This is a genomic window from Xanthomonas sp. WHRI 1810A, from assembly GCF_040202885.1.
Classification (GTDB): Bacteria; Pseudomonadota; Gammaproteobacteria; order Pseudomonadales; family Pseudomonadaceae; genus Aquipseudomonas.
The window spans coordinates 228409-281076 of the sequence record NZ_JBEGED010000007.1; the positions used below are offsets into that span (position 1 = coordinate 228409).

Consider the following 52668-nt stretch of genomic DNA (forward strand, 5'->3'; position numbering starts at 1 on the left):
CGATGTGGCCAATCGTTCCTGATGCGGGGCAGTCCTAAGCTCAAGAGCGGGTGAGGTAGCTTCCGTGCGGTAAATTTGTTCTTCATGAACACCAGGCTCGTGTGTTTCCCCTTCGGGAAGAACGCGCGCGTCGACAGCCGTCGACCCCATCAAGCATAAGAAAACTACTGCCGGCATCCGATACATGGCAGCCCCAACGTTCAGCGCTATGATGGGTTCGAGTGTAGCCGGGCTAATGCATAGTGGCGCTGTGCCGAATATTTATTCTTTAAAACGCAAAACCCCCAGCAAAGCCGGGGGTTTTGTGATCAAGGTGAAGCTTACTCGTCGAGGAAGGAACGCAAGTGTTCGCTTCTCGTTGGGTGGCGCAGCTTGCGTAGAGCCTTGGCTTCGATCTGACGAATACGCTCACGCGTTACATCAAATTGCTTACCGACCTCTTCCAGTGTGTGGTCGGTATTCATGTCGATACCAAAGCGCATGCGCAGGACTTTGGCTTCACGGGCCGTCAGTCCGGAGAGCACTTCGCGCGTTGCTTCTTTCAGGCTTTCAACCGTGGCGACATCGATGGGCGACTGCATGGTGGAGTCTTCGATGAAGTCTCCCAAATGCGAATCTTCGTCGTCGCCAATCGGGGTTTCCATGGAGATCGGCTCTTTAGCGATCTTCAATACCTTGCGGATCTTGTCCTCAGGCATTTCCATGCGTTCGCCCAGCTCTTCCGGGGTCGGTTCGCGACCCATTTCCTGCAGCATCTGCCGGGAAATACGGTTGAGCTTGTTGATTGTCTCGATCATGTGTACCGGAATACGAATGGTACGGGCCTGGTCGGCAATCGAGCGAGTGATCGCTTGACGGATCCACCAGGTGGCATAAGTCGAGAACTTGTAACCGCGACGGTATTCAAACTTGTCTACCGCTTTCATCAAGCCGATGTTGCCTTCCTGGATCAGATCAAGGAATTGCAAGCCACGGTTGGTGTACTTCTTCGCGATGGAGATAACCAGACGCAGGTTAGCTTCAACCATTTCTTTCTTCGCGCGGCGGGCCTTGGCCTCACCGATCGACATCCGACGGTTGATGTCCTTGATCTCGGCGATCGTCAGACCGGTTTCGTCTTGCAGGGTCGTCAGCTTCTGCTGGCAGCGCTGAATATCGACCTGCAGACGACCGATGGCTTCGGCGTATTTGCCTTTGCCTTTGGCCAGCGCGTCGGTCCAGCTCTGGTCTACTTCATTGCCCGGGAACTGGCGCAGGAAGTCGGCACGCGGCATACGAGCGTCACGCACGCACAGTTGCATGATCGCACGCTCTTGAGCACGAAGGCGCTCGAGGGCACTGCGAACACGCTCAACCAGACCTTCAAACTGCTTGGGAACCAGTTTGATAGGCATGAACAGCTCGGCCAGGGCCAAGAGTTCAGCAGAGGCCTGCTTGCTGCCACGACCGTGTTTCTTGAGGGCCTTGACGGCAATCGCCATCTGATCGGCTACAGCACCAAAGCGCTGGGCCGCGAGAACCGGATCGGGACCGCTTTCGGTCTCTTCCTCGTCATCGGTGGTGGAGTCATCTTCCTCGTCTTCGGCGCCTTCGACCTTTTCGGCCTTGGGATCTACCGGAGGCGGTACTTCGGCCGGCGGCGCAATGCCGTCGTCCGGATCAATGTAGCCGCTGAGAACATCAGACAGGCGTCCACCTTCGGTGGTTACGCGAGTGTATTCAGAGAGAATGTGGTCGACGGTGCCAGGGAAGTGCGCAATTGCGCCCATCACTTCACGGATGCCTTCTTCGATACGTTTGGCGATTTCAATTTCGCCTTCACGTGTCAGAAGCTCAACCGTGCCCATTTCACGCATATACATGCGCACCGGGTCGGTTGTGCGTCCAATGTCGGTTTCGACTGCTGCCAACGCAGCAGCGGCTTCTTCAGCGGCTGCCTCGTCGGTATCAGCTTCGGCCAACAAAAGGGCGTCCGCATCCGGGGCACTCTCGAATACGTTGATCCCCATGTCGTTAATCATGCGGATGATGTCTTCCACCTGTTCCGGATCTGAAATATCCTCCGGCAGGTGGTCGTTGACCTCCGCGTAAGTCAGGTAACCCTGCTCACGACCACGGCTGATCAACTCTTTGAGGCGAGACTGCTGTTGCGCTTTTCCGGACATAACACCCTATCCACTGAAGGTCTTGGCGGGCAAAAAACAAGCCGAGGATTATACTCGAGCTAGGACCTCACGCGCCAGTTGAGGTCGGGGTTTGTGCAGGAACTTTGCGATTTAACAGATTGAGTAGCTGAACTTTTTCCTCAGCGGACAACCCGGTCTGCCGTTCCTTCCTAATCAATTGATCCAGGCTTCGCTCGCGTTGGCGGGCGGACAAGCTAGTTATAGTGTCGAAAAACTGTTGTTCAAGGTTATCGGCCGATATAAGCCATTCCTTTTCCGCCAGTTGTCGCAATAATCGTCCTTGATCGGTCCCGTGCCACCTTGCGATCAATTGCAGCGACCGCAGCTTCGGGTTTTTCTGTAATGCTTCCAGCAACGCCACCAGTAACTGCGAATAAACGTTGTCTTCGGCGGCGAAGTGGCTGGCATCCTCAACCTTGCCCGACAGCTCGGGGTGATGCAGCAAGGTTCTGAGTGCGGTCAGCGTGGGCGGTTCAACCGTAGCCGGTGTACGCGGCCCGCGTGGCTCGAAGTCTGGCCGTTTGCCGTTCTTGTCCCACTTTTTGCCATCCCACGGCTTCTTTTCCCATTTCTTTTGCTGTCCACCAGGCTTGTTCGGCGGCCATTCTGTCTGTACGTCGAAAGCCTGATGTGTCTGGTAGTCGCCATAGTCGGGGATGGCATCGTAGTCGATCCCCGGATCGTAATCGGGCTGTGCTTCCTGAGGCGCCTGTTGTGCCAATTGGTTCATTGCCGCAGTGTTCAGCCCGGTGATCTCAGTCAATCGCTGACGCATCAGTGCGCGCAGATTGGCTCCCGGAACCTTCTCGATCAGCGGCGCGGCCAATGTGGCCATGTGAGCCTTACCCTCCAGCGATCGCGGGTCAGCCTCCTTCGTGAGCTGCTCGAAGAAATAATCGGCCAGCGGCTGAGCGTGCTGGGCGATTCTTGCCTTGAACGCATCGGTGCCCTCGGAACGCACCAGGGTGTCCGGGTCTTCGCCTTCCGGCAAAAACAGGAATCGAGCACGGCGGCCATCCTGAAGACTTGAAAGGGCTGCTTCCAATGCGCGCCACGCGGCATTGCGACCTGCCTGGTCGCCGTCGAAACAGAACAACACGTTCGGTACGACTCGAAAGAGCTTCTTCAAATGATCTTCGCTGGTGGCAGTGCCCAGCGTTGCCACCGCGTTGCGTAAACCTTGTTGGGCCAGGGCAATGACGTCCATATAGCCCTCGACGACAATGATCTCGTCGAGACTGCGGTTGTACTTTCTGGCCTCGTACAACCCATACAACTCCTGTCCCTTATGAAACACCGGAGTTTCGGGAGAGTTCAGGTATTTTGGCTTGTCATCGCCCAAAACCCGACCGCCGAACGCGATCACCCGGCCTCGGCTGTCGCGGATAGGGAACATCACGCGATCTCGAAACCGGTCATAGCGCTTACCGGTCTCGGCGTTTTCAATCAGCAAGCCGGCATCGATCATCGCTTTCTGCTGAAGCGTGTCGCTGCTCAAGTGCTTGTACAGATTGTCCCAGCCGGGCGGGGCAAAGCCGAGGCCGAAGTCGCGGGCAATTTCGCCCGAGAGGCCGCGGCCTTTCAGGTAATCCACCGCCGACCTGCGCGTTGGATGGCTTTTCAGCGCCGCGCGGTAAAAATCGGCGGCGGCTGTCAGTAAGGGATAGAGCGGTGAATCAGTGGGTTGCCTAGGCTTTTGGCCCTTTACGCTTTGTTCCCGTGGGACCTCCATGCCGGCAGCTTTGGCGAGATCTTCGACGGCCTGGGGGAAATCCAGATTGTCGTGATCCATGATGAAGCCAAGCGCATTGCCGCCTGCGCCACAGCCAAAGCAATAGTAGAACTGCTTGTCAGGGCTGACGCTGAACGATGGGGTTTTTTCTTTATGGAACGGACAGCACGCGCTGAAGTTCTTGCCGGTTTTTTTTAATTGAACGCGTGAACTGACCACATCGACGATGTCGGTGCGGTTTAGTAAATCGTCAATAAAACCTTGAGGGATCAGTCCGGCCATGGCGTTCTCATCATCAGGCGCCTCGCCAGAGAAGTCGTGGCGAATCCAAAGCGTAACGACGGTTGCTTGGGCAGTGTAGACGTGGTCAACGCGGCCTGAACCAGGCTAGACGGGCTTGACGGATTTTGTCTCAGTCGCATGTGCGGCGTTGACAGCCTCGGTCAGATGGTGCGATGAGGCTAAAGCTGCAACTGCCGACAGCCCGGCTTTGAGGCCGGGCAAGGCAGAAGCTTGCGACAAACGTCTGTATTAGTACAGACGAACGGCGCGGCGCTGTTCGCGCTGAACTTTCTTGGCGTGACGCTTAACAGCAGCTGCTGCTTTACGCTTACGCTCAGAAGTCGGCTTCTCGTAAAATTCGCGGCTACGAACTTCAGCCAGAACACCGGCTTTTTCGCAGGAGCGCTTGAAACGACGCAGAGCTACGTCGAAGGGTTCGTTCTCTTTTACTTTGACGGCTGGCATCCAGAGCTACCTTCATTCATTACCGGGGTCAACGCTCGGTGCAAACACTGCACTAAGTACGTCGGTTTTTAAGGGTTGCGGATGTTAACCCCTCATCGCGAGGAATGCAAAGCCTCTGATCGAAAACCGCTGGTAGGGGGCATGGGCGGCGACTATTATGCGCGCCTTCGAATCTAGCCCCAACAAGGCGTACCCCATGTTAGTACTGGGATTGGAAACTTCCTGCGATGAAACCGGTGTAGCGCTTTACGACAGTGAACGCGGGCTTCTGGCTGACGCGCTTTTCAGCCAGATCGACCAGCACCGGGTCTTTGGCGGCGTAGTGCCCGAGCTGGCCTCGCGCGATCACGTCAAACGCATGCTGCCGTTGATCCGGCAGGTGCTGGCAGAGGCCGATTGCGCGGTGACCGAGATCGACGGTATCGCCTACACCGCAGGGCCTGGCCTCGTCGGCGCCTTGTTGGTCGGCGCCTCCTGTGCACAGGCACTGGCCTTCGCCTGGGATATCCCCGCGCTGGGCGTGCATCACATGGAAGGCCACCTCCTGGCGCCGATGCTGGAGCAGAGTCCACCCGATTTTCCGTTCGTCGCTTTGTTGGTGTCAGGCGGTCATACGCAACTGGTTCGGGTCGATGGCATCGGTCAATACGAACTGCTGGGTGAGACGCTGGATGATGCCGCAGGCGAGGCGTTCGACAAAACCGCAAAGATGATGGGGATGCACTATCCGGGCGGCCCGGAAATCTCGCGAATGGCGTTGAACGGCGTCGCCGGTCGATTCCTGTTCCCGCGCCCCATGACCGATCGCCCAGGTCTGGATTTCAGCTTCAGTGGGCTGAAAACCTCAGCGCTCCTCACCTGGCAGCAGTGCCAGGTGGCTGGAGACGACGGCGAGCAAACCCGTTGCGACATCTCGCTGGCCTTCCAGCAGGCGGTAGTGGACACTTTGACGATCAAGTGTAAACGCGCTTTGAAGCAGACGGGCCTCAAACGACTGGTGATTGCCGGTGGCGTCAGCGCTAACAAAGCGCTGCGTCAGTCACTTGAGCAGATGCTCGATGGATTGGGTGGCAATGTGTATTACGCACGGCCGGAATTCTGTACCGACAACGGCGCGATGATTGCTTTTGCTGGCTGCCAGCGTTTGCAGGCCGGTCAAAGGGAAACGCTGAGCATCAGTGTTCAGGCGCGCTGGCCAATGGAGCAGTTGCCAGGGCTGTGAGGGCGTCGAGCGCGTAGGATGGCAGAATTCAGAAATGCCGTTCACGACCCGCAAACAGGTCTCGCAGATTGCGTCGATGGCGCCAGACAATCAGCAGCGTCAGCAGCGTCATCGGGACCAGCGCGTGGGGTTCTTGCCACGCCAGCAGCGGCAAGGTCAGTGGGGTGGCAATCAGTGCGGCGAGTGAGCTGGTCCGGGTCAGGTAAAACGTCAGCAGCCAGGCGGCCAAAGCGAGCAGGGCGGCCGGCGGATACAGTCCCAGCAGAACGCCCGCGGCCGTCGCCACGCCTTTGCCGCCGCGGAAGCGAAAGTACAGCGGAAACAAATGTCCCACCACGGCGCACAGCCCGATCCAGCCTTGTTGTTTGGGATCAAGCTCGATCCACGCGGCGATCAGGACCGGCATCAGTCCTTTGCATAGATCGCCAATGAGCGTAAGGATGGCGAGCTTCTTGCCGGCCAGGCGCAGCATGTTGGTGGCGCCTGCATTGCCGGAGCCTTCCTCGCGCGGGTCCGGGCTGCCCGTGAGGCGGCTCAGCAGGATGGCGAAGGACAGCGAACCAAGCAGGTAGGCAAGAAGCGCCAGTAACCAAAACATGCTAACCATTCCGGGCAACGAAGCCCTGATTCTAACGGCGCATCGCGCCCTTGTCGTGCAGCGGAGAGATTGGGTTGGACAGAGTGTTTATCGAGGGACTGGAAGTCGATACGGTCATTGGCGCCTACGACTGGGAGCGCAACATCCGTCAGTGCCTGCGCCTGGACCTGAGCTTCGCCTGGGACAACCGGCAGGCCGCAGCGAATGACGACTTGAGCAAGGCGCTCGACTACGCCAGCGTATCGAGCCGTATCCAGGCATTCGCCGATGTCTCTCAATTCCAGCTGGTCGAAACCTTCGCCGAGCGCTTGGCTGAAGTGTTGATGAGCGACTTCAACATTCCCTGGCTGCACCTCAAACTCACCAAGCCTGGCGCCGTTCCTGCGGCCAAGGGCGTGGGTGTGGAGATCGAGCGCGGATGTCGCTGACACGAATATTTCTGGGCCTGGGCAGCAATGTTGAGCGCGAGAAGCACCTGTGCGCCGGACTTGATGCGTTGAACGGGTTTCTAACAGACCTGACGTGCTCCCCGGTTTTCGAGAGCCATCCCGTCGGGATCAAAAGTGGACCGTTCATTAATTTGGTGGTCTCTGCGCTGACCGATGTGCCCTTGATGGAGCTGGACCGGCGCCTGAAAATCATCGAAGCCGACAATGGGCGTTATGCGCCGGGCCGCAAGGGGCTGCCCCTGGATATCGATGTGCTGTTGTATGGCGAACTGTCCGGTAATTTCGATGGGCTGGTGCTGCCCCGTGCCGAGATACTGAAAAACGCTTTCGTGCTGTGGCCGCTGTCGCTGATTGCACCGGAACAGGTGCATCCGGGTGTAGGAATACCCTTCAGCCAGCTGTGGGCTGAGGCTGATATCGATCAGAAGTTGTGGCCGGTGGCATTCGAGTGGCGCGGGGAGCCGCTGACGCCTGAGGCGCTGCGGCTGGCGGCGAAACAAATCTAGTTGGAGCGAGGCTTGCCCGCGAATGGCGCTCGGCAGGGCACGAAAGAAACGGCGAATTTGAACCCTTCGCGGGCAAGCCTTGCTCCAACAGGTGATCAGCTGTTGTACGCGGCCTTGTAAACCTTCAGCGCGTCCAGTCGTTCGCGCTTGAGCGCTTCGCCCAGCGCCTGCCCTGTAAAACCCTGCTCCAGCAATGGCTGGACCTGCACTTCCCGGGCTGTCGCGGCGGCACCTCTCAGATACTCAGCCTGCGGGTAGCTCCGATTCTCAAGCCCTTTGCGGCCGCGGGCATCCATCTCGCAGGCCACGACGAACTCCTCGAAGCGCTGCGGCCTGCGGTAGACGTCAAACGTCTGCAGCAAGTCGAGCAAGGTGGACGGCTTAAGTTCCAGCGCTCGATGCCCATGGGTGTGGTACTGACCCACCAGCAGCGCCAATTCCTGACAGTCCCTCGGCACTTTGAAGCGAGCATTAACCGCCTTGATCAGCTTCAGGCCGGTGTGTTCATGGGCAATATGCTGCGGCCAATCGTCTGGCCGTGTCAGGCCCTTGCCCAAATCGTGCAGCAGGCAGGCCCAGCGAACACTTAGCGGTTGGCGATGCGCAGCTGACTGCTCCAGTACGCTTAACACGTGCAGGCCGGTATCGATTTCGGGGTGATGAACTTCCGGTTGCGGGACGCCAAAGAGGGCGTCGATCTCCGGCAGCAACACTTTCAAAGCGCCGCTATCGCGGAGGACGCGAATAAAGACCTGGGGCTGGCTTTCCATCAACGCGCGGGATATTTCTTTCCAGCTGCGCTCTGGCGTCAACGCCAGCAGTTCGCCCGATTCACTCAGTTGCCTCATCAACGCCAGGGTTTCCGGAGCGATGGTGAACCCATCCGGAGCGTACCGCGCCGCGAACCGGGCGACTCGTAGTACTCGAAGTGGATCTTCGGCGAAAGCGGGAGAAACATGCCGCAAAATCCGCGCTTTGAGATCCTGCTGGCCATGATATGGGTCGGTCAACAGGCCGTCTTTGTCTTCGGCAATTGCATTGATCGTCAGGTCACGACGAAGCAAATCTTGTTCCAGCGTCACGTCCGGGTCCGCGTGGAACACAAACCCACCGTAACCGTGGCCGCTTTTTCGCTCGGTGCGGGCCAGCGCGTATTCCTCACCTGTCAGCGGATGCAGAAACACCGGGAAGTCCGTGCCGACCGGGCGGTAGCCCTTAACCAGCATTTCATCGGTGGTGGCACCGACTACGACCCAGTCTATGTCCACGACGGGCTTGCCGAGCAGGCGGTCGCGAACAGCGCCGCCGACTTTATAAAATTGCATGAAAAAACCTCCGTGAGCGCGACAGGATAAACCTAACGTCACGCTCGCGGAGGTTAAAACAACGATGTCACTGGTTAAAGATGTACGACCGCCAGATCGAGCCTGGGGTACTCACTTTCGGCGTGCTCGCTTCGGGGAGGCACATGAAGAGTCTTCATGATTTGATCTCCCTGTAAGGATTCCAAGTGGATGTCGAAGCCCCACAGGCGATGCAGGTGCTTAAGCACCTCGTCGGTGGAGTCTCCGAGCGGTTTGCGATCATGTTGCTGGTGACGCAATGTCAGCGAGCGATCACCTCGTCGATCAATGCTATAGATCTGCACGTTGGGTTCACGATTGCCCAGGTTGTACTGAGCCGCCAGGGTTTCTCGGATGATCTTGTAGCCCGGTTCATCGTGGATCGCCGGAACGAGCAGGTCATCCTTCTGATCGTCATCCATGATGCTGAACAATTTCAGGTCGCGAATCACCTTGGGTGACAGGTACTGCAAGATGAAACTCTCATCCTTGAAGCTGCTCATGGCGAACTTCACCGCGGTCAGCCAATCGGTCCCGGCAATGTCAGGGAACCACCGACGGTCTTCATCGGTGGGGTTTTCACACATCCGCCGGATGTCTTGATACATGGCGAAACCCAAGGTGTAGGGGTTGATGCCGCTGTAATAGGGACTGTCAAAGCCCGGTTGGAAGACCACGCTGGTGTGGGACTGCAGAAACTCCATCATGAAGCCATCGGTCACCAGGCCTTCGTCATACAGGTCATTCATCAGCGTGTAGTGCCAGAACGTTGCCCAGCCTTCGTTCATCACCTGAGTCTGACGCTGAGGGTAAAAGTACTGCGCGATCTTGCGCACGATTCTTACGACCTCACGCTGCCACGGCTCCAGCAATGGCGCGTGTTTCTCGATGAAATAAAGAATGTTCTCCTGGGGTTCGGTTGGAAAACGGGCGTTGTCTTCCTTGCTGTTTTTGTCGGCGCCTTTGGGAATCGTGCGCCACAGGTCGTTGATCTGTTTTTGCAGGTGCTCTTCTCGGTCCTTCATCCGTCGGCGCTCTTCCTCGGCCGAGATAGGATAAGGACGCTTGTAGCGGTCGACGCCGTAGTTCATCAGCGCGTGGCAGGAGTCGAGCAAGTCCTCGACGGCATCGATGCCGTGGCGTTCTTCGCACTGCATGATGAACTGCTTGGCAAACACCAGGTAGTCGATGATCGAACTGGCATCGGTCCAGGTGCGGAACAGATAGTTGCCCTTGAAGAAGCTGTTGTGGCCGTAGCAGGCGTGAGCCACAACCAAGGCCTGCATGCAGATGGTGTTTTCTTCCATCAGATACGCGATGCACGGATCAGAGTTAATGACGATCTCGTACGCAAGACCCATCTGCCCACGAGAGTAGGATTTTTCGGTGCTGAGGAAGTGTTTGCCGTAGGACCAATGGTGGTAGCCCAGCGGCATGCCGACCGACGCGTAGGCGTCCATCATTTGCTCGGCGGTAATGACCTCGATCTGGTTGGGGTAAGTGTCCAGCGCATAGCGCTCGGCAATGCGGCTGATTTCCCGGTCGTAGGCCTGGATCAGTTCGAATGTCCACTCTGAACCCGTGGAGAGGGGTTGGCGTTTCTGCTCTCTACCGGTCATGACACTAACCTGCGCTGGAAGAGTTCACGGAATACCGGATAGATATCACCGGCAGAGACCAGCTGCTGCTGGGCAAACGTATCGGCGAAGGCTTCGCCAATGCGCTCGTATTCAAACCATAAAGCCTGATGCTCACGCGGCGTGATTTCGACGTAAGTGTAGTACTGCACGAACGGCATGATCTGTTTGATGAGGATGTCGCGGCAGATCGGCGAATCATCGTTCCAGTTGTCGCCGTCGGAGGCCTGCGCGGCATAGATATTCCACTCGTTGGTGGGATAGCGCTCAGCCATGATTTCCTGCATCAGTTTCAGAGCGCTGGAAACAATGGTGCCGCCGGTTTCACGGGAGTAGAAGAATTCTTCCTCGTCCACTTCGCGAGCGCTGGTGTGATGGCGGATGAACACCACTTCAATCTTGTCGTAATTGCGCTTGAGGAACAGATACAACAGGATGAAGAACCGTTTGGCGATGTCTTTGGTGGCTTGGGTCATTGAGCCCGATACGTCCATCAGGCAAAACATCACCGCCTTGGAGCTGGGATTCGGTTGCTTGACCAGCAGGTTGTATTTGAGGTCGAAGGTGTCCAGAAAAGGCACCCGACGAATGCGTGCCTTGAGCCGATCGGACTCCACTTCCAATTCCTGAATGTCGCCGAAGTTGTCAGGCTCTTCGCGGCGCATACGCTCCAGTTCGGCGGTGATTTCCCGCAGTTTGGCGCGACTGCTCCCTGACAGGGCAATGCGTCTGGCATGGGCCGAACGCAACGTCCGGATGATGTTGATGCGGGACGGGTTGCCCTCGTTGCTGATGCCGGCGCGCACGGTTTTGAAGGTGTCGGTGCCCGCGAGATTGCGCTTCACCAGATTGGGCAGCTCAAGGTCTTCGAACATGAACTCAAGGAATTCTTCCTGAGTGATCTGGAAGGAAAACTCATCCATGCCTTCGCCGGAGTTGCTGGCCTTGCCTGGCCCTTTGCCGCCGGCACCACCCTGAGGCCTGGCAATGTGTTCGCCGGAAGTGAATTCTTTATTGCCGGGATGAACGACGGTCTGCTTACCGCCCCGACCGTGATGAAGCACCGGTTCGTCGATGTCACGTCCGGGGATGCTGATTTGTTCGCCGTGTTCCATATCGGTGATGGAACGGCGGCTAACGGCTTCTTCCACTGCTTTTTTGATGTGATCACGGTACCGACGCAAGAAGCGCTGCCGATTTACCGTGCTCTTGTTTTTGCCATTGAGGCGTCGGTCGATCACATAGCCCATCTGGAGCCCTCCGGGCAGCTGCAAGTAGAAAACAGCAGCAAGCCTCAAGCTGAAGCCGGTCGAACTCGAAAAGCTGACCAGTCCAGCTTGCCGCTTGAAGCTTATTGCTTACCGCTGCATTACTGCGACTTCCGAACACGCAGGTACCACTCGGAGAGCAGCCGTACCTGTTTATCGGTGTAACCCCGCTCAACCATCCGGGTGACGAAGTCGTTGTGCTTTTGCTGATCATCCTTGCTGGCTTTGGCATTGAAACTGATGACCGGCAGCAGGTCTTCGGTGTTCGAGAACATTTTCTTCTCGATCACTACCCGCAGCTTCTCGTAGCTGAGCCAGGTCGGGTTCTTGCCGTTATTGTTGGCGCGGGCGCGCAGCACGAAGTTGACGATCTCGTTACGGAAATCCTTGGGATTACTGATACCGGCCGGTTTCTCGATTTTTTCCAGTTCTTCGTTCAGCGCTACGCGGTTCAGAATTTCCCCGGTTTCAGGATCGCGGTATTCCTGATCCTGAATCCAGAAGTCCGCGTAGAGCACGTAACGGTCGAAGATGTTCTGGCCGTACTCGCTGTAGGACTCCAGGTACGCCGTCTGGATTTCCTTGCCGATGAACTCGATATAGCGCGGCGCCAGATACTCTTTGATGAAGCGCAGATAGCGTTCACGGGTTTCCGCCTGGAATTGCTCCTGCTCAATCTGCTGCTCCAGCACGTAGAGCAGATGCACGGGGTTGGCGGCGATTTCGTGCGGATCGAAGTTGAAGACTTTGGACAGGATCTTGAAGGCGAAGCGCGTGGACAGACCGTTCATGCCTTCATCGACGCCCGCGCTGTCGCGGTATTCCTGAATCGACTTGGCCTTGGGGTCGGTATCCTTCAGATTTTCACCGTCGTAAACCCGCATCTTGGAATAGATGTTGGAGTTTTCCGGCTCTTTGAGCCGCGACAGCACCGTGAACTGCGCGAGCATTTTCAACGTATCCGGCGCGCAATGGGCTTTGGACAGCGAACTGTTGAACAGCAGCTTGTCGTAGATTTTGATTTCGTCGCTGACGCGCAAGCAGTACGGCACCTTCACGATGTAGATACGGTCGATGAAGGCTTCGTTGTTCTTGTTGTTGCGGAAGCTGTGCCATTCCGATTCGTTGGAGTGGGCCAGCAAGATACCGGTGAACGGGATAGCGCCCAGACCTTCGGTACTGTTGTAGTTGCCTTCCTGTGTGGCGGTCAGCAACGGGTGCAGCACCTTGATGGGTGCCTTGAACATCTCAACGAATTCCATCAGGCCCTGGTTGGCCCGGCACAGCGCGCCCGAGTAGCTGTAAGCGTCAGCGTCGTTCTGTGGGTACTCTTCCAGTTTGCGGATGTCGACCTTACCCACCAGCGCGGAGATGTCCTGGTTGTTCTCATCCCCTGGCTCGGTTTTGGCCACAGCGATCTGGTTGAGAATCGAGGGATACAGCTTCACCACCTTGAACTGGCTGATGTCGCCGCCGAATTCAGCCAGTCGTTTGGTCGCCCAAGGCGACATGATGGTGTTCAGGTACCGGCGCGGGATGCCGTAGTCCTCTTCGAGGATCGTCCCGTCTTCAGTGGGTTTGAACAGGCCCAAGGGCGATTCGAAAACCGGGGAACCCTTGATGGCGTAGAAAGGTATTTTTTCGACCAGCGATTTGAGTTTTTCAGCCAGGGACGATTTACCACCGCCTACCGGGCCGAGCAGGTAAAGGATCTGTTTCTTCTCTTCGAGGCCCTGAGCGGCGTGGCGGAAGTACGAGACGATTTGCTCGATGCAGTCTTCCATGCCGTGGAATTCTTCGAACGCGGGATAGCGCCGAATGACCTTGTTGGAGAAGATTCTTGATAGCCTCGAGTTGGTCGAAGTGTCGAACAACTCAGGCTCACCGATGGCCAGCAGAAGACGTTCTGCTGCCGACGCGTAAGCACTGCGGTCCTGTTTGCAGAGCTCGAGGTACTCCTGTAGCGAGAGCTCTTCCTGGCGTGTCGATTCAAAGCGTTGTTGGAAGTGGCTAAAAATACTCATGACGTCACCTCGCTCGATACGTGGAGCCGGCGGCGGATCGTCAGTTGATGCTGGCTAGCGACCGATCACTCAGTGGCTATTTACCCCCCAGAACACCATAAAAGTAACTACCGATGACCCGCGCGCCGGTGTACCGGCTCTCCCCTGATTCGGATGGCCTGCGTCTTAGGATAGTTCGGAATCGGAGAGAGAAAGAAGGAATGCTTGCAATCGAACGGCAGCCGTTCGTCAGTTGGATGTGCGAGCCCGCGTAGGACGCGGGATCGCGGGGAGAAAAATATTTTTTCCGTCAGCCTTGTGCGGTTTGTGCCGGGAACGTGTTTTTCCACAGTTCAAAACCACCGTCCAGACTGTAGACGTCCGAGAATCCCTGGCCCACGAGGTAAGCCGCAGCGCTCTGGCTGGAATTACCGTGGTAGCACACTACGACGAGGGGTTTATCCAGGTCGGCGTTGCGAATGAAGTCTGCGATGGAGTGATTGTCCAGGTGTTGGGAGTCTGGAATGTGGTTACTGGCGAATGTCTGTTGATCACGCACGTCAACCAGCACGGCGCCCTGTTCACGCAAGGCTTGGGCTTGTTCGGGCGCAATTCGTTTGAAGTCGGTCATGGCGTAGGCTCCTTGGCCGCGCAGATCCCGGGTGGTCGAGACCTGAAAAAGTGAATTCTAATGCCTGATCGCGTTTTGTTCATCCGCGCTCAATTGGCGAACTTTGCCCGGTTCGGCATAGCCCCCGTCGTCACACTCGCAACGGTGCATCTGAAGGGTGTCGACGTTCAGCATCGATAAGGCGGTGCCCCAGACGCAACCGGTGTCCAGTGCGTAAATGCCCGGTTCATCGCAACGACCTTCAAGCGCTGCCCAGTGACCAAAAATGATATTCAGGCCTTTGGTTTTCCGTTCTTTATAGCGGAACCAGGGCGCGTAGCCCGGGGGGGCGGCGTCGATGCCTTCTTTGGCTTTGAAGTCGAGCTTGCCGTCGCTGGTACAGAAACGCATGCGAGTGAAGTAGTTGGTGATGACCCGTAAACGGGTGACCCCGTTTAGATCCTTGTCCCACTTCGCAGGCTCATTGCCGTACATGCCGTCGAGGAAAGGCTCAAGCCGGTTGTCGTCACGCAGCGCTTCTTCCACTTCCTGAGCACAGCGCAGCGCTTTTTTCAGCGTCCATTGTGGTGGAATGCCTGCGTGCACCATCGCGATGTCGCGCTCCGGATCGTAGTGCATGAGCTTCTGCTGACGCAGCCACTGCAACAGTGTGTCTGCATCCGGGGCTTCAAGAATTTCCCGCAGCGTATCGCCCTTTTTCAGGCGCTCGATGTTGCGGCCTGCCGCGAGCAGGTGCAGGTCGTGGTTGCCCAGTACGCACACGACCGAGTCGCGCATCGCGTAGATGAAACGCAAGGTTTCCAGCGACTGCGGACCTCGATTGACCAGATCGCCGACCAGCCACAGCTGGTCTTTGCCCGGTTCGAACTTCACATGGGCAAGCAGACATTTCAGGGGCTCGAGGCAACCTTGCAGATCACCGACGGCATACACCGCCATCAGTGCAGGGACCCCGGCACCGCCAGCCGGAAAGGCGCAATGATGGCGTCGAAGCGCTTACCGTCGTCTGCGAGCATTTGGTAAGCGCCCTGCATGTTGCCGACCTTGGTAGTCATGACGGTGCCGCTGCTGTACGTGTGGCTTTGGCCCGCTTGAATCAGCGGTTGCTGACCGACGACGCCGTCCCCACGCACTTCCTCGACATTGCCATCACCGTCGGTAATGACCCAGTGTCGGGACAGCAGCTTGGCGGGCAATTCGCCGGTGTTGTGAACGGTAACGGTGTAGGCGAAGGCGAAGCGATTCTGCTCAGGCTGCGACTGTTCTGATAGAAAACGAGTGACGACGCTGACGTCGATCTGGTAACGGGGATCGGACATGCAAAGAGGCCTTAAAAGCGAAAGCGGAAAAAGCCGGAAAAAGCCCGGTGCAAACCAGTCTAGGACATGTCGCGGCTAAACGACTAATGCGTCCTGCGCAGAACATGTCCTGACCCTTTACTCGACAGCTGGCTTGTCGCTTAGTTTGTCGGCCAGTCTTACAAAGGCCGCAAGGTCCAGTTGCTCCGGACGTAATCCACCATCCACTCCAGCGTCGGCAATGTCCTCACTGGTCAGCAGGGCTTTGAGCGTATTGCGCAGGGTTTTACGACGCTGATTGAAGGCCTCGCGCACGACGCGCTCCAGCACCCGATGGTCTTTGGCCGGGTAAGGCAGGGTCTCATGAGGCACCAGCCGAACGATGGCAGAGTCGACTTTCGGGGGCGGATTGAATGCCCCTGGACCCACGTTGAACAAATGCTCCACGCGGCAGTGGTACTGAACCATGATCGACAGACGGCCGTAATCTCCGCCACCGGGCGTAGCCGCAAGACGTTGCACCACTTCTTTCTGCAGCATGAAGTGCATGTCTCGGATCAAGCCACTGTTTTGCAGAAGATGAAAAATCAGCGGCGTCGAGATGTTATACGGGAGGTTGCCGACCACGCGCAGGGTGCCTGGTGCGGCATTCAAGCTGGTGAAGTCGAACTTCAGGGCGTCGCCCTGGTGCAGATTGAAGTTGGGCAGGTTGCCGAACTGGTGCATCAGGATCGGGATCAGGTCCTTGTCGAGTTCCACAACATCCAGCTGCGCAGTGCTACTTAGCAGGCCCTCTGTCAATGCGCCCTGGCCCGGGCCGATTTCCAGCAGGCGGTCCTCAGGCTTGGCACGGATTGCGCGCAGGATCTTGTCGATCACGCCCGCGTCGTGCAGGAAGTTTTGCCCAAAGCGCTTGCGCGCCTTGTGTTGAAATTGCTCGCTCATTAATGCGTCTCGGCCATCTGATAGGCGGTTTCCAGGGCGACTTTCAGGCTGCCGGTGTCGATCTTGCCGCTGCCTGCCAGATCCAGCGCGGTGCCGTGATCGACTGAGGTGCGGATGATTGGCAAGCCAAGGGTCACGTTGACCGCCGCGCCGAACCCTTTGTACTTGAGTACGGGCAGGCCCTGGTCGTGGTACATCGCCAGCACCGCATCGCAGTGCTCCAGATATTTGGGGGTGAACAGAGTGTCGGCAGGCAGCGGGCCACGTAAATCCAGGCCCTCGCTGCGCAGGCGCTCCAATGTGGGTTCGATGATGTCGATTTCTTCGCGGCCCAGGTGGCCGCTTTCGCCGGCGTGCGGATTCAGGCCGCAGACCAGAACACGCGGCTGTGCGATGCCAAACTTGTTGACCAGGTCGTCGTGCAGGATGCGGATGACCCGTTCAAGGCGATCGGGAGTGATGGCGTCAGCGACATCGCGCAGCGGCAGGTGCGTGGTGACCAATGCCACGCGCAGGTCGCCGGTCGCCAACATCATCACGACCTGAGCGGTGTTCGTCAGCTCGGCGAGAAACTCTGTGTGGCCCGAAAACGCGATGCCGCTTTCATTGATCACGCCCTTGTGGACCGGGGCGGTAATCATGCCGGCAAAGTCTCCGTTCATGCAGCCTTGACCTGCGCGGGTCAGGGTTTGCAGGACGAATGCGCCATTGGCTTTATCCAGCTGGCCAGTGACCACCGGGGCAGAGAGCGGGGTGTCCCAGACATACAGGCTGCCGGCCGCAGCGGGCAGATCAGGCCAGGCGTCCGGGGTGACCGGCAGCAACGAGACGGCCACGCCCAGTTGCGCGGCTCGCTCAGAGAGCAAGTCGCGGCTGGTAATGGCAATCAGGGGGTGGGGCTGGGCGTGCGCTGCGAGCAACAGGCAAAGGTCAGGACCAATGCCGGCCGGCTCGCCGGGTGTCAGTGCGAAACGCTTGGGTTTCACTGCGCAGCCTGGTCAGCGCCAGGGACTTTGATTTCGACGTAGGCTTCGTCACGGATCTGACGCAACCAGGTTTGCAGCTCTTCATCGTACTTACGGTTACGCAGCACGCTCAAAGCCTGTTGCTCGCGAGCCTGATTGGTGCTGTCGGTAGCGCGACGCCCGAGCACTTCCAGCACATGCCAGCCGTAGGCCGTCTTGAATGGTTTGGAGAGCTCGCCCTGTGGCGTCTCTGCCATGACTTCGCGGAATTCAGGCACCAGCGAGTTAGGATCGACCCAATTCATGTCGCCGCCGTTAAGCGCCGAACCCGGGTCTTCCGAGAAACTCTTGGCCAGTTCGGCAAAGTCTTCGCCATTCTTGATGCGGTCGTAGATCTTCTGCGCCAGCAGTTTGGTTTCAGCTTCAGTGCGGATTTCACTCGGTTTGATCAGGATGTGACGCACATGCACTTCGTCGCGCATCTGGGTCTGGCCTTCGCCGCCGCGTTTTTCCAGCAATTTGAGTATGATGAAGCCACCCGGCGTACGGGCAGGGGGCGTGACTTCTCCGGCGCGCATGGTGCCGAGCATGTCCCCGAACGGTGGTGGCAACTGGGCAGCTTTACGCCAGCCCATGTCGCCGCCTTCCAGTGCGCTTTCGCTGGCAGACGAGGCAATGGCGAGCTGACCGAAATCGGCGCCTTGCTGCAGCTTGCCGTAAACATCTTTCGCTTTGGCAGCGGCTGCCTGAATCTGGTCGGACGATGCGCTGTCAGGCGTAGGAATCAGGATGTTAGCCAGGTGAAACTCTTCGGAAAACTGCGCCTTGGCCATATCGGAGGCCAGGAAGTTTTTCACTTCCTGGTCCGAGACCTGAATGCGCTCGGCAACCCGGCGCTGACGCACCCGGCTGATGATCATTTCCCGGCGAACCTGCTCACGGGCGCTCTGATACGACAAGCCGTCGTGGGTCAGTGCGGCCTTGAACTGTTCAACGCTCATCTGGTTACGCTGAGCAATGGTGCCGATGGCCTGGTTCAGCTCTTCGTCTGTAATGCGAATGCCGGAGCGTTCGCCGATTTGCAGCTGAAGGTTTTCCAGGATCAGCCGGTCCAGCACCTGAGACTGCAGGGCGCTGGGCGGGGGTACGCCCTGTCCACGCTTGGCGATGGTTTGCTGCACCTCACGGATACGTTGATCCAGTTGGCTTTGCATGACCACGTCGTTGTCGACGATGGCCGCCACCTTGTCGATGGAACGCACTTCAGCGTGCGCGACAGAACCGATGAGTAACGCGCCCAACATCAGGGGGCGCAGACAATCAGAAAGCTTGGTCTTCACGTTCACGATAACCTTGGATGCCTTGGTCGAGGAAGCTCTCTACTTTCTGGCCAACAACGCCACCAAGTCCCTTCAACACAATTTGTAGGAAAATGCCGCGGTCGCCTTTTTCGTTCTCAGGCGCTTCCTGGCTGAACTCGTCGTAGTCAACCCAGTAACGGTTGATCAGGCGCAGCTTCCAGCAGCAGTTGTCGTATTCAAAACCACCAAAGGCTTCGAGGGTACGGTTACGGTTGTAGTCGTACTGCCAGCGGCTGATCGCACTCCATTGAGGCACGATTGGCCAGATGACCGAGAAGTCATGCTGCTGGATCTTGTAGTAGTCCTTGATGACAGTGCCGTCGGCACCTACATAGTCACCCCCGCCCACAGTCCATCTGCCGGTATTTTGGTCGTAACGGACCTGATCGTTGCGATAGCGGTAGCCGGCATTGATGATCTTGCCCGGGTTGTCTTCAGGCTGATAGTGAAGCATCGCACTGCCGGAACGAGTGCTGCGGCTGTCCGGGTCCCAGTTGAAATCGGAAGATGCACGCCAGTCCCGATTAAAGCGGAATTCGTATTCCAGCGCGTAGGGGGAAACGTTCGCCTGGGCGTCCTCGCGTTCTTCAAAGCTGATGCCTGGCAACTGCACCTTACGATCAGCGAAGTACAACGCCTGACCTACACTGATGCGTTGACGCTCGAAGCCGTTTTCCTCTATCCAACGGTTGGTGATGCCCAGGGACAACTTGTTTTCGTCGCCGATACGGTCAGCGCCAACGAAACGGTTGTCGCGGAACAGCGAAGCGTAGTTGAACGTGGTTTCACCCGAGTCGAAGACCGGGATGTCATCCTGGTCTTTCTCTGGGACATACAAGTAGAACAAGCGCGGTTCCAGTGTCTGGCGATAGTTTTTACCGAACCACTGAGTGTCGCGGTCGAAATACAGGCCGCTGTCAACGCTGAAGATCGGGATGCTGCGGTCAACTGATCGGTCGAATTCACCACCCAACTGCTGCTTGCCTGTGCCGTCAAGATCAAGGTCATACTTGGTGTAGGCGTATTTAAACTTTGGAGTCACAAAGCCGTATGAGGCGGTCAACGGCAGGCTCATGGAGGGAACTATATTAAGGCGATCGCCGTTTGCACGGGCGAGGCCAGCAACGTTTGTATCCAGGCGTCGCGCAGCAATGCCATCCTGATTGGTGTAGTCGCCTGTTCGCAGGTCGCGGTCAAAGCGAACAGCTTCCGCCTCGTAATCGAATTTAATGCCGCCCGGGTTATAAGGAAGCGTGCCGTTTACTGTCAGTTGGGGCAGGCGACCATAGGGCGTGATATCTGTTACGTTGGCCAGCTCGTAGCGCTGTACATTCATCCGCGCCACATAGCTGTCGCCACGGTAGGTCAAGTCAGCTTGCTGATTGATCCAGTCGTTTGTAGCCAGACCTTCCTGGTCGGTTTTCAAATCCTGGAAATAGTACGGATCGCTGATGTCGGTGTAATCGACATGAGTTGCCCAGCGTGAATCCAGACCGCCCTGATGCTGCCAATTAATCATCCAGCGCTTGTCGGTGTAGTCCGACTGCAGCTTGCGCTCGTCTTCTTCATCGTTCAGGAAACCGCCGCCGAACTGGCCTTCACTGCTCTTGGTCAGGTAGCGGAATTCACCCTCCATCATCAAGCCGCGCTTGGCCATGTAGGTGGGGTACAACGTGGCGTCGTAGTTGGGCGCCAGGTTGAAGTAGTAAGGCGTGAGTAACGAGAGGCCGCTGTCGCTGCTGGCACTGATGCTAGGTGGCAGGAAGCCGGACTGGCGACGATCGTCGATCGGGAAATAGATGTAAGGCGTGTACAGGATCGGGATGTCTTTGACCCGAAGCGTGGCGTTGGTCGCCGTACCGAAACCTGTGGCCGGGTTCAAGGTGATGTTGTTGCCCTTGATCGTCCAGGCGTTGCTGTTGGGTTCGCACGTGGTGTACGTACCGTCCTTCAAGCGGATGATCGCGTTTTCAGCACGTTTTGCGTACAGCGCGTTGCCTCGCACGTTGGATTTGTGCAGCACGTATTCGGCGTTGTCGACCTGGGCTTCACCGGTATCGAGCTGCACCTCCGCGTGGTCGCCTACGATCAGGGCGCCGTTGTCGCGCAGACGGACATCGCCGTTCAGCTCGCCACGGTTTTCAGCCTGATGCAGCGACGCTTCCTGAGCCTGAAGCTGCATGCTGCCCTGACGCAGGACAACGTCACCGGCCAGAGTTGCAGTCTGCTCTTCCTGCTCGTAGCGCGAAGCCTTGGCACCGATGAAGGTCGGGGCCTCGTTCTTCGGAGTCTTGTCATCCATGCCCGGACGAATCGGCTCGACGTAGGCGCCAGAGCAGTACGGGCCGGTTTCGGCCAGTTGTGCAGGCGTCAGTTGAGCGCGGGGAACCCAATCGAGGTGGCTGTAGTCAGCACTACGCGAGCGCAGTCCGCGGCCTTTGGCCTCGGTGACCAGCGTCGTTTTGGGCACGACTTCGCCACCGGCAGTGGTCTCGGATTCCGTCACGGTGCCATTGGAGCTGACACTGGTCGTGCTGTGTACCGGCCGTGGGGGCAACTGCGCAGCAGTTGCTTTTGGTGCGCAATCCCAGGAGCCTGCGGCGGATACCGTGCAGTCAAACTGTTCTGCCGCCACCGCGAACTGGGTGGCTAGAGGTTGCATGGCCAGCAAACTGCCGGTAACAAGCAACGGAAATTTTTTTCGAAACGAGGGGGATTTCAATGCCATCTTATTAATCCGGGCTTCCTGCGCGCCATCTGCCCGCGGGGGGGCCGCACGCCTCTCGATGGGCTGAAAAAGATGTCGGATAATAAAGCATGACCCGCTTGACGGCTAGCGCCGTCGGAGACCCTTGCAATGCCAGATCAAGATGTACGCCTGCAACGCCTTAAAGTTTGGCTCGATGAGCAACTTCCGGTCCTTTTTGCCGCTCAGGATTGGGGCGCGATACCCCCGGCCACGTTGACTGCAGCCAGTAGCGATGCCAGTTTCCGGCGTTATTTTCGCTGGGAGGGCGAAGGCCGTACTTTTATTGTCATGGATGCACCACCCCCCCAGGAAAACTGCAAACCCTTCGTTGATATCGCTCATTTGTTAAGCGGATCAGGCATTAATGTTCCGAAAATTTATGCCGAAGACCTGAATCAGGGCTTCCTTCTGTTGAACGATCTGGGAAGGGAAACCTACCTGGATATCATCGAAGAGCAAAACGCCGATAAGCTGTTTGCCGATGCGATCGACGCGTTGCTGGCGTATCAGCAGCTGCCGATGGATGCGCCATTGCCCAGCTACGATGTGGCGTTGCTGCGTCGTGAGCTGGAGCTGTTTCCAGAGTGGTACGTGAAACGCCATTTGGGGATCGAATTTGACCAGGCGCAGCAAGCCAGTTGGCAGCAGGTCAGCGATCTGTTGATCGAAAGTGCGTTGGCCCAGCCGAAAGTGTTGGTTCACCGCGACTTCATGCCGCGCAATCTGATGCTCAGCGAGCCAAACCCGGGCGTCCTGGATTTTCAGGATGCGGTGTATGGCCCGGTGACCTATGACATCACCTGCTTGTTCAAGGATGCGTTCTTGAGTTGGCCCGAAGCCCGCGTTGATGGCTGGCTGAGGGGTTACTGGGCGCAGGCGGGCAAGCTGGGCATTCCCGTTCAGGACAGTGTCGATGAGTTTTTGCGGGCCAGCGATTTGATGGGCGTGCAGCGGCATTTGAAAGTGATCGGCATTTTTGCGCGTATCTGCCACCGCGACGGCAAGCCGCGCTACCTGGCCGATGTGCCGCGTTTCTTTGCCTATATAGAAGCGGTGTTGGCGCGCCGACCCGAACTCAATGCGTTGAGCAACCTGCTGACCAGTCTTGGTCAGGCAAAATAATAAGCTGCACAACGAGGACGTTGAATTGAACAAGACCAGGACAGTTTTGATGAGGGCTGCATGAAAGCGATGATCCTCGCGGCAGGCAAAGGCGAGCGTTTGCGCCCGCTGACCCTGCACACCCCCAAACCGCTGGTTCGTGCTGGCGGTGTTCCGTTGATTGAATACCACTTGCGCGCGTTGCGCAGCACAGGCTTCGAAGACGTGGTGATCAATCACGCCTGGCTGGGCCAGCAGATCGAAGACTACCTCGGAGACGGCAAGCGTCTGGGGCTGCGCATTCAGTACTCCCCGGAAGGCGAGCCGCTGGAGACCGGCGGCGGCATCTTTCGGGCATTGCCTCTGCTGGGTGACGAGCCATTTCTGGTGGTCAACGGAGACATCTGGACCGACTGCGATTTCACGGCGTTGAACACGCCCATTACCGGGCTGGCCCACTTGGTGCTGGTCGACAACCCTGAGCATCATCCGGACGGTGATTTTGCCTTGGTCGGCGGGCAGGTGCGAGACGATGCCACTTTGCCGCGCCTGACCTACAGCGGCATTTGCGTGCTGCATCCTCTGCTATTCGTGGGCTGCCCGGACGGCGCATTCAAACTGGCGCCGTTGCTGCGCAAAGCGATGGCCGAAGGGCTGGTGACCGGCGAGCACTTCACTGGTCGCTGGGTGGATGTCGGGACCCATGAACGACTGGCCGACGTCGAGCGCCTTCTCGCGGTGACTCGCTAAATGCTCTGGCCATGCACGCTGATTGGCGGCGGACTGGGCTATGCAATCGCCGATATTCCGGGCGCGATGCTTGGCGCCTTGCTGGGGCAAGCCCTCGACAGGCGTCTGCAACTACAGAGTTGGGCTCACCTGCGCGAGCGGCTGGGGGGCCGTGCCGTGCCGCGCGATGACGAGCTGATCTTCATCCTGTTGGGGCGGTTGGCCAAATGTGATGGTAGGGTGGTCGAGGGTCATATTCAGCAGGCGCGGGTCGAGATGAGTCGGCTGGGCTTGAGCGGGCCGGCGCAGCGTCGGGCGATTCAAGCGTTCAATCGCGGCAAGGACGGCCGTGATCGTCTGCACAATTTCCTGTACCGCTTGAGGACTCAGCCCCATGCCGCCGAAGGGTTGTTGCGCGCGTGTTGGCGTATGGCGTGGGCCGACGGCAAGGTGTCTCGGGCCGAGCGCGACCTCATCGTGTTGTGGGGCAAGTGGCTGGGCTGGCCGGCTGACAAGGTTCAGGCGCTTTCTGGCAGCGAGGACGATCAGCAGCCACGACGTTCCGTGACCCGCAGCGGCAATGACTACCAGGATGCGTTGCGTTTGCTGGGGGTCAAGGCTGATACGGAGCCCGCTCAGATAAAACGCGCGTATCGGCTACTGTTGAGCCGTCACCACCCGGACAAAGTGGCCGGGACAGGCGCCAGTCAGCGCCAGGTCCGCGATGCCGGCGAGCGCACCCGTGAGTTGCACAGCGCCTACACGTTGATCCGTGATCGGCGCGGGTTTCGGTAGCGCCTACTGGCTTTCGAGCCATCCTCGCACGCGCCGGGCCAGTTGTTCCTGATCGGCGGCGGAATTGCCCGGAATCGCGTTGAGCGTGATCTGGGTGAATTTGCCGCCTTTCACTCGTTTGCTGGCGTCCAGCCGCGCCTGCGCCTGTTTGCTTGCGACGGGGCGATCCTTCTCAACAAAGTCCGCCGTCGCGACCTTCAGGGTCGGGAGTATCTCCAGTAACGACGGCGTGTCTCGCCCTGTGTCCTGCGCCGTTACCATCACCAGTTTCTGCACGGCGGGCGACGCTTTCTCACCCATGTACCGTGCTGCCCAATACGCGCCGCTGCCGTGGCCGATCAGCACGATACTGCGCGCCTTATTCTGTTGTGCAAACGCCACGGCACTTTCGATGCGAGCGAAAATGCGCTCCGCAACGGCTTTTGCCTGCTCGGCGTCGGCGGCGGCGCGGGCAGCAGTGGCGGCCGCTTCAGCTTCTGCGGCGGCAGCCGGATCCACCGGCGTATCCTTGGGTTTCGCCTTGTCAGCGTCTGCGTCAGGGTTGGCTGCGGCAGGTTCGGCGTCGGGGGCGCGTGCAACAACGCCGTCCTCCAGCGCATCGGGCATCGTCAGGCTCAGGCTGGACCAGCCTACATCGGGTAACTTGCGGCGCAGCGGACCGACCGCGTTGGGCCAGTCTGCGTTTTCCCCTGCGCCGGGGATCACGATTACGGCGCCTTTGGGGCTGTCGATGTTCGCCGGTTTCCACAGCGCCAGAAAGCTCTCGTCCCCGGCCTGCAACTGCTGTTGTTCGGCTTGGGGTAACTGTCGTTCCAGCGCCAGGGCATCTTCCTGACTGCGGGAAGGAAACGCCGCACGTTCCACCGGTGCTTCAGCTGCAGGTGCATCTTTGCTGGGCGCAGGCTCGTCGGCTGCCAGAAGCGGCTGCGCAAACGGTAGTATTAGCGTCAGGCCGATCGCAGGAACCATTGCGCGGAGGGTGTAGGACATCGGATATTCCAAAAGCCGAAAACAGTCTCGGCAGCCTAAAGGGTTGATCAGTGTTTGTCAGGTGTGCGCCTGGCCATGCCCCCATGCGCCATCACCAACAGGGAAAGCGCACGCCGAATGATCAGTAGAAGGATGCAAACCATGGACATGCCACGTTGATCATTCGCGCACTTCACTTTCGGGTTATCGGCGGCTGGCGATGGCTCTTGATGGTCCTGGTGTTGGTCGTCGCACCGCTGTCAGTCATGGCGCAGAGTGCGGCGTCGGACCCACTGACCAGCCCCCAGCGCGAGTGGCTGAGCCAGCGCGGCCCGTTGCGTGTCGGCATCGTATTGCAGGCGCCCTACGCGCAGTTCGATCGGCGCGCACAGTTGTTCTCAGGTGCCAACGTCGATGTCGTGAACCTGTTGGCGAAGACCCTTCAGACCGAGCTGCTGTGGCGCAGTTATCCCGATCAGTCCGCGCTGGAGGAGGCGTTGGTCAGAGGCGACATCGACTTTGCGCCCGGCCTGACCCAGACGCCGGCAAGCCTGCGGCTGTGGCTGTTTTCCGATCCGTACATGCGCGTGCCCCAGCTGGTGGTGGGCGAGCGGGACGGCACCGGCGCCGTAGACCTTGAAAAACTCGACTCGCGCACCCGCGTTGCCGTGCGCATGCCGAGCCTGACCGCCGATTACCTGCGCGCCAATTACACGCACCTCAATCTGCAGGGTGTGCCGCTGGAGCGACAGGCCTTGCAGTTACTGCTCAGTCAGCAGGCCAGGTACGCGGTGATCGACGAGGCCCAGCTCAGCCGCCTGTCCCGCGAAGGCGAGTTCGCCGGGCTGGCGGTGGTCGGCGATGTGGGCTTCCCGCAACTGCTGCGTGTCGCATCCCGTCGAGACCTGCCGCAACTGGCCGAGATTATCAGCCGCGCATTGAGCGCAATCACGGCCAAGGATTTCGAGCAGGTGCATGCGCAGTGGCTGCAACCCAAATACCCGCAGTTGAGCGAGTCCCCCGGTCTGTGGCAAAACCTCACGCTGCTCTTATTGCTGGTGTCGGCGGCCTGCATCGCCATCGTTGTCGGGCAGCGGCGTCAGCAACACGTGCTGGAGAGGGAATTGCTGGCGGCTCGCGAGGACATTACCCAGCGTCAGGTCGGGGAAGAAGCCTTGCGCCTGGCACAGTTTTCCATCGATCAGAGCACCGTGGGGATTCTCTGGGTTAACTGGGACAGTCACGTGCGCTATGCCAATCAGGCGGCTGAAAGCATGCTCGGCTACCCGGCCGGAGGCGTGGTCGACAGGCCGTTGATCGACTTCGAACCGGGCCTGAACATGGATCGCTGGCTTAACCTCTGGCGGCGCGCGCGCTCCACGGACGAGGCTGCGCAGACCTTCGAAAGCAATTGCATCCGGGCTGACGGCAGCCTCTTGCCCGCTGCGGTGTCCTTGAGTTTTCTGCGCTTTCGCGAAGCGGAATACCTGGTGGTGTTCATCACCGACGTCACCGAACGGCGTCGCTCCCTGGCCGCGCTGCAAGAGAGCGAGTCGCGGCTGCAGGGGCTTGCCGAGCAGCTGCGTGAGTTGTCGGCTCACCTTGAAACCGTGAGGGAAGAGGAAAAGGCCCGCATTGCCAGGGAGGTTCACGACGAGCTGGGTCAGATGCTGACCGTGCTCAAGCTGGAAACATCTATGTGCGAATTGGCCTACGCTGATCTGGACCCTGGACTGCGTGATCGCCTGAACAGTATGAAGCGCCTGATCGCTCAGCTCTTCCAGTTGGTGCGCGACGTTGCGACGGCGTTGCGTCCGCCGATTCTTGATGCCGGCATTGCGTCGGCCATCGAATGGCAGGCCCGTCGCTTCGAGGCACGCACACAAATCCCTTGCCTGGTGGAGGTCCCGGACAATCTTCCACCGCTGTCGGATGCCACCGCTATCGGGCTGTTCCGGATCCTGCAGGAAGCGCTGACCAATGTGATGCGTCATGCCGAGGCGCACACCGTGGAGCTGCAACTGCGCCTGGAGGACGCCATGCTGTGCATGACCATCGCCGACGACGGTCGCGGTTTCCAGCAGGACGCCGCTCGGCCAGTGTCGTTCGGCCTCGTCGGGATGCGCGAGCGGGTACTGATCATGGGCGGACGATTGCAGCTGGACAGCGTACTGGGGGAGGGCACAACCTTGCGCGTCTACATCCCGCTGGACCAGGTCAATCAGGAGCAAGTGAAGTGATTCGTGTATTGGTCGCGGAAGACCACACCATTGTGCGCGAGGGCATCAAGCAGTTGATCGGCCTGGCCAAGGACCTGCTGGTGGTCGGAGAGGCCAGCAACGGCGAGCAACTGCTTGAAACCTTGCGTCACGTGACGTGCGAAGTGGTGCTGCTGGACATTTCAATGCCGGGCGTCAACGGATTGGAGGCGATCCCGCGGATTCGTGCGCTGCACAACGCGCCGGCCATTCTGGTGCTGTCGATGCACGACGAAGCGCAAATGGCCGCGCGGGCCCTGAAAGTGGGGGCAGCGGGCTACGCGACCAAAGACAGCGACCCCGCGCTGCTGCTGACGGCGATTCGGCGCGTGGCCGCCGGCGGGCGTTACATCGACCCGGACCTGGCGGATCGCATGGTGTTCGAGGTCGGGCTGACCGATAACCGGCCGCTGCATTCACTGTTGTCGGAGCGGGAGTTCTCAGTGTTCGAGCGTCTGGCCCAGGGGGCGAACGTTAATGACATCGCCCAGCAACTGGCCTTGAGCGGCAAGACCATCAGCACCCACAAAGCCCGGCTGATGCAGAAGCTGAAAGTCACGTCGCTGGCCGAGTTGGTGAAATATGCGATGGAGCATAAGTTGGTCTGATCGCTGGCGTGCCTGAAAACGACGCTTTGCGGTGTTCTTCCTGGCGTCATCGCGGGCAAGCGCGCTCCTACAGGACACCGCGACCCCTTGTAGGAGCGCGCTTGCCCGCGAAGGCTTTTATTCCAGGCAATGATTAGCCCGATTGAGCCATACCCATCCCCGCCATCCTTGTAGGGCAATCCCTACCCCGATCCTTCCACCCCCCTTAGGCGAATATCTCCTACGCCCCGATTTGCGTGGGCTTCAGGCTAATCTAGGCTCTATCCCACGGTTGATTAAGCAAAGGTGTGGGAAATGAGCAATGTCGATTCAAGCGCTGGGGCGAACGATGTTCTGGTCAGCTTTCGTGGCGTTCAAAAAAGCTACGACGGCGAGTCGCTGATCGTCAAAGACCTCAACCTGGACATTCGCAAAGGCGAGTTCCTCACCCTGCTCGGGCCGTCCGGCTCTGGCAAGACCACCAGCCTGATGATGCTCGCAGGTTTTGAGACGCCCACTGCCGGCGACATCCTGTTGGCCGGCCGCTCGATCAACAACGTGCCGCCGCACAAACGCGACATCGGCATGGTGTTTCAGAACTACGCGCTGTTCCCGCACATGACCGTTGCCGAAAACCTGGCGTTCCCGCTGTCGGTGCGCGGCATGAGCAAGACCGATGTCAGCGAGAAGGTCAAGCGTGCGCTGGACATGGTGCAGCTCGTCACGTTTGCCCACCGCTATCCTGCTCAACTCTCCGGTGGCCAGCAGCAACGGGTGGCACTGGCCCGCGCGTTGGTGTTCGAGCCACAACTGGTCCTGATGGATGAACCCCTCGGCGCCCTCGACAAGCAACTGCGCGAGCACATGCAGATGGAGATCAAGCACATCCATCAGCGTCTTGGTGTGACCGTGGTCTACGTGACCCACGATCAGGGCGAAGCGCTGACCATGTCCGACCGCGTAGCAGTGTTCCATCAGGGCGAAATCCAGCAGATCGCGCCGCCGCGCACCCTGTACGAAGAGCCGAAAAACACCTTCGTCGCCAACTTCATCGGTGAAAACAACCGCATCAACGGCACATTGCTCAGCCACGACGGCGAGCGATGCGTGGTCAGTCTGGCGCGCGGCGAAAAGGTTGAAGCGTTGGCGGTCAACGTCGGCCAGACAGGCGATGCGGTGACGCTGTCGATCCGGCCCGAGCGCGTGAACCTCAACGGCCGCAGCGAAAGCTGTGTGAACCGTTTTTCCGGGCGCGTCGCGGAATTCATCTACCTGGGCGACCACGTACGTGTGCGTCTGGAGGTGGCGGGCAAAACCGATTTCTTCGTCAAACAGCCCATCGCTGAGCTTGACCCGGGTCTGAGCGTGGGCGATGTGGTGCCGATTGGATGGCAGGTCGAGCACGCCCGCGCGCTGGACCCGTTGCAGGAAACGCACTGATTCAACCGCTGCAGTCAGCAATAAAGCAGAACCACCCAGAGGCGAAAACATCGCCCCCTAACGCTTGACCAACACCGCTCGTGGAGAGAACAGCACATGCTCAAGACATTGAAACTCACCGCCATCACGCTGGGCATGATGTGCGCAGCGCAGGCCATGGCGGCTGACCTGACCGTCATTTCCTTTGGCGGCGCCAACAAGGCCGCTCAGGAAAAGGCGTTTTATGCACCGTGGGAAAAGGCCGGCAGCGGCAAGATCATCGCCGGCGAATACAACGGCGAGATGGCCAAGGTCAAAGCCATGGTCGACACCAAGAGCGTGACCTGGGACCTGGTCGAAGTCGAATCGCCGGAACTGTCTCGCGGCTGCGACGAAGACATGTTTGAAGAGCTCGATCCGGCCATGCTCGGCAAAAGTGATGACTACGTGCCGGGCGCCATCCAGACCTGCGGCGTTGGCTTTTTCGTGTGGTCCACGGTCTTGGCCTACAACGCTGACAAGCTGAAATCTGCGCCGACCGGCTGGGCCGATTTCTGGAACACCGAGAAATTCCCCGGCAAGCGCGGCCTGCGCAAGGGCGCCAAATACACGCTGGAATTCGCGCTGATGGCCGATGGCGTAGCGCCGAAGGACGTCTACAAAGTGCTGGCCACCAAAGAAGGTCAGGACCGCGCATTCAAGATGCTCGACAAGCTCAAGCCAAGCATCCAGTGGTGGGAAGCGGGCGCTCAACCGCCGCAGTATCTGCAGTCTGGCGACGTGGTCATGAGTTCGGCCTACAACGGCCGCATCGCTGCCGTGCAAAAGGAAAGCAACCTGAAAGTGGTGTGGACCGGCGGCGTGTATGACTTCGACGCCTGGGCTATTCCAAAAGGCGCGAAGAACGCCGCCGAAGCCAGGAAGTTCATCGCCTTCACGCTCGCGCCTGCCCAGCAAAAGACCTACTCCGAGAACATCGCTTACGGCCCGGCCAACAAGGAAGCGGTCAAGCTGCTGAGCGCCGACACCCTGAAAAACATGCCGACCACCGAAGAGAACATCAAGGATCAGGTGCAGATCGACGTGAAGTTCTGGGCTGACTATGGCGAAAACCTTGAACAGCGCTTCAACTCCTGGGCAGCCAAGTAAGCCCGCCGGTAAGCGTTTCAGGTTGAGTTAGATCCGGGTGCGTTTCCTGTTCGGTCAACGGCAGGAAACGCACTCTTTGTTCGAAGATTTCGGAGTTCGTTATGGCCATCGCCGTGCCCCTGACTGAAGGCGCCAGCCCCACCTTGAAGCAACGCCTGGCCCGAGCCGAGCGCGTCAACCGCTGGAAGGCGCAGGCGTTGATCGCGCCGCTGGCCATCTTCCTGTTGCTGGTGTTTCTGGTGCCCATCGCCGCGCTGCTCTACAAGAGCGTCAACAACCCGGAAGTGGTGGGCGGTATGCCGCTGACCGTGGTGGAAGTGGCGAAATGGGATGGCAAGGGGTTGCCCAGCGAGTCGGTCTATAAGGCGCTGAGCCTGGACCTGGCCGAAACCCGCAAGAATCAGACCCTGGGCGATCTGTCCAAGCGTCTGAACATGGAGCTGGCCGGTTATCGCAGCCTGCTGGCGAAAACCGCACGTGCATTACCGTTCAAGGAAGAGCCCGCTTCCTATAAGGAAGCGCTGGAGTCCCTCGACGAACGCTGGGGTGATCCGGCGTACTGGCAGGCGATCCGCCGCAACACCTCGAGTTACACCCCCTATTACCTGCTGGCCGCCGTTGATCATCGCATCGATGACCTCGGCGAACTGGCACCCACCACGCCGGATCAGGCGATCTACCTCGACATCTTCGCGCGTACGTTCTGGATGGGGCTGGTGATCACCGTGATCTGCCTGCTGCTGGCGTACCCGCTCGCTTATTTGCTGGCCAGCCTGCCCGCGCGGCAAAGCAACCTGCTGATGATTCTGGTGCTGCTGCCGTTCTGGACCTCGATTCTGGTACGGGTCGCGGCCTGGATCGTGTTGCTGCAATCCAGTGGCTTGATCAATGGCGCGCTGATGGCCATGGGCATCATCGATAAACCGCTGGAGCTGGTGTTCAACCGGGTCGGCGTTTACATCTCCATGGTTCACATCATGCTGCCGTTCATGATCCTGCCGATCTACAGCGTCATGAAGGGCATCTCGCCGACCTACATGCGGGCGGCGATTTCCCTGGGCTGTCATCCGTTCGCCAGTTTCTGGCGGGTGTATTTCCCGCAAACCTATGCCGGCATTGGCGCGGGCTGTTTGCTGGTGTTCATCCTGTCGATTGGCTACTACATCACCCCGGCGTTGCTCGGCAGCCCGAACGATCAAATGGTCAGCTACTTCGTCGCGTTCTACACCAACACCAGCATCAACTGGGGCATGGCCACGGCGCTGGGCGGTTTGCTGTTGCTGGCCACCGTCGTGCTGTATCTGATTTATAGCTGGCTGGTCGGCGCCAGCCGCCTGCGATTGAGCTGAGGAGCGTCATCATGTTGAGTCCCTATTCCTCGCCTATCGAGCGGGTCTGGCATTACGCGCTGCGCATCGTCTGCGGGCTGGTGTTGCTGTTTCTGGTGCTGCCGGTGCTGGTGATCATCCCGCTGTCGTTCAATTCTGGGAGTTTTCTGGTCTATCCCCTGCAAGGGTTTTCGCTGCACTGGTATCAGGATTTCTTCGGTTCGGCGGAGTGGATGCGCGCGCTGAAAAACAGCGTGATCGTCGCGCCGGCTGCGACGGTGCTGGCGATGAGCTTTGGCACGCTGGCGGCCATCGGCCTGACGCGCAGCAATTTCCCCGGCAAGTCGCTGGTCATGGCGTTGGTGATTTCGCCGATGGTGGTGCCGGTGGTGATCGTCGGTGTCTCCAGCTATCTGTTCTTCGCGCCGCTGGGGCTGGGCAACAGTTATATTTCGCTGATTCTGGTGCACGCTGTACTGGGTGTGCCGTTCGTGATCATCACCGTGTCGGCCACGCTGCAGGGTTTCAACTACAACCTGGTCCGTGCTGCCGCGAGCCTGGGCGCGTCGCCGGTGACCGCGTTTCGCCGGGTGACATTGCCGTTGATTGCACCAGGGGTTATTTCCGGTGCGCTGTTCGCCTTTGCCACCTCCTTCGATGAAGTAGTGGTGACGCTGTTTCTGGCGGGCCCCGAGCAGGCGACCTTGCCTCGTCAGATGTTCAGCGGCATCCGCGAAAACCTCAGCCCTACAATCGCTGCAGCGGCCACGCTGTTGATCCTGTTCTCGGTGGTCCTGCTGTTGACCCTGGAGTGGTTGCGGGGGCGTAGCGAGAAATTGCGTACGGCGGTGGAGTGATCAGCGCCTGAGCGATTGCTATCGCGAGCAAGCTCACTCCTACAGGGGGCAACACATTTCCTGTAGGAGCGCGCTTGCCCGCGAAGCTGTTTCCCGATCCAGCGTTGGCCCAGGATCAGAACCCCCGCATTCATCCGCCACCCAACCCCATTCCAATCCCTTGGAGTACAATGCGCGCCACCGTGATTTCGCTCAAAAAAGGTGCGTCATGCAGCCCTTCGTCATTGCTCCGTCGATTCTTTCCGCTGACTTCGCCCGCCTGGGCCAGGAAGTCGACAACGTCCTCGCTGCCGGGGCCGACACTGTCCATTTCGACGTCATGGACAATCACTACGTGCCCAACCTGACCATCGGTCCGATGGTCTGCTCGGCACTGCGCAAATACGGCATCATCGCACCGATCGACGTGCACCTGATGGTCAGCCCGGTTGATCGCATCATCGGCGACTTCATCGAAGCCGGCGCGACCTACATCACCTTTCACCCCGAAGCGACCCAGCACATCGACCGCTCGCTGCAGTTGATCCGCGAAGGCGGTTGCAAGGCGGGCCTGGTGTTCAACCCGGCCACCCCCTTGAACCTGCTGGAATACGTCATGGACAAGGTCGACATGATCCTGCTCATGAGCGTTAACCCAGGCTTTGGCGGGCAGAAGTTCATCCCCGGCACCCTCAACAAGCTGCGTGAAGCCCGGGCGCTGATCGATGCCTCCGGTCACGACATCCGCCTGGAGATCGACGGCGGCGTCAACGTCAATAACATCCGCGAAATCGCTCTGGCTGGCGCCGACACGTTTGTCGCCGGTTCGGCGATCTTCAATGCGCCGGACTACAAAGAAGTCATCGACAACATGCGTGCAGAACTCGCGTTGTCCCGCGCATGAGTGGCTTCGAGCAGCTGTTCCCGGGTCGTCTGCCCAAACTGATCATGTTTGATCTGGACGGCACACTGGTCGACTCGGTGCCCGATCTGGCGGCAGCTGTGGATAAAACCCTGCTGGCGCTCGGTCGCCCGGCGGCCGGTATCGAGCGGGTGCGTGACTGGATCGGCAACGGCGTGCGCGTGCTGGTACGCCGTGCACTGGCCAACGACCTGGACCACTCGAACGTCGACGAAGCATCCACGGACGCCGCATTGGCGATCTTCATGGAGGCTTACGGTGGGAGCCACGCGCTGACCCGGGTTTACCCCGGCGTGCGCGAGACCCTGAAGTGGCTGCAGAAGAATGGCGTGGAGATGGCCCTGATCACCAACAAGCCGGAGCGTTTTGTCGCGCCGTTGCTCGATGAGTTGAAGCTGGGGCGGTTCTTTCGCTGGATAGTTGGCGGCGACACGCTGCCACAGCAGAAGCCTGATCCGGCAGCACTGTTTTTTGTGATGAAAATGGCCAACGCGCCAGGTTCGCAATCGTTGTTCGTGGGCGACTCGCGCAACGATGTCCAGGCGGCAAAAGCGGCCGGTGTGGCGTGTGTGGCACTGAGCTACGGCTACAACCACGGACGCCCGATTGCCGAGGAAATGCCCGCCCTGGTGATCGACGATTTGCGCAAATTGATTCCCGGTTGCTTAGATTTTGGCGCTGAGATAACGTTGCCCCACGTTCAATCCCCCTCCGTTAGAGAATCCATCGTGGTGGTCACTCGCAAACTCTGGATGAAAGTCATGAAGGCCCTGGCCCGCTGGCGTTGGCGCGCCTGACTTGAATCTGGCCGGACGTCCGGCACGTTTGCACACCTGACCGTTTTACCCTCACACCACGAGGCTGATTATGATCCGCGAAGAATTCCTGCGTTTGGCCGCTGAAGGCTATAACCGCATCCCGCTTGCCTACGAGACCCTGGCTGATTTCGACACGCCGCTGTCGATCTATCTGAAGCTGGCCGATGAGCCGAACTCCTATCTCTTGGAGTCGGTGCAGGGCGGCGAGAAGTGGGGCCGTTATTCGATCATCGGCCTGCCGTGCCGCACCGTGATGCGGGCCCATGAGCACCACATCAGCGTGACCCACGATGGCGTTGAAATCGAAAGCCTCGAATCCGAAGACCCGCTGGCGTTCGTCGAGGCCTTCAAGGCGCGCTACAACGTCCCGACCATTCCTGGTCTGCCGCGCTTCAACGGCGGATTGGTCGGCTATTTCGGTTACGACTGCGTGCGCTATGTGGAAAAACGCCTTGGCGCCTGCCCGAACCCTGATCCACTGGGGGTGCCGGACATCCTGTTGATGGTGTCCGACGCCGTGGTCGTTTTCGACAACCTGGCGGGCAAGATGCACGCCATCGTGCTGGTCGACCCGGCTCAGACCGATGCGTACGAAAGCGGCCTGGCACGGCTTGAAGCGTTGATGGAAAAACTGCGCCAGCCGATCATCCCGCGACGAGGTCTGGACTTGACCCGTCCTCAAGCGCCCGATCCGGTCTTCCGCTCCAGTTTCACCCAAAGCGATTACGAAAAAGCCGTCGACACCGTCAAGGAGTACATCCTGGCGGGCGACTGCATGCAGGTCGTGCCGTCGCAACGGATGTCCATCGACTTCAAAGCGGCACCCATCGACCTGTACCGCGCCCTGCGCTGCTTCAACCCCACGCCGTACATGTACTTCTTCAACTTTGGCGATTTCCATGTGGTCGGCAGCTCGCCGGAAGTGCTGGTGCGCGTCGAAGACAATCTGATCACGGTCCGCCCGATTGCCGGGACCCGTCCACGGGGTGCGACTGAAGAAGCGGACTACGCGCTGGAAGTCGATCTGCTGTCGGACGACAAGGAAATCGCCGAGCACTTGATGCTGATCGATCTGGGCCGCAACGACACCGGTCGTGTGTCGGAAATAGGCTCGGTAAAACTCACCGAAAAGATGGTCATCGAGCGTTATTCCAACGTGATGCACATCGTTTCCAATGTCACCGGCCAGCTGAAAAGCGGGCTGACGGCGATGGACGCGCTGCGGGCGATTCTGCCGGCAGGCACGTTGTCTGGCGCGCCGAAGATTCGCGCGATGGAAATCATCGACGAGTTGGAGCCGGTCAAGCGCGGCGTCTATGGCGGCGCGGTGGGTTATCTGGCGTGGAACGGCAACATGGACACCGCGATTGCGATCCGCACTGCCGTGATCAAGGACGGCGAGCTGCACGTCCAGGCCGGTGGCGGTATCGTCGCCGACTCGGTGCCTGCGCTGGAATGGGAAGAAACCCTGAACAAGCGTCGCGCGATGTTCCGAGCGGTGGCGTTGGCGGAGCAGACGCCGGAAGGATGACAGGGTGTGAGCATGCCCCTGTTGGAGCGAGGCTTGCCCGCGAATGAAGACACCGCGGTGTATCAGGTAGCCCGCGCGGTGAGCTTCGCGGGCAAGCCTCGCTCCAACAGGGCAATCATCAGAAATCCAGACTCACCGCCAGATTCACCCCCTGCTGCGTCACGTCATCATTCTTGCGCCAGTTGTAGCCCGCACGCACGGTCAGGTCCTGCATCAGCCGCTGACTCACGCCCAGACTTGCGCGATTCAGACTGCGCTGCGGCTCATACCCCTCCAGATTGAAATCGATGCCCGGCACGCTGTTCAGGGCAATGGTCACGTCCTGCTGATCATTGTCGAACTCGCGTTCATGGGCGAACTCGCCGAACACCTGGGTCTGCGGCGTGACATCAAACTTGCCCTGCAGGCCTGCGCCGAGGCGTTTCGAACGACGTGTCTGATCATCGAACGATAACGCCGTCGAGCGCGTCCCGTTTTCCGAATACCCGTCCACATCAATGTGCGCGTAGTCGGCGCTGACGAAGGGCGACAGGTGCCAGCGGCTGCTCGACTCAGCGAGATCGAACCCGACGCGTCCACTGACAGCCCAGAGATTGCCATCGGTGTCGCCTTTCTCTGTGCCTTCGCTGACACCGAGCGCGAACTTGCGTTTGAGGCTGTCGTAATCCTGTGTGCCGCCTGATGCTGCCAGATCTGCCCACCAGTGATTGGCCTGAAACTGCACGAATGCAGTAGCGATGTAGCTGTTGAGTTTGTAGTCCGAATCCTTGGGGCCGGCTTCCAGCGTCTGCCGATAGCCGCCAGCAACCAAGCCTGCCCGCCAGTCTTCAGCGAAACGGTAGCTGCCACCCACCGTGACGTTGTAGCCGTGACCGTCGGCGTCGGCAGAGTTGCTTTGCGCATCGAAATCCATTTTCTGACCGCCGCCTGCGACGATGGCCCGCCATTGTCCGACGTTCTGCCAGTTGCCCCAATCCGCCAGCCACTGGCTGCGCAATTCATCCTGTTGCGCGCGCAACGTCCCGGTGGCCATTTCCGGCAACAGGGTGATCTCCCAGGGAGCCGAGAGGATGGAATAACCGTAATCGGCAATCAGCCGTTGGCCTGCGACTGTCGGGTGCACGCCGTCGTTGAACAACAGCTTGGTGGGATCGGGGGTGGCGCTGTCGATGCCGAACGCGGTGTTCTGCGTGCAGTTGTTGCCGCTGAAACAGGTGCCCACCAGGTTTTGATTGGCGGCGAGCCCGAACCGGGCAGGTTCGGCCAGGACTTCGCGCAGCAGGCCTGGCACGTTGAGGGGGATGATTTGAGCGTCGATCCCGCTGAGCCGACCGATCAACTGTTGGTTGAAGACGCCGCTGAGCAACGTCGAAGGCAGTTGCAGAGGCGTGCCCACCACTGCCGGGGTCTGGCCGATGTCAGGCAGCAGCCAGACCATGATGTATCGCGCGCCGGCCTGTTGCAGCGCCTGCGCACCGTTCGCCAGATTGTTCGCCGCCGTGACTGCCTGCCCAGGGCTGAGCACCCGGCCCTGAAGAAAATCGTTGCCACCTCCGGTCAGGTAGTACAGCGCATTGGGATCGGCCTGAAAATTATTGCCTGCCAGATACCCCGGTCGCTCACGGAAAACGGTTTCGACCCCGGTCGTGGTGTCGGTGTTGGCCACCTGCGATTGTGACGTGATGGCCTCGTAGATCTGATCGGTACGATCACCCCCCACCGCCCAGTTGTTACCGTCCGCCAGCCCCAACGCTTGACGAACGGGCGAGGTTGAAGAGGCTAGATCGCCCGGCGCCACGCCCAGCATGCTGCCGAGCAGCGTGGACGAATTCAGGCCATAGACTTCGCCACTGCCATTTTGAAACGTAGGACCGGTCCGATTGGTGAAGCGAAGGGTCGCGCCCTGCGGCCCGCCGGCGTCCGGGAACTGCCCGGCGTCGGCGAGGCTGTCACCAAAGACCACCATCGTTGAGTAAGGGGAGGAAGCTGCCACAGCAGAGGAGCAGGCAAGCGTGAGCAAACAGGCCGCGAACGGCAGTGACAGAGTGGTCTTGAGCATCGAGAGGTCCTTTCTTTTTATAGTGAATCCGTACTGCAAGGTAGCAGCCACCCCCGAGCGCGCCAGTCAAAACGCCCGTTTGAACAAAGATTCTGTGCTGCGTCAAAGCCGTTGGTCTGTATCGCAATAGCTGCCAATCCCCGGCCAACGGCGTTTGCAGGCCACCATCCGGGTACGGCGATATTGCACGGTATGCGTCGGTAGGCTACTGTGCCGCAACGTACGAACGAGACCTTTCCTGTGTCTATTGTCAGCAAACGCTTGATGCGCGTTATCAAGGCTCACGCCCGTTGGCGTTGGCGCGCCTGACTATTTCCCTGCCGGCCATGCCGGACCTGTATTGAAATGCCTTCTGAAGATCCCGGTTTGACCGCCTCGCCCGACACCACGGCGACCACAATGGCGGGCACACCTGCGAGCATTAAACGCAGAAGGCAACGTTAAGTCAGACATTCAAAAGGTTGAGCACACATGCTGCTGATGATCGATAACTACGACTCCTTTACCTATAACGTCGTGCAGTACCTGGGCGAACTGGGCGCCGACGTTAAAGTGATCCGCAACGACGAAATGACCCTCGCCGAAATCGAAGCGCTGAACCCTGAGCGTATCGTCGTCTCTCCTGGACCTTGCACCCCGAACGAAGCCGGCGTCTCGCTGGACGTCATCAAGCACTTCGCCGGCAAACTCCCGGTATTGGGCGTCTGCCTTGGGCATCAATCCATCGGCCAGGCGTTCGGCGGTGACGTGGTTCGCGCTCGTCAGGTCATGCATGGCAAGACCAGCGACTTGATTCACGAAGACCAGGGCGTGTTTGAAGGCCTGAACCATCCGCTTACCGTCACGCGTTACCACTCGCTGGTCGTCAAGCGCGAAACCCTGCCCGACTGCCTGGAAATGACCGCCTGGACTCAGCTTGAAGATGGTTCGGTCGATGAAATCATGGGCCTGCGTCACAAGACCCTGAACGTCGAAGGCGTGCAGTTTCACCCCGAGTCGATTCTTTCCGAGCAGGGCCACGAGCTGTTCGCCAACTTCCTCAAGCAAACCGGCGGCACCCGTCAGGGTTAAGGACACGCACAGATGGCAATCGATATCAAAACCGCACTGGGCAGGGTGGTTAACCAGCTGGACCTGAGCACGGAAGAAATGAGCGACGTCATGCGCGAAATCATGACCGGCCAGTGCACCCAGGCGCAGATCGGCGCGTTCCTGATGGGCATGCGCATGAAGAGTGAAAGCATCGACGAAATCGTCGGCGCGGTCTCCGTCATGCGTGAACTGGCGGACAAGGTCGAACTGAAAACCCTCGACGGCGTGGTCGACATCGTCGGTACCGGCGGCGACGGCGCAAACATCTTCAACGTCTCCACGGCTTCCGCGTTTGTTATCGCGGCAGCCGGCTGCACCGTGGCCAAGCATGGCAATCGCGCAGTGTCGGGCAAAAGCGGCAGTGCTGACCTGCTGGAAGTGGCCGGCGTTTACCTGAACCTGACCCCTGTGCAAGTGGCGCGCTGCATCGACAGCGTCGGCATCGGCTTCATGTTCGCGCAGTCTCATCACGGTGCAATGAAACACGCGGCCGGCCCGCGCAAAGAGCTGGGCCTGCGCACCCTGTTCAACATGCTCGGCCCGTTGACCAACCCTGCTGGCGTCAAGCATCAGGTTGTTGGCGTGTTCAGCCAGGCACTCTGCCGGCCATTGGCTGAAGTGTTGCTGCGCATGGGCAGTAAACATGTGTTGGTCGTGCATTCCCAAGACGGCCTGGACGAATTCAGCTTGGCCGCGCCGACCTTCGTTGCAGAGCTGAAAAACGGCGAAGTCACTGAATACTGGGTCCAGCCCGAAGACCTGGGCATCAAGAGCCAAAGCCTGTTTGGCCTGGTGGTCGACAGCCCGGCGCAGTCGCTGGAGTTGATCCGCGATGCACTGGGTCGCCGCAAGACTGAAAACGGCCAGAAGGCCGCTGAAATGATCGTGCTCAATGCGGGCGCTGCGCTCTACGCAGCCGACCATGCGTACTCGCTCAAAGAAGGCGTAGCGCTGGCGCACGACGCGTTGCACACGGGGCTGGCCCGGGAAAAGCTGGAAGAGTTGGGTGCCTTTACCGCGGTATTCAAGCAGGAGAATGAAGGATGAGTGTCCCTACGGTTCTGGAAAAGATTCTGGCCCGCAAGGCAGAAGAGATCGCCGAGCGTCGTCAGCGTATCAGCGTCTCTGACCTGCAAAGCCTGATCGCCATGGCCGATGCGCCGCGCGGTTTTGCCAAGGCGTTGATCGAACAGGCCAAGCGCAAGCAGCCAGCCGTCATCGCCGAGATCAAGAAAGCCTCACCGAGCAAAGGCGTGATTCGCGAGCACTTTCAGCCCGCAGAAATCGCCAAGAGTTACGAACAAGGCGGCGCGACCTGCCTGTCCGTGTTGACCGACATCGACTTTTTTCAGGGCGCTGATGCGTACCTTAAGGAAGCGCGGTCGGCCTGCTCGCTGCCCGTCATCCGCAAGGATTTCATGATCGATCCCTATCAGATCATCGAATCGCGGGCGCTGGGCGCCGATTGCATTTTGCTGATCGTGTCTGCGCTCGACGATGGGCTGATGGCCGAACTGGCATCGGTGGCCAAAGACGTCGGGCTGGACGTGCTGGTCGAAGTCCACGACGGCGACGAACTGGAGCGGGCGTTAAAAACGTTGGATACGCCGCTGATCGGCGTCAACAACCGCAACCTGCACACCTTCGAAGTCAGCCTGGAAAACACGCTTGATCTGCTGCCACGCATCCCCCGTGATCGCCTGGTGGTTACCGAAAGCGGCATTCTCAACCGCGCCGATGTCGAGTTGATGGAAATCAGCGACGTGTATGCGTTTCTGGTAGGCGAGACCTTCATGCGCGCCGAAAAACCAGGGCTGGAATTGCAGCGGCTGTTTTTCCCTGAAAAAGGCGTGCCGGTTAAATCCCAGCAGTTGGATTGAGCCAATGGTGAACCTGTTGGAGCGAGGCTTGCCCGCGAAGGTTGTAAATCCGGTTTGATGTGTTTATCCGCAGGGGCCTCTTCGCGGGCAAGTCTCGCTCCAACAGGTGATTGATATGTCCGATGAAGTGATCGACCTCTGCACCGAAGCAGGCCTGCAGGCAGAGCAGGATTTGCTGGCCTCGGTCTGTGCAGGCGACGCGGATTACGGTGTGTTGTTCTGGCGTCCGACAGACCGCGCGTTGGTCATGCCCCGCCGCCTCAGCCGCCTTGAGGGTTTCGTGGAAGCCAGCGAGACGCTTTCTGATATCGGTTGGCCGGTATTGCTCCGCGAAAGCGGCGGCGAGCCGGTCCCGCAATCGCCCGCTACGGTCAATATCGCGCTGGTCTACGTCCAGCCGTCGTCCGATCTGGACAAAGACCGCATCGAAAAAGCCTACCTGCGTTTGTGTCAGCCGATGCTCGATGCCCTGAGCGCGCTGGGTGGCAGCGCGTCACTCGGCGAAGTGGCCGGCGCGTTCTGCGACGGGCGTTTCAACGTCAATCTCAACGGTCGAAAGATGGTCGGCACCGCGCAACGCTGGCGCCAGAGCCAAGGTGGCAAGCGGCCAGTGGTGTTGGCGCACGGGGCGATGCTGCTGGACAACGAACGGCTGGAGATGGTCAGCGCCGTCAACCGCTTCAATGAGATGTGCGAGTTGGAGCAGCGCTGCCGGGCGCAAAGCCACATCGCGCTGCATGAAGTATTCGAAGCCCCGGCTTTTTTGGACGGGTTGGGCGAAGCGTACAGCCTGATGCTCTCCGCGCTCTAACGCCCTCGGTCAACGCGTGCCGAACACCACCATGGTCTTGCCTCTGACGTGGACCAGTTTCTGTTCTTCCAGCGCCTTGAGTACGCGACCTACCATCTCCCGCGAACAACCCACGATACGGCCGATTTCCTGACGGGTGATTTTGATCTGCATGCCATCGGGGTGCGTCATCGCGTCAGGCTGCTTGCACAGTTCCAGCAGGCTGCGAGCCACGCGACCGGTCACGTCAAGGAACGCGAGATCACCTACCTTGCGCGTGGTATTGCGCAAGCGTTCGGCCATTTGCCCGCCTACGGCGTACATGAGCTCGGGATCCAGCAGGCTTAGCTCGCGGAATTTGCTGTAGCTGATTTCAGCGATTTCGCATTCGGTCTTGGCCCTGACCCAGGCGCTGCGCTGGGGATCGGTGCTGGGGAGTTGGAAAAGTCCGAGTTCACCGAAGAAGTCTCCGGTGTTGAGGTAGGCCACGATCATCTCGCGGCCTTCGTCGTCCTCGATCAGGATCGTCACTGAGCCCTTGATGATCAGGTACAGCGATTCAGAATGTTCACCGGCGGCGATGATGTTGCTTTTTGCGGCGCAACGGCGCAATTGCGCGTAGGGGAGAAGCTTGTCGGTTATTTTAGGTTTGGTGGTAAGGCTCATGGCGCCCATGGCTGCATCCCGTAAAAAACTGCGCCCGCAGGCATTCTTAGTGGTATCGGCAGTAGTGGTGAATAACCGAACCCCAATAGTGCCGTTTGACGTTTTTTTCAGAAATTTCCTACTTTTCGGACAGGCCAGGCGTCTTTTGGACCTTGTGCTAAGCTGGCCGCCTTTTTTCAGACAGCGGAGTGGTGGCGATGAAGGCACGCATTCAATGGGCGGGTGAAGCCATGTTCCTCGGCGAAGCCGGCAGCGGTCACGTGGTGGTGATGGACGGGGCGCCTGAAAGCGGCGGCCGTAACCTGGGCGCACGGCCGATGGAGATGGTCTTGATAGGCCTGGGCGGTTGCAGCAACTTCGACGTTGTCAGCATCCTGAAAAAAGCCCGCCAGCCGATCGAGAGCTGCGAGGCCTTTCTGGAGGCCGAACGCGCAACCGAAGACCCGAAGGTATTCACCAAGATCCACCTGCACTTCGTGGTCAAGGGCCGTGGCTTGAAAGAGCCTCAGGTCAAGCGAGCGATTGAGCTGTCGGCGGAGAAGTACTGCTCGGCATCGATCATGCTGGGCAACGCTGGCGTTGAGATCACTCACGACTACGAAATCGTCGAATTGGGCTGATCAGCAGCAACAAAAAAAGGCGCCATCGAGGCGCCTTTTGTGTTTTCGATGAGACTAGATCCGATAGGTACTCTTGGTCATCACCTTGGCCAGCACGCTCATGCCGAACTTGACCGGCGCCGGAAAGCGGAACCCGCCAGCGTCGAGCGCGCTTTCGGCGTGTTGTTCTTCGTCGTCGCGCATCTGCTGCAAGATTGCCCGGGACTTCTCATCTTCGGCCGGCAGTTGCTCAAGATGCTCGTTGAGGTGCTTGCAGACCTGATGTTCCGTGGCGGCCACGAAACCCAGGCTGACTTTGTCGCTGATCAACCCGGCGACAGCACCCATGCCGAAAGACATGCCATAGAACAGAGGGTTCAGGACGCTGGTGTGACTGCCCAGTTGGCGAATGCGCTGTTCGCACCAGACCAGATGGTCGATCTCTTCCTCAGCGGCGTGCTCCATTGCCTTACGAATGTGCGGCAGTTTTGCGGTGAGGGCCTGACCCTGATAAAGCGCCTGCGCACAGACTTCGCCAGTGTGATTGATGCGCATGAGACCCGCGACGTGGCGGGTGTCGACATCACTCATTTTGGTATCGGGCTGGACGATGGCAGGGGAGGGACGGTGGGCATGCGCGCTTGAAGGCAGCAACGTCTTCATCGCGGCATCGGCCTGCAGAAGGAAACGGTCGATCGGGGAGTAGTGACGTTCGGTAGCCATGGGCACCTCCGGATAAATCCACGGCGGTCAGTCTACCGCAATCGTGAAGGCAAGATTTGAGCTGCATCAGCCGGGTCGGGCTGGGGGTAAGCCCTCACCGGCTATAAGTCTTTGAAAGCGCGACTCAGCCCGGCGGCCAGGTCATGTGGCGTTGGCCGAGCACATGCATGTGAATGTGATAAACGGTCTGGCCGCCGTTCTCATTGGTGTTCATCACCACGCGGAAACCTTTTTCGCAGCCCAACTCCAGAGCCAGCCGCTGAGCGGTGAAGAGGATGTGGCCCAGCAGGCCTTTGTCTTCCTCGGTCACGTCATTAAGCGTGCGAATGGGCTTTTTCGGGATGACGAGAAAATGCACGGGCGCCTTGGGGGCGATGTCGTGAAAGGCCAGCACCTGGTCATCTTCGTAGATGATTTTGGCGGGTATTTCGCGGTTGATGATTTTGGTGAACAGAGTCTCCACAGCGTTTTGCTCCGTTTTCAATTGCTGATGGGGCTGGAGTTTACTGAGCGTGTCGTACAACGCCCAGCCGTTTCCAGACCGTGGATACGTCAGGGGTTGATTCTGGACTTGAGAATCGAGCCCCATATTTTACGGCTCATCCAGCGCGTGCCGAATTTGGGAGCGCTCGTGATCAATTGGTTACGCCAGCCCGGAATAATCACCGCGCGGTTTTTATCCAGAGCGCGAACGGTGTAGAGCGCCACTTCTTCGGCGGTCATCATCTTCTCGTTGGTGAACTTGTCGGTTTCAAGTTGCGCGGTGCGGAAAAAGCTCGTTCGGGTCGGCCCTGGGCAAAGGACGGAGATCTTCACGCCGGTCTTTTTCAACTCCTCGCGCAAGCCTTCGGAAAAGTGCAGTACATACGCCTTGCTCGCCGCATAGGTGCTCATCCAAGGGCCAGGCTGAAAGCCCATGATCGAGGCGACGTTGAGGATCTGGCCGCCACCCTGGACCGCCATCAGGTTGCCCACGGTGTGGCACAGCCGGGTGAGCGCGAGGACGTTGAGGTCGAGCAGGTCTTGTTCCTGGGCCCACTCCTGGGCGAGAAAGGGCCCGCTGTTACCAATGCCGGCGCAATTGACCAGCAGGTCGATCTTGCGTTCGCCGTCTTCCAGTTCAAGCAGGAAACCGGAGAGCCGGAGGGGTTCGCCGAGATCGCACGCGCGAATCAGCACTTCAACCCCGAAGCGCTGGGTGAACTCAAGGGCGATGCTTTCGAGCATATCGCGCTGGCGGGCTACCAGAATCAAGCTGCGACCCCGGCGTGCCAGTGCTTCGGCCATGGCCAGGCCAATGCCACTGGAAGCGCCGGTGATCAGGGCGTAACGGGTCATGCATTTCTCCAGAGCGGTACTGCGCGGGTTGGGGCAGCGTCCATGCTGACGGATGTTATTGATTGTCTTCGTCGGAAGCGTCAGCCGAGTTGGAAGGCATTGCCCGCTGAATGGCTTCATTGTCTGAGTCATCGTCGTAGGGCAAAGCCTGTTCATATTCGCCGGTCGTGATCTCGACTTCATCTTTGAACGTCTGAAGTCCTCCCATGAGCACACCGAGGAAGATAATCACCAACGCCGGCACCCATAACGCCGCAAGGATCTTCACGCCTTTGCCGTTCGGCGGTTGTGGCGGACCAAATTGGTTAGGACCGGCGTTGCCCGGCACGACCATCATCAGGAACGGGAACACGCTGCCCACAAACGGCACCATGTTGAGCAACAGCAGCCAGGCCGACCAGCCGGCGTCGTGCAGGCGTTGTGCCCCGATCTGAATACTAACGACCAGGAACACGACAAAAGCGACCGCTCCGAACAAGCCACCTGTGATGAGCGACATGCTCATGAGTGTCATGCACAACGCGAACATGATTAGCCCGACGAACATCAGCACCATCGTCCACGCCAGGTAGCGCAGGCGACCGATGCGGCCTTGCACGGTGAAGACGTTGAGTTCGCCGACTTCCTGTTGATCAGCAGTTACAGCGGCACGGGGTGGCGCGTAGGGCGAAGCCGCAGGCGGCTCGAAAGCCGGACGTTGGGTGCGCTGCGCTTCTATGTCTTCCAGTGCCAACGCAATCGGTGCCTCCGGTTCGATCCGTGCCTCGACTCCGGCGTCGTTCAAGGCTTTCAGGTATCGCTCGGCGTCGTCATGCGTCAGGCTGCGCTTCACGGTGACAGGGTCGCCGCTGAACAACCTGTCGACGGCATTCACATCGGTTTTGAACAACTGGGCCAGGTTGAGCTTTGCGGTCTCGGGTTCTACCCCGGTGCGCAAACGGCCCTCGAAAACGATTTTGAAGTGTTCCGCCATGCTCGACTTCCTTGACTGGGAGTTATCTGCGCGTGCTTGCCGCGGTTAGAACGGTTTGACCACAACCAGAATGACGATCGCGAGCAGTATCACAACCGGGACCTCGTTGAACCACCGATAGAACACGTGGCTGCGGCCATTCTCACCACGCGCGAAGCGTTTGACCTGAGCGCCGCACACGTGGTGATAGCCGATCAGCAACACCACCAGTGTCAATTTAGCGTGCAGCCAGGCCTGGGACATGAACCCAGGTGCGAGGATCACCAGCCAGATACCGAAAATCAGTGTCGCTATCATCGCCGGGCCCATGATGCCCCGGTAAAGTTTGCGCTCCATGACGCAAAAACGATCACGGCTGACTGCGTCCTCGCTCATCGAGTGGTAAACGAACAGACGGGGCAGGTAGAAGAGGGCTGCAAACCAGCAGACCATCGAGACAATGTGTAGCGCTTTTATCCACAGATAGAGCATTTTCTGGGTCGTCCAAAGAAACGGTGAGCCAAATAGTAGTGGCTTGGGCGCCCATACGTCACGTTCGCGGTTGTCCCGACGGCGCCAGGCCCATATTATCGACCGCTTTCCAGTTGGATCGTTAAGGGGCAGGTCATGGTCAAGGTCGGTATCGTCGGCGGCACGGGTTACACCGGCGTGGAGCTGCTGCGTCTTCTTGCACAGCATCCAGAAGCCGAAGTGGTTGCAATCACGTCGCGCTCCGAGGCAGGGCTGCCTGTCGCTGACCTGTACCCGAACCTGCGAGGACACTATGACGGCCTCGTGTTCAGCGTGCCTGATGTCAAAGTCCTTGGCGCGTGCGACGTCGTATTCTTCGCCACCCCCCACGGCGTGGCCCATGCCCTGGCGGGCGAATTGCTGGACGCCGGCACCAAGGTCATCGATCTGTCTGCCGATTTCCGTCTGCAGGATCCGGTTGAGTGGGCCAAGTGGTACAACCAGCCCCATGGCGCGCCGGAGTTGCTCAAGGAGGCGGTGTATGGTCTGCCGGAGGTCAATCGTGAGAAAATTCGCGGCGCTCGCTTGATTGCTGTTCCCGGTTGCTACCCAACCGCGACCCAACTTGGCTTCCTGCCATTGCTCGAAGCCGGGCTGGCCGATCCGACGCGGTTGATTGCAGACTGCAAATCCGGCGTGAGCGGTGCAGGTCGCGGGCTGAGTGTCGGTTCGCTGTATGCCGAAGCCAGCGAGAGCTTTAAGGCGTACGCCGTCAAAGGTCACCGTCATCTGCCGGAAATCAGCCAGGGTCTGCGTCGTGCGGCCGGTGGTGATGTCGGCCTGACGTTTGTCCCCCATCTGGTGCCAATGATCCGGGGTATCCACGCCACGTTGTATTCCACTGTTGTCGACCGGTCAGTCGATCTGCAGGCATTGTTCGAGAAACGCTACGCCAGTGAACCCTTTGTCGATGTGATGCCGGCGGGCAGTCATCCCGAGACCCGCAGCGTGCGGGGCGCGAACGTTTGCCGGATAGCGGTGCATCGTCCGCAGGACGGTGATCTGGTGGTGGTGTTGTCGGTGATCGACAACCTGGTGAAAGGCGCTTCGGGCCAGGCCGTACAGAATATGAACATCATGTTCGAACTGAACGAGCGGTTTGGCCTGTCTCACGCAGGGATGCTGCCTTAACTCCAGCTTCAAGTGCTGGCTATAAGCTTCAAGCGGAGGGCCTTTGCTTTCGGCTTGTCGCTTACAGCTTGCCGCTGCTCGCTAATAGTTGACCGTTTTTCTAGGAGAAGCGGATAATGCGCGTCATTACGCATTATGACGGCCTCGCGCCGGGAGAAATTTAGCATGAGTGTCGAATCTTTCACTCCTACCGCTTTGGAATTCACCCACGGTGCCGCGCACAAGGTGAAGACTCTTGTCGATGAAGAGGGCAATGATCGCCTCAAGTTACGTGTGTTCGTGACAGGCGGTGGCTGCTCTGGTTTCCAATATGGCTTTACGTTCGACGAAGACGTTGCCGACGATGACACCATCATCGAACGCGAGGGCGTAAGCCTTGTGGTCGATCCGATGAGCTTTCAATATCTTGCAGGCGCAGAAGTGGACTATCAGGAAGGCCTGGAAGGTTCGCGCTTCGTGATCAAGAACCCCAACGCTGCCACCACTTGCGGCTGCGGGTCTTCGTTCTCGATCTGATGGCTGCACGCTGTACGCAAAAACGCCGCGCGATTGCGCGGCGTTTTGCTGTACGGGGTGTTTAAGCCGGGTAGATTGCGCCCAGCACCCGAAGGCCTTTGGCCCCTGTCACGCTCGGACGGTTGGCGGGAACACCTTCCAGCGCACAGTGGGCAAGCCAAGCAAACGCCATGGCTTCGACCCAGTCAGGGTCAACGCCGAACTCGGCGGTGCTGGTCACCTTGGTCTCGGGGAGCAGCGCAGCCAGGCGGTCCATCAGGGCCTTGTTGTGTGCACCACCGCCGCAGACCAGCAGCTCTTTGGTCTGGGCTTGCGCCGTCTGCAGCGACTCAGTAATGCTCAATGCCGTTACTTCAAGCAATGTGGCCTGAACGTCTTCCGGCTTCAGCGTCGGCAGCTGGAAGAGGTGATGGCGCACCCAGTTCAGGTTGAACACCTCGCGGCCTGTACTTTTCGGTCCGCGCGTCTGGAAGAACTGGTCGCTGAGTAAGGATTTCAGCAATGCCGGATCGACAGTGCCACTGGCTGCCCAAGCTCCATCCTTGTCGTAGCTGTGACCACGTTGCGCCTGGATCCAGGCGTCCAGCAATACATTACCTGGGCCTGAGTCAAACCCGGAAACGGGCTTGTCAATTTCGATCAGGCTAAGGTTGCTGAAACCACCAATATTGAGCACGGCTCGGTAGTCTTTGTTGTCGTCGAACAGGGCTTCGTGGAAGGCAGGCACCAAAGGTGCACCTTGTCCGCCTGCTGCAATGTCACGTTTGCGGAAGTCGCTGACCACGGTAATGCCGGTCATTTCTGCCAGCAGGGCCGGGTTGCCGATCTGGATAGTGAAGCCGCGCGCGGGCTCATGGCGAATGGTCTGCCCATGACTCCCGATGGCGCGTATCTCGCCGGCGGAGACATTTTGCTGATCCAGTAGAGCCAGCACCCCTTGAGCGGCCAGATGCACCCACTTCTGTTCGGCGATACCGGCACGGGCAAGCTCGTCCTGGCCGCTGGCGCACAGGCCAAGTAATTCGGCGCGCAAGTCATCGGGCATCGGAATGTAATAGGTGCCGATCAACCGAGGTCGGTCATCCTGCTCTACAAGGGCGAAGTCGAGTCCATCAAGACTGCTTCCAGACATTACACCTACATATAGAGTCATAGCTCAGCGCTTACTCGAGGCCAGCATGGTGGCCTTTTCCTGGTCCATGCGGGCCATCAAAGGTTGGCTCTCTTGCATGAACCGCTGTTTTTCGGACTTGGCGATGGGGTCTGCCATGGGCAGCTTTTGGCCCAGGGGGTCAACGTGGACGCCATTTACCTGAAATTCGTAGTGTAAATGAGGACCTGTCGACAAACCGGTTGTTCCAATATAGCCGATGACTTGACCTTGCTTGACGCTGCTACCGGTTTGTACGCCTTTTGCGAAACCCTGCATATGCCCGTAGAGCGTGCGATACGTGTCGCCGTGCTGGATGATCACCGTATTGCCGTAGCCGCCGCGGCGCCCGGCCAGGATAACTTTGCCATCCCCTGTCGCCTTGATGGGCGTACCGCGCGGTGCTGCGTAATCGACGCCTTTGTGCGCGCGGATTTTGTTCAGGATCGGGTGTTTGCGACCCATCGAAAACATCGAGCTGATACGCGCGAAATCCACAGGTGTGCGGATGAACGCCTTGCGCATGCTATTGCCGTCAGCCGTGTAGTAATTGGTGTTGCCCTGCTTGTTGGTGTAGCGAACGGCGCTGTAAGTCTTCCCACGATTGGTGAAGCGCGCTGCCAGGATATTGCCCGTGCTCACCGTTTTGCCGTTGACGACTTTCTGCTCGTAGACGACATCAAACTCATCGCCCTTGCGAATGTCCTGCGCGAAGTCGACGTCGTAGCCGAAGATCTTCGCCATGTCCATGGTCATGGTGTGCGACAGGCCGGCACGTTGCGCAGAGAGTGACAGGGAGCTGTTGATGACGCCGCGAACATAGGCCGTGCGCACATTGGGTTTACTGACGTCCCGAGTGAAAGCGTAGCCCTTGTCGGTACGGGAGAGGCTGATGCTTTCCAGGTCATTCAGCTTGCTGTGCAGCTGCTTGAGATCGCCCTCAGGCGACAGCTCGAACTGCAGAACCTGCCCTCTTTTCAGCTGACTGAACTGCTTGGCTTGTTTGTCGCTGGCCATGACGTCGTGAACAGCCGCAGCCGGCAAGCCCACTTTCTCGAAAAGCGTGGAGAGCGTATCGCCCTTTGCGACGACCACCTCTTTGTGAGTCGCTGTCTTCTGCGCGGCAGTGGGCGGTGCTTCTTTCTGTGGTTTGGACGCAGCTGTGGCAGCGCTGTCTGTGTCGTCGGTGTTTTCTTCAATCTGCGCGAAGGGAGAAGCGGCAGGTGGTTGTGTGGCTTGGGGCTGTTCTTGAGCGTCTTGTTCTGACTGGAGAGGATCGGCCGGGGTTTCAAAGTCTGGGCCGATGTTGGTTCTCTTCGCTTCTACGTCGCTGGAAGGGAAGACCAGAAGAGCCAGGCTCAGCAATGCTGCAATACCGCTTGCAGCCAGCAGGTGGGTCTTCGGATAAAGCGGGAGCGCTTTAGGCGGAGTGTCGTTCATAAGTGATTTTTGACTTTATATAGATGAAAAGATGAAATGGAAAAGATGAATGACATGATGAAGATGAAATAACTGTATAAAATATAACCAAAACCTGCCTGAGGCAACCCTGCGAATGGATCAGTTTCCGATTCGTCGTATTGCCGTGCGCAGATCTTGTATTTGGGCGCTGACCTTGTATGGTTGCTCCCCTTTGAAATAAGGCATTGCGGGGCTTTTATGAAGTCGGTTGAAGAGCAGCTAGCGCTGATTAAACGTGGCGCGGATGAACTCCTGGTGGAGGCCGAACTGGTCGCCAAGCTCAAGCGTGGTCAGCCGCTGCGTATAAAGGCAGGGTTCGATCCTACGGCGCCGGATCTTCATTTGGGTCATACGGTGCTTATCAACAAGCTGCGCCAGTTCCAGAAGTTGGGTCATCAGGTCATCTTCCTGATTGGTGACTTCACCGGCATGATTGGCGACCCGAGTGGCAAGAGCGCTACGCGTCCCCCGCTTACGCGCGAACAGGTGCTCGATTACGCCGAGACCTATAAGGCCCAGGTGTTCAAGATTCTGGATCCGGCGAAGACCGAGGTGGCGTTTAACTCCACCTGGATGGATCAGTTGAGTCCTGCCGACTTCATTCGCCTGTCCTCTCAATACACCGTTGCTCGCATGCTTGAGCGCGACGATTTCGATAAGCGTTATAAGTCGAATCAGTCCATTGCGATCCACGAATTCCTTTATCCGCTGGTGCAGGGTTACGACTCGGTGGCCTTGCGGGCGGATGTCGAGTTGGGTGGTACGGATCAGAAGTTCAACCTGCTGATGGGGCGGGAGCTGCAGCGTGCCTATGGGCAGGAAGCTCAATGCGTTTTGACCATGCCTCTGCTGGAAGGCCTGGATGGCGTCAAGAAGATGTCCAAGTCTCTGGGTAACTACGTGGGTATCCAGGAAGCGCCAGGCATTATGTACAGCAAGCTTGTGTCGATCCCGGATGCGCTGATGTGGCGCTACTTCGAGCTCTTGAGTTTTCGCTCCATGGAGGAGATCGCCGGGTTTAAGGCGGATTGTGAGGCAGGTGCAAATCCGCGAGATATCAAAATCAAACTGGCCGAGGAGATCGTCGCCCGTTTCCATGGCGAAGAGGCAGCTGCGTCAGCTCATCGTTCGGCAGGGAACCGTATGAAAGAAGGGGAGCTTCCGGATGATTTGCCAGAGATTGCATTGGATGCTCCTGAGGCTATGCCGATTGCCGCCGTTCTTAATAAGGCCGGGCTGGTGAAGAACTCAGCGGTTGCTCGGGACTTGCTGGCTTCGGGTGGTGTGCGTATAGATGGCAGCGTCGTTGATCGCAGCTTTATCTTTGAAGTCGGAAAAACCCATGTCTGTCAGGCAGGGAAGAAAGCTTTCGGGCGCATTACGCTCAATTTCGCAGAAAGCGTTAATTAAGGGTTGACGGCCCTCAGTATCTGTCTATAATTCGCCCCACTTCCGGCGCAGACGAAACGGAAAACTTCTTGTTAATCAAGTATTTGGACGAAGTAGTTAGGCTTGAAGGGCTTCGGTTCTACGGTTTGAATCGACAGCAGTGAAAAGGCAGTTGACAGCAAGTTGTAACGCTGTAGAATTCGCCTCCCGCTGACGAGAGACGCCAAGTTCTTCGAAGCGCAAGTGGTTGAAGTTGCAGAGGAAACTTTGAAAGCTTCGAAAAATAACCGCTTGACAGATACAGGGGGC

General features: G+C 58.8%; 50 protein-coding genes (1 of these 50 only partly in view). 23 read left to right on the plus strand and 27 right to left on the minus strand.

Annotated elements, in window-relative coordinates:
• From ABQX22_RS12940 to rpsU, 4 genes are all read right to left on the minus strand, one after another.
• Positions 1-12, minus strand: partial view of a sensor domain-containing protein gene (locus tag ABQX22_RS12940; protein WP_349800048.1) — the 5' portion only. It extends 3051 nt beyond the left edge of the window; only the first 12 of its 3063 coding nucleotides appear in the window; it begins with the start codon at positions 10-12; the stop codon falls past the left edge of the window.
• A 308-nt stretch (positions 13-320) separates the two neighbouring features.
• On the minus strand, positions 321-2165 hold the full coding sequence (rpoD, locus tag ABQX22_RS12945) for an RNA polymerase sigma factor RpoD (RefSeq protein ID WP_349800050.1): 1845 nt from the start codon (positions 2163-2165) through the stop codon (positions 321-323).
• Between the two features lie 67 nt (positions 2166-2232).
• Entirely contained in the window at positions 2233-4200 is a 1968-nt protein-coding gene (gene dnaG / locus ABQX22_RS12950) for a DNA primase (protein ID WP_349800052.1), read from the minus strand.
• Positions 4201-4449: 249 nt separating this feature from the next.
• Positions 4450-4665: a 30S ribosomal protein S21 gene (rpsU, locus tag ABQX22_RS12955; RefSeq protein ID WP_002551877.1), complete on the minus strand. Its 216-nt coding sequence runs from the start codon at positions 4663-4665 to the stop codon at positions 4450-4452.
• 196 nt (positions 4666-4861) lie between these two features.
• On the opposite strand from rpsU, the gene tsaD reads away from it, so the two are divergent.
• Positions 4862-5887, plus strand: coding sequence for a tRNA (adenosine(37)-N6)-threonylcarbamoyltransferase complex transferase subunit TsaD (tsaD, locus tag ABQX22_RS12960; protein WP_349800065.1), 1026 nt, complete (start codon positions 4862-4864; stop codon positions 5885-5887).
• Positions 5888-5915: 28 nt separating this feature from the next.
• Here tsaD and plsY read toward each other — a convergent pair whose 3' ends face one another.
• Positions 5916-6485, minus strand: a complete 570-nt coding sequence (gene plsY, locus ABQX22_RS12965; RefSeq protein WP_349800067.1) for a glycerol-3-phosphate 1-O-acyltransferase PlsY — start codon at positions 6483-6485, stop codon at positions 5916-5918.
• 74 nt (positions 6486-6559) lie between these two features.
• On the opposite strand from plsY, the gene folB reads away from it, so the two are divergent.
• A complete protein-coding gene (gene folB / locus ABQX22_RS12970; protein ID WP_349800069.1) occupies positions 6560-6913 on the plus strand; it encodes a dihydroneopterin aldolase in 354 nt (117 codons plus the stop codon).
• A complete protein-coding gene (gene folK, locus ABQX22_RS12975; RefSeq protein ID WP_349800071.1) occupies positions 6904-7440 on the plus strand; it encodes a 2-amino-4-hydroxy-6-hydroxymethyldihydropteridine diphosphokinase in 537 nt (178 codons plus the stop codon). The genes folB and folK overlap by 10 nt, the downstream gene beginning before the upstream one ends.
• A 95-nt stretch (positions 7441-7535) precedes the next feature.
• Here the strand turns inward: folK and ABQX22_RS12980 are convergent, their stop codons facing one another.
• From ABQX22_RS12980 to ABQX22_RS13030, 11 genes are all read right to left on the minus strand, one after another.
• Entirely contained in the window at positions 7536-8765 is a 1230-nt protein-coding gene (locus ABQX22_RS12980; RefSeq protein WP_349800073.1) for a multifunctional CCA addition/repair protein, read from the minus strand.
• Between the two features lie 74 nt (positions 8766-8839).
• Positions 8840-10402 (minus strand): SpoVR family protein, encoded by a 1563-nt coding sequence (locus ABQX22_RS12985; protein WP_349800075.1) that lies wholly within the window; start codon positions 10400-10402, stop codon positions 8840-8842.
• Positions 10399-11670, minus strand: coding sequence for a YeaH/YhbH family protein (locus tag ABQX22_RS12990; RefSeq protein ID WP_349800077.1), 1272 nt, complete (start codon positions 11668-11670; stop codon positions 10399-10401). Before ABQX22_RS12990 ends, ABQX22_RS12985 begins: the two co-directional genes overlap by 4 nt.
• 119 nt (positions 11671-11789) lie before the next feature.
• Positions 11790-13712 carry a PrkA family serine protein kinase gene (locus ABQX22_RS12995; RefSeq protein ID WP_349800079.1) on the minus strand — a complete coding sequence of 641 codons (1923 nt, stop codon included), beginning with the start codon at positions 13710-13712 and terminating at the stop codon, positions 11790-11792.
• Between the two features lie 289 nt (positions 13713-14001).
• Positions 14002-14322, minus strand: a complete 321-nt coding sequence (gene glpE, locus ABQX22_RS13000) for a thiosulfate sulfurtransferase GlpE (protein ID WP_349800080.1) — start codon at positions 14320-14322, stop codon at positions 14002-14004.
• A 57-nt stretch (positions 14323-14379) separates the two neighbouring features.
• Positions 14380-15261, minus strand: coding sequence for a symmetrical bis(5'-nucleosyl)-tetraphosphatase (locus ABQX22_RS13005; RefSeq protein WP_349800082.1), 882 nt, complete (start codon positions 15259-15261; stop codon positions 14380-14382).
• Positions 15261-15641 carry a Co2+/Mg2+ efflux protein ApaG gene (gene apaG / locus ABQX22_RS13010; RefSeq protein ID WP_349800084.1) on the minus strand — a complete coding sequence of 127 codons (381 nt, stop codon included), beginning with the start codon at positions 15639-15641 and terminating at the stop codon, positions 15261-15263. The genes ABQX22_RS13005 and apaG overlap by 1 nt, the downstream gene beginning before the upstream one ends.
• A 117-nt stretch (positions 15642-15758) precedes the next feature.
• Positions 15759-16565 (minus strand): 16S rRNA (adenine(1518)-N(6)/adenine(1519)-N(6))-dimethyltransferase RsmA, encoded by an 807-nt coding sequence (rsmA, locus tag ABQX22_RS13015; protein WP_349800086.1) that lies wholly within the window; start codon positions 16563-16565, stop codon positions 15759-15761.
• Positions 16565-17551, minus strand: coding sequence for a 4-hydroxythreonine-4-phosphate dehydrogenase PdxA (pdxA, locus tag ABQX22_RS13020; RefSeq protein WP_349800088.1), 987 nt, complete (start codon positions 17549-17551; stop codon positions 16565-16567). The genes rsmA and pdxA overlap by 1 nt, the downstream gene beginning before the upstream one ends.
• Positions 17548-18870, minus strand: a complete 1323-nt coding sequence (gene surA / locus ABQX22_RS13025; RefSeq protein WP_349800089.1) for a peptidylprolyl isomerase SurA — start codon at positions 18868-18870, stop codon at positions 17548-17550. Before surA ends, pdxA begins: the two co-directional genes overlap by 4 nt.
• The gene (locus ABQX22_RS13030) at positions 18851-21553 is read right to left on the minus strand and encodes an LPS-assembly protein LptD (protein WP_349800091.1); all 2703 of its coding nucleotides are present in this window, start codon (positions 21551-21553) and stop codon (positions 18851-18853) included. Before ABQX22_RS13030 ends, surA begins: the two co-directional genes overlap by 20 nt.
• A 195-nt stretch (positions 21554-21748) precedes the next feature.
• Here ABQX22_RS13030 and ABQX22_RS13035 point away from each other — a divergent pair, with 195 nt between their 5' ends.
• Genes ABQX22_RS13035 through ABQX22_RS13045 form a run of 3 tightly spaced genes read left to right on the plus strand, consistent with a single transcriptional unit; the run spans position 21749 to position 24265 of the window.
• Positions 21749-22762, plus strand: a complete 1014-nt coding sequence (locus tag ABQX22_RS13035) for an aminoglycoside phosphotransferase family protein (protein WP_349800093.1) — start codon at positions 21749-21751, stop codon at positions 22760-22762.
• Between the two features lie 60 nt (positions 22763-22822).
• Positions 22823-23491 carry an N-acetylmuramate alpha-1-phosphate uridylyltransferase MurU gene (gene murU / locus ABQX22_RS13040; protein WP_349800095.1) on the plus strand — a complete coding sequence of 223 codons (669 nt, stop codon included), beginning with the start codon at positions 22823-22825 and terminating at the stop codon, positions 23489-23491.
• Positions 23492-24265, plus strand: coding sequence for a TerB family tellurite resistance protein (locus tag ABQX22_RS13045; protein ID WP_349800097.1), 774 nt, complete (start codon positions 23492-23494; stop codon positions 24263-24265).
• Positions 24266-24268: 3 nt separating this feature from the next.
• Here the strand turns inward: ABQX22_RS13045 and ABQX22_RS13050 are convergent, their stop codons facing one another.
• Positions 24269-25255, minus strand: coding sequence for an alpha/beta hydrolase family protein (locus ABQX22_RS13050; protein WP_349800099.1), 987 nt, complete (start codon positions 25253-25255; stop codon positions 24269-24271).
• Between the two features lie 155 nt (positions 25256-25410).
• Here ABQX22_RS13050 and ABQX22_RS13055 point away from each other — a divergent pair, with 155 nt between their 5' ends.
• The 9 genes from ABQX22_RS13055 to trpE all read left to right on the plus strand — a co-directional run bounded on the left by ABQX22_RS13055 (position 25411) and on the right by trpE (position 36082).
• Positions 25411-27474 (plus strand): PAS domain-containing sensor histidine kinase, encoded by a 2064-nt coding sequence (locus ABQX22_RS13055; RefSeq protein ID WP_349800101.1) that lies wholly within the window; start codon positions 25411-25413, stop codon positions 27472-27474.
• Positions 27471-28100 carry a response regulator transcription factor gene (locus tag ABQX22_RS13060; protein WP_349800103.1) on the plus strand — a complete coding sequence of 210 codons (630 nt, stop codon included), beginning with the start codon at positions 27471-27473 and terminating at the stop codon, positions 28098-28100. The genes ABQX22_RS13055 and ABQX22_RS13060 overlap by 4 nt, the downstream gene beginning before the upstream one ends.
• 294 nt (positions 28101-28394) lie before the next feature.
• On the plus strand, positions 28395-29519 hold the full coding sequence (locus ABQX22_RS13065) for an ABC transporter ATP-binding protein (protein ID WP_349800104.1): 1125 nt from the start codon (positions 28395-28397) through the stop codon (positions 29517-29519).
• Between the two features lie 96 nt (positions 29520-29615).
• Positions 29616-30647, plus strand: a complete 1032-nt coding sequence (locus tag ABQX22_RS13070; RefSeq protein WP_349800106.1) for an ABC transporter substrate-binding protein — start codon at positions 29616-29618, stop codon at positions 30645-30647.
• A 101-nt stretch (positions 30648-30748) separates the two neighbouring features.
• Positions 30749-31996: an ABC transporter permease gene (locus tag ABQX22_RS13075; protein ID WP_349800108.1), complete on the plus strand. Its 1248-nt coding sequence runs from the start codon at positions 30749-30751 to the stop codon at positions 31994-31996.
• Positions 31997-32007: 11 nt separating this feature from the next.
• On the plus strand, positions 32008-32832 hold the full coding sequence (locus tag ABQX22_RS13080) for an ABC transporter permease (protein WP_349800110.1): 825 nt from the start codon (positions 32008-32010) through the stop codon (positions 32830-32832).
• Between the two features lie 208 nt (positions 32833-33040).
• Positions 33041-33715: a ribulose-phosphate 3-epimerase gene (rpe, locus tag ABQX22_RS13085; protein WP_349800112.1), complete on the plus strand. Its 675-nt coding sequence runs from the start codon at positions 33041-33043 to the stop codon at positions 33713-33715.
• Positions 33712-34530: a phosphoglycolate phosphatase gene (locus ABQX22_RS13090; RefSeq protein ID WP_349800114.1), complete on the plus strand. Its 819-nt coding sequence runs from the start codon at positions 33712-33714 to the stop codon at positions 34528-34530. Before rpe ends, ABQX22_RS13090 begins: the two co-directional genes overlap by 4 nt.
• Positions 34531-34600: 70 nt before the next feature.
• Entirely contained in the window at positions 34601-36082 is a 1482-nt protein-coding gene (trpE, locus tag ABQX22_RS13095; RefSeq protein ID WP_441005273.1) for an anthranilate synthase component I, read from the plus strand.
• Positions 36083-36200: 118 nt separating this feature from the next.
• Here the strand turns inward: trpE and estP are convergent, their stop codons facing one another.
• Positions 36201-38141: an esterase EstP gene (gene estP / locus ABQX22_RS13100; protein ID WP_349800116.1), complete on the minus strand. Its 1941-nt coding sequence runs from the start codon at positions 38139-38141 to the stop codon at positions 36201-36203.
• Between the two features lie 471 nt (positions 38142-38612).
• On the opposite strand from estP, the gene ABQX22_RS13105 reads away from it, so the two are divergent.
• The 4 genes from ABQX22_RS13105 (at position 38613) to ABQX22_RS13120 (ending at position 41924) form a co-directional block, all read left to right on the plus strand.
• Entirely contained in the window at positions 38613-39212 is a 600-nt protein-coding gene (locus ABQX22_RS13105; protein ID WP_349800118.1) for an aminodeoxychorismate/anthranilate synthase component II, read from the plus strand.
• A gap of 12 nt (positions 39213-39224) precedes the next feature.
• Positions 39225-40280: an anthranilate phosphoribosyltransferase gene (gene trpD, locus ABQX22_RS13110; RefSeq protein WP_441005274.1), complete on the plus strand. Its 1056-nt coding sequence runs from the start codon at positions 39225-39227 to the stop codon at positions 40278-40280.
• Entirely contained in the window at positions 40277-41113 is an 837-nt protein-coding gene (gene trpC, locus ABQX22_RS13115; RefSeq protein WP_349800120.1) for an indole-3-glycerol phosphate synthase TrpC, read from the plus strand. The genes trpD and trpC overlap by 4 nt, the downstream gene beginning before the upstream one ends.
• 115 nt (positions 41114-41228) lie before the next feature.
• Positions 41229-41924, plus strand: coding sequence for a lipoate--protein ligase family protein (locus tag ABQX22_RS13120; RefSeq protein WP_349800121.1), 696 nt, complete (start codon positions 41229-41231; stop codon positions 41922-41924).
• A 9-nt stretch (positions 41925-41933) separates the two neighbouring features.
• On the opposite strand, the gene crp is transcribed toward ABQX22_RS13120, so the two are convergent.
• Positions 41934-42578: a cAMP-activated global transcriptional regulator CRP gene (gene crp / locus ABQX22_RS13125; protein ID WP_349800123.1), complete on the minus strand. Its 645-nt coding sequence runs from the start codon at positions 42576-42578 to the stop codon at positions 41934-41936.
• Positions 42579-42766: 188 nt separating this feature from the next.
• Here crp and ABQX22_RS13130 point away from each other — a divergent pair, with 188 nt between their 5' ends.
• The gene (locus ABQX22_RS13130) at positions 42767-43189 is read left to right on the plus strand and encodes an OsmC family protein (RefSeq protein ID WP_349800125.1); all 423 of its coding nucleotides are present in this window, start codon (positions 42767-42769) and stop codon (positions 43187-43189) included.
• 54 nt (positions 43190-43243) lie between these two features.
• Here ABQX22_RS13130 and coq7 read toward each other — a convergent pair whose 3' ends face one another.
• From coq7 to hemJ, 5 genes are all read right to left on the minus strand, one after another.
• On the minus strand, positions 43244-43891 hold the full coding sequence (gene coq7 / locus ABQX22_RS13135) for a 2-polyprenyl-3-methyl-6-methoxy-1,4-benzoquinone monooxygenase (protein WP_349800127.1): 648 nt from the start codon (positions 43889-43891) through the stop codon (positions 43244-43246).
• Positions 43892-44015: 124 nt separating this feature from the next.
• A complete protein-coding gene (locus ABQX22_RS13140; RefSeq protein ID WP_349800129.1) occupies positions 44016-44354 on the minus strand; it encodes a histidine triad nucleotide-binding protein in 339 nt (112 codons plus the stop codon).
• 89 nt (positions 44355-44443) lie between these two features.
• Positions 44444-45229: an SDR family NAD(P)-dependent oxidoreductase gene (locus ABQX22_RS13145; RefSeq protein WP_349800131.1), complete on the minus strand. Its 786-nt coding sequence runs from the start codon at positions 45227-45229 to the stop codon at positions 44444-44446.
• 55 nt (positions 45230-45284) lie between these two features.
• The gene (locus ABQX22_RS13150) at positions 45285-46202 is read right to left on the minus strand and encodes a DUF805 domain-containing protein (protein WP_349800133.1); all 918 of its coding nucleotides are present in this window, start codon (positions 46200-46202) and stop codon (positions 45285-45287) included.
• 45 nt (positions 46203-46247) lie between these two features.
• Positions 46248-46673 (minus strand): protoporphyrinogen oxidase HemJ, encoded by a 426-nt coding sequence (gene hemJ, locus ABQX22_RS13155; protein WP_349800135.1) that lies wholly within the window; start codon positions 46671-46673, stop codon positions 46248-46250.
• 135 nt (positions 46674-46808) lie between these two features.
• On the opposite strand from hemJ, the gene argC reads away from it, so the two are divergent.
• Positions 46809-47843, plus strand: a complete 1035-nt coding sequence (gene argC / locus ABQX22_RS13160) for an N-acetyl-gamma-glutamyl-phosphate reductase (RefSeq protein ID WP_349800137.1) — start codon at positions 46809-46811, stop codon at positions 47841-47843.
• Positions 47844-48008: 165 nt separating this feature from the next.
• Entirely contained in the window at positions 48009-48359 is a 351-nt protein-coding gene (erpA, locus tag ABQX22_RS13165; RefSeq protein WP_349800139.1) for an iron-sulfur cluster insertion protein ErpA, read from the plus strand.
• A 61-nt stretch (positions 48360-48420) separates the two neighbouring features.
• Here the strand turns inward: erpA and ABQX22_RS13170 are convergent, their stop codons facing one another.
• The gene (locus tag ABQX22_RS13170; protein ID WP_349800141.1) at positions 48421-49512 is read right to left on the minus strand and encodes an anhydro-N-acetylmuramic acid kinase; all 1092 of its coding nucleotides are present in this window, start codon (positions 49510-49512) and stop codon (positions 48421-48423) included.
• Between the two features lie 3 nt (positions 49513-49515).
• Positions 49516-50949, minus strand: coding sequence for a peptidoglycan DD-metalloendopeptidase family protein (locus ABQX22_RS13175; protein ID WP_349800143.1), 1434 nt, complete (start codon positions 50947-50949; stop codon positions 49516-49518).
• A 219-nt stretch (positions 50950-51168) separates the two neighbouring features.
• Here ABQX22_RS13175 and tyrS point away from each other — a divergent pair, with 219 nt between their 5' ends.
• A complete protein-coding gene (gene tyrS / locus ABQX22_RS13180; RefSeq protein ID WP_349800145.1) occupies positions 51169-52380 on the plus strand; it encodes a tyrosine--tRNA ligase in 1212 nt (403 codons plus the stop codon).
• A 96-nt stretch (positions 52381-52476) separates the two neighbouring features.
• On the opposite strand, the gene ABQX22_RS13185 is transcribed toward tyrS, so the two are convergent.
• Positions 52477-52668, minus strand: a 192-nt coding sequence (locus ABQX22_RS13185) for a hypothetical protein (RefSeq protein ID WP_349800147.1), incomplete at its 5' end; no start/stop codon positions are given.

Bases quoted from the DNA above. Each gene is read 5' to 3' on its own strand.
- rpoD (WP_349800050.1), bottom strand. From the start codon at position 2,165: ATGTCCGGAAAAGCGCAACAGCAGTCTCGCCTCAAAGAGTTGATCAGC.
- dnaG (WP_349800052.1), bottom strand. From the start codon at position 4,200: ATGGCCGGACTGATCCCTCAAGGTTTTATTGACGATTTACTAAACCGC.
- rpsU (WP_002551877.1), bottom strand. From the start codon at position 4,665: ATGCCAGCCGTCAAAGTAAAAGAGAACGAACCCTTCGACGTAGCTCTG.
- tsaD (WP_349800065.1), top strand. From the start codon at position 4,862: ATGTTAGTACTGGGATTGGAAACTTCCTGCGATGAAACCGGTGTAGCG.
- plsY (WP_349800067.1), bottom strand. From the start codon at position 6,485: ATGTTTTGGTTACTGGCGCTTCTTGCCTACCTGCTTGGTTCGCTGTCC.
- folK (WP_349800071.1), top strand. From the start codon at position 6,904: ATGTCGCTGACACGAATATTTCTGGGCCTGGGCAGCAATGTTGAGCGC.
- ABQX22_RS12980 (WP_349800073.1), bottom strand. From the start codon at position 8,765: ATGCAATTTTATAAAGTCGGCGGCGCTGTTCGCGACCGCCTGCTCGGC.
- ABQX22_RS12985 (WP_349800075.1), bottom strand. From the start codon at position 10,402: ATGACCGGTAGAGAGCAGAAACGCCAACCCCTCTCCACGGGTTCAGAG.
- ABQX22_RS12990 (WP_349800077.1), bottom strand. From the start codon at position 11,670: ATGGGCTATGTGATCGACCGACGCCTCAATGGCAAAAACAAGAGCACG.
- ABQX22_RS12995 (WP_349800079.1), bottom strand. From the start codon at position 13,712: ATGAGTATTTTTAGCCACTTCCAACAACGCTTTGAATCGACACGCCAG.
- glpE (WP_349800080.1), bottom strand. From the start codon at position 14,322: ATGACCGACTTCAAACGAATTGCGCCCGAACAAGCCCAAGCCTTGCGT.
- ABQX22_RS13005 (WP_349800082.1), bottom strand. From the start codon at position 15,261: ATGGCGGTGTATGCCGTCGGTGATCTGCAAGGTTGCCTCGAGCCCCTG.
- apaG (WP_349800084.1), bottom strand. From the start codon at position 15,641: ATGTCCGATCCCCGTTACCAGATCGACGTCAGCGTCGTCACTCGTTTT.
- rsmA (WP_349800086.1), bottom strand. From the start codon at position 16,565: ATGAGCGAGCAATTTCAACACAAGGCGCGCAAGCGCTTTGGGCAAAAC.
- ABQX22_RS13030 (WP_349800091.1), bottom strand. From the start codon at position 21,553: ATGCAACCTCTAGCCACCCAGTTCGCGGTGGCGGCAGAACAGTTTGAC.
- ABQX22_RS13035 (WP_349800093.1), top strand. From the start codon at position 21,749: ATGCCAGATCAAGATGTACGCCTGCAACGCCTTAAAGTTTGGCTCGAT.
- murU (WP_349800095.1), top strand. From the start codon at position 22,823: ATGAAAGCGATGATCCTCGCGGCAGGCAAAGGCGAGCGTTTGCGCCCG.
- ABQX22_RS13045 (WP_349800097.1), top strand. From the start codon at position 23,492: ATGCTCTGGCCATGCACGCTGATTGGCGGCGGACTGGGCTATGCAATC.
- ABQX22_RS13050 (WP_349800099.1), bottom strand. From the start codon at position 25,255: ATGTCCTACACCCTCCGCGCAATGGTTCCTGCGATCGGCCTGACGCTA.
- ABQX22_RS13065 (WP_349800104.1), top strand. From the start codon at position 28,395: ATGAGCAATGTCGATTCAAGCGCTGGGGCGAACGATGTTCTGGTCAGC.
- ABQX22_RS13070 (WP_349800106.1), top strand. From the start codon at position 29,616: ATGCTCAAGACATTGAAACTCACCGCCATCACGCTGGGCATGATGTGC.
- ABQX22_RS13075 (WP_349800108.1), top strand. From the start codon at position 30,749: ATGGCCATCGCCGTGCCCCTGACTGAAGGCGCCAGCCCCACCTTGAAG.
- ABQX22_RS13080 (WP_349800110.1), top strand. From the start codon at position 32,008: ATGTTGAGTCCCTATTCCTCGCCTATCGAGCGGGTCTGGCATTACGCG.
- rpe (WP_349800112.1), top strand. From the start codon at position 33,041: ATGCAGCCCTTCGTCATTGCTCCGTCGATTCTTTCCGCTGACTTCGCC.
- ABQX22_RS13090 (WP_349800114.1), top strand. From the start codon at position 33,712: ATGAGTGGCTTCGAGCAGCTGTTCCCGGGTCGTCTGCCCAAACTGATC.
- trpE (WP_441005273.1), top strand. From the start codon at position 34,601: ATGATCCGCGAAGAATTCCTGCGTTTGGCCGCTGAAGGCTATAACCGC.
- estP (WP_349800116.1), bottom strand. From the start codon at position 38,141: ATGCTCAAGACCACTCTGTCACTGCCGTTCGCGGCCTGTTTGCTCACG.
- ABQX22_RS13105 (WP_349800118.1), top strand. From the start codon at position 38,613: ATGCTGCTGATGATCGATAACTACGACTCCTTTACCTATAACGTCGTG.
- trpD (WP_441005274.1), top strand. From the start codon at position 39,225: ATGGCAATCGATATCAAAACCGCACTGGGCAGGGTGGTTAACCAGCTG.
- trpC (WP_349800120.1), top strand. From the start codon at position 40,277: ATGAGTGTCCCTACGGTTCTGGAAAAGATTCTGGCCCGCAAGGCAGAA.
- ABQX22_RS13120 (WP_349800121.1), top strand. From the start codon at position 41,229: ATGTCCGATGAAGTGATCGACCTCTGCACCGAAGCAGGCCTGCAGGCA.
- crp (WP_349800123.1), bottom strand. From the start codon at position 42,578: ATGGGCGCCATGAGCCTTACCACCAAACCTAAAATAACCGACAAGCTT.
- ABQX22_RS13130 (WP_349800125.1), top strand. From the start codon at position 42,767: ATGAAGGCACGCATTCAATGGGCGGGTGAAGCCATGTTCCTCGGCGAA.
- coq7 (WP_349800127.1), bottom strand. From the start codon at position 43,891: ATGGCTACCGAACGTCACTACTCCCCGATCGACCGTTTCCTTCTGCAG.
- ABQX22_RS13145 (WP_349800131.1), bottom strand. From the start codon at position 45,229: ATGACCCGTTACGCCCTGATCACCGGCGCTTCCAGTGGCATTGGCCTG.
- ABQX22_RS13150 (WP_349800133.1), bottom strand. From the start codon at position 46,202: ATGGCGGAACACTTCAAAATCGTTTTCGAGGGCCGTTTGCGCACCGGG.
- hemJ (WP_349800135.1), bottom strand. From the start codon at position 46,673: ATGCTCTATCTGTGGATAAAAGCGCTACACATTGTCTCGATGGTCTGC.
- argC (WP_349800137.1), top strand. From the start codon at position 46,809: ATGGTCAAGGTCGGTATCGTCGGCGGCACGGGTTACACCGGCGTGGAG.
- erpA (WP_349800139.1), top strand. From the start codon at position 48,009: ATGAGTGTCGAATCTTTCACTCCTACCGCTTTGGAATTCACCCACGGT.
- ABQX22_RS13170 (WP_349800141.1), bottom strand. From the start codon at position 49,512: ATGACTCTATATGTAGGTGTAATGTCTGGAAGCAGTCTTGATGGACTC.
- ABQX22_RS13175 (WP_349800143.1), bottom strand. From the start codon at position 50,949: ATGAACGACACTCCGCCTAAAGCGCTCCCGCTTTATCCGAAGACCCAC.
- tyrS (WP_349800145.1), top strand. From the start codon at position 51,169: ATGAAGTCGGTTGAAGAGCAGCTAGCGCTGATTAAACGTGGCGCGGAT.